The following is a 57,508-nucleotide window of genomic DNA, read 5'->3' as shown; positions in this document are numbered from 1 at the left end:
TCTCGTTCACGACGACCCAGACCACGGTGTCGGAGCCCGTCGCCTCCCTCACCTGCCGGGTGATCTCCGCGGAGAGGGTCTCGTTGCGCTCGGGGGTGAGGAAGCCCTCAAGGGGTGTGACCACCACCAGGACGCCCGGAGGCGTGCCGGCCCCGGTGGTCGCGAGCCCCTTGGCGGCCTCACGGACGTACACCCAGGTGGCGGCGGCGAAGAAGGGGGTGTGGGGCAGCTCCATGGCCGTAAGGACGGAGTCGGCGACCTGCTGTTGCAGGTCCGCCGCGGCGGCCTCGGAGAGGGTGGCTTCGGGAACGGTTATCTCGACCAGCGGCATGACGACTCCCCAACAGGGTGCGGGTGGACAGCGGATACGGGTAAGGCGTAAGGAACGGCGGATGTAAGGGTCAGCAGGGCGAAGCGTCGGCGGACCGAAGCGTCAGCGGACCGGAGCATCAGCAGACCGGCACGGCTTCGAACCGGTCGATCGCGGCGGCCAGTTGGGCGCGCCGGCGGATGTCGAGCTTCCGGTAGATGCGGGTGATGTGCAGCTCCACGGCGCGGGTCGACACCGTGAAGGCCTCGGCGATCTGCTTGTTGGTCAGGCCGTCGAGCATCATCGTGGCGATGCGCCGCTCGTGTGCGGTCAGCTGCTCACGTGCGCTCGGCGCGGCGAGCGGTGCGACGGGCGCCGTGACGCCCCCGCGTATTCGCTCGTGGGTCCCGGCACCGCCGGTGGACCGCTCGAGTCCTGCGAGCATCACGTGCCCCATGGTCGCTCTCCATTCACGAATCCGCAGTTCGCCGATGATCTGCGCCTGCGCGTAGGGATCGGCGTACAGGATCCGTAAGAGAGCGCGACGGTCGCGGGCCTCACAGACCAGGAGTTCCCCGGTGCCGTCCCGCAAAGGGCCGCCGCCGAGCAGGACGCCGCGCGCGGCCATCCTTTTCCAGTAGGTCCGGTGAGCCTCTCCGAAACTCAGCCGGTCCGTCTCATTGCCACGGAAAACGAGTTCGACCACAAAAGCCACGTACGACTCCCCCATGAAGGCCGGGTGTTTCCACTCGTGACGCTACCACCGGCCACCCGCTCCATGAATGAACACAATGTTGCGACCGACGGCCCGGCATTTCCTGAGGGAATGGCGCACGCCCGGCCGCCGAGAACGGCCGGGTATCGCCTTGCGGTGCCGATTTTCGACGGTGGCCGGCTAATCGGCCGCCGCCGCGGTCGGTACGGGGGCGGCCTCGGGCTTCGGCTCGGGCGCCGGACGCGGCTTGCGCCGGAGCAGACCGGTGGCCGCGAGCACGGCCACCGCCCCGAGCCACACCGTCCAGCCGAGCGGCTCGTGCAGCACCACGGCCCCGAGGACGACGGCCACGGCGGTCATGAGGTACGTGACGGTGGAGGCCACGGTCGGCCCGTCCTTGATGATCAGCTCGAAGTTGAGCAGCGCGGCGAAGCCGGTGCAGACCACGCCGAGGACCAGGACCGCGATCACCGAGTCGGTGCGCCAGGTGACGGTCTGGAGCCCCAGGAACGGGAAGGCGACGAGGAGCAGCACAGTGGCGGCGCTGAGCTGCCCGCCCGCCAGCATCAGCGGCGGAATGCCCCTGCCCACCAGGTACTTGCCCATGTACGCGAAGCTGGCGCCGAAGCTGATCGAGCCGAGTACGAAGCAGAGGATGCTCCAACCGGTGCCCGCGGAGGCGGAGTTCCAGGGAGAGGCGATGAGCGCGGTGCCGCCGAGGCCGAGCAGCACACCGCCCGCCTTGAAACCGGAGACCCGCTTCTCCTGGCCGAGGAGCAGGGCGGCGGCCAGGGTCCAGATCGGCGCGCTGCCGTTGACCACGGCGGCGACGCTGCTCGATCCGGCGATCTCCCCCTCGGCGTAGAGGGTCCACGGGACGGCGTTGCCGAGGAGAGCGGCGACGGTCAGATGGCCCCAGACGGCCGCCTCCCTGGGCAGCCGGAGCCCCTTGGCGTAACCGATGGCGAGGATGACGACGGCGCCGAGCGCGAGCCGGATCAGCACCATCTGCACGGGTGAGAAGCCGTATCCGGCGATCTTGATCCACAGGAAGACGGAGCCCCAGATGAGGCTCAGCGCGGCCAGCCGCGTGTATGTGGCTTTGGACATGGGTGTTTTCCCGCTCTAGGAGAAGAGGAGTGAGGGAGGAGGAAGGGGGACGCGCGCCCAGCGGTCCGCGGTACGGGAACGAGCCTCGCAGCGGCGGCCCGGCCGGTCCAGCAACGGCTCGTGGACGGTACCTTCCACGAGCCGTGGCGAATCCGGACCACGAGCCGTGCCCCAGGACCACGAGCCGTGGCGAATGCGGACGCCACCAGCTGGTCGGCGGGCCGCGTCCCGTTCGCCGTCAGCCCGCGACGGCCGCCCGCGCCGCCGTGCGGAGGGCGTCCAGGACGGCGGCGATCTCCGGGGAGGTCTGGCTGCCCTCCCGTACGGCCGCGAAGACCGTGCGCGAGGGGGCGAGCTCGCTGAACGCGCGGATGGTCACCTCGGGCCGGGGGGCCGGCTTGGCGAGCCGTGGCACCAGCGCGACTCCGAGGCCGAGCCGTACCGCCGCGAGCGTGGCGTCCCAGTCGCCGATGGCGTGGGAGGCCTGCGGGGTGAAGCCGGCCGCCGTACACGCGGCGACGCCGATGTCGTGGCAGAGGCCGGTGGTGGCGAAGATCCAGGTCTCGTCGGCGAGGTCGGCGAGCACGAGCCGCTCCTCGTCCAGGAGGCGGTGGCCCGCCGGCAGGGCGATGTCGAAGGGGTCCTCGCAGAGCGTGACCCGGTGGAACCGGCCGTCGGAGCGGCCTCCGTCACCCGGCGGGCCGGGGGCGCGGCTGGTGTCCGCGGAGATGACGACGTCCGTCTCGCCGCGGTGCAGCAGCGAGTAGCTCTCCGGCGGGTCGACCTCGGCGAGCGAGGTCCGCAGCAGCGGCCGGGTCTCCCGCAGCCGGGCCACGGCGGGCAGGATCAGCGCCGACAGGGTGGTGGAGAATCCGGCGACCGCGACCTCGCCGCGCTCACCGCTCTGGTGGGCGGCGAGCTCCGCGCGCAACTGCTCGACCTGGGCGAAGACGGCTTCGGCGTGCCGGAGGACGATCCGCGCGGCTCCGGTGAGCCGCAGCCGGCGGCCGGACGGCTCGGTGAGCGGGACGCCCAACTCGCGTCCCAGGGCGCTGATCTGCTGCGAGACGGCCTGCGGGGTGAGGTGGAGCGCCTGGGCGGCCGCGCTGACGGTGCCGCGCTCGCTGAGCTCCCTGAGCACCCGCAGCTTCCGCAGGTCCGGATCGGTCACGTCCCCGCCTCTCTCCCGCTCCGCCGCCCGGTCATCGTACGCAGCCGGCGTCCACGTCGATGACCTCGGCGGCCAGTGTCTCCAGGACGTCGAGGTCCCGCGCGGTGCGGCCCTTCTCCCGCCGGTCGCCCGGATAGGTGGGGTCGAGGACGACGGCCCGCGCGCCCACGTCCTGGAGCAGTCCGAGGTCGTCGGCGATCTGGGCCCGCGTGCCCTCGCCGAGAAGCCGTCCGGGGCCCAAGGGCCGTGCGGTGACGCGGAGTTTGATGCGGGGGCAGACGTCGGGCACGGGCCGTTCCTGTTCCTCGGCGACCTGGCGGAGGGTCGGCAGTCCGACGCCGACGAGCCAGTCGCCGGAGACGGAGGTGGGGTGCCAGGCGTCGCCGAGGCGGACGGCGCGGCGGAGCGCGCCGTAGCTGTGCCCGCCGACCCAGACGGGCGGGCCCGGCCGCTGGACGGGCAGGGGGCCGGTGTGGACCTCGCGGAAGGAGACGTGGGCGCCGTCGAAGGAGGCGACCTCGTCGGCCCAGCAGGCCTTGATGGCGGCGAGGTACTCGTCGCTGATGGCGCCGCGCTTGCGGTACGGGACGTCGAGGACGGCGAACTCGCGGGCGGCCCAGCCCGCGGCGGCGCCGAAGACGAGCCGGCCGTTGCTGAACCGGTCGATGTTGGCGGCGACGCGGGCGGTGTGCACGGGATGCCGGTACGGGAGGATCGTCACCGTCGTACCGAGGCCCACGGTCCTGGTGATTCCGGCGAGCCAGGCGAGGGTGGCGAAGGGGTCGTAGAACGGGGCGGGGAAGAGGTGCTGCACGTCCGGGGTGAGCGCCACGTGGTCGGAGACCATGGCGTAGTGGTAGCCCATCGACTCGACCCGCAGCGCCCAGTCGGCGAGGGCGTCGGGGGTGGCCTCGGGGCCGTAGTTGGGCAGATTGACGCCGAACTTCATGGCGTGTTCCTTTCCGGCTTCATGGCGTGTTCCTTTCCGGGGCCACGGCCTTGATCGCTGTCACGTCCTTGGTCGCGGTCGCGCCGGGCGAGGGCCGGCACCGCGGTCAGGTGGAGGAGGACTCCCGCGAGCGCGATCCCGGCGGCGGGGAGCGGGAGCCAGCGGGCGTCGAGCCCGTGGGCGAGGGCGAGGCCGCCGAGCGCGGAGCCGACGGCGCCGCCGAGGTAGGTGGCGGAGCTGTTGAGGCCGACGGCGGCGGCTCCTCCTTCGGCGTCCCTGGCGAGGAGCCGGTGCTGCTGCGGGACGACGAAGGCCCAGCCCGCCGCACCCCAGACCAGCAGGGGCAGCAGCAGGAGGCCGGGTACGGTCCCGGTCCAGGGCAGCAGGACGAGGGCGCCCCCGAGGGTGCCGAGCAGGGCGACGGCGAGGAGCGCGGGTCTCCCCGTGCGGTCGACGAGGGTGCCGGCGAGGAGACTGCCGCAGACCCCGCCGATGCCCCAGACCCAGAGGTACGGCACGGCGCTGCCGATGTCGGCGACCCGGCGGAGGACCGGCTCCAGATAGGTGTAGAGCCCGAGACTGGCCACGGTCTGGGTGAAGGTGACGGCGACGACCACGGCCACCCGGGGCCGCGCGAGGGCACCGATCCGGGCCCGCAGGGTGGGTGCGGCGGCCCCGCGGACCGGCGGGAGCGCGGTGGCGACGCCGGTCAGCGCGACGACGCCGAGGCCGGTGATCAGCCAGAGGGCCGTCCGCCAGCCGGAGTGGGCGGCGACGAGCAGCCCGAGCGGTACGCCGAGGACGGTGCCCGCGCTCATCCCGCCGAGGACGAGGCCGAGGGCCCGGCCGCGCCGGTCGGGCGGGACGAGCGCGACGGCGGCTGTGGCCGCCGCCGGGACGAAGAGGCCCGCGCCGGCGCCGGCGAGTGCCCGGGTGCCGAGGAGTCCGGCGTACGAACCGGTCACGGCCGTACCGGCGTTGGCGAGGACGAAGACGACGAGCGCGGTGACGAGGACGGCCCGGGTCCCCCAGCGGGCGAGGACGGCCGAGAACAGCGGTGCCGCGACGGCGTAGCAGAGGGTGAACGCGGTGACGGACTGGCCGGCGAGGGAGACGGAGACGCCCAGGTCGGCGCCGATGGCGGGGAGTAGTCCCGCCATCGCGTAGGCGTTGGTCCCGATGGCGAAGGAGCCGAGCGCGAGCAGGGCCACGGCGCGGGTGCCGGCCATCACACCCCCTGTCGTGTCGTCTGTGTGGGTCGTACGGAACGGTTCTCCGGACGCTACTGACCGTGCGCCCCGCCGGCGGCCCGGAACGCCCAGGAGGGTTCGGAGTTCCGCAGCCTCGCGCCGTCACTCCTCTCGAATCGGCCGGTCACCGGCCTACGGTGGACCGGTCGAGGGATCCCCTGAGGGAGTCCTGGATCACCGACGAACCCAGGAGGGAGTCCACCGTGCTCGACCTGTCCGTCATCAACGCGATGTTCCCGCCCGATCTCCCCGAACCGGCCGACTGGGAGCGGCGGTTCCGGCCGCGCGACCTGCCGGAGGGTGCCGAGGTGACGCGCTTCGCCCCGAGCCCCACCGGGCATCTGCACATCGGCGGCCTGTACACGGCCGCCGTGGCGCGCGCCCTGGCCCACCAGTCGGGCGGCGTGCACGTGCTGCGCGTCGAGGACACCGACCGCGCGCGCCGGGTGGACGGCGCGGCGGAGGAGTTCTCCCGGCTGCTCGGGGCCTTCGGGCTCGCTCCGGACGAGGGCGGGGTCGCCGGGGACGGCGACTGGGGCCCGTACGTCCAGTCCGAGCGCCGGAACGTCTATCTGAGCCATGTGCGCGAGCTGCTGCGGCAGGACCGCGCGTACCCCTGCTTCTGCGACAAGGAACGGCTGGCCCTGAGCGCGCGTGAGCAGCGGGCGGGGCGCTCGCCGCTGGGCTACTACGGCCGGTGGGCGCCGTGCCGGACGCGGTCCCCGGAGGAGGTGGCGCGGCGGGTGGCGGCGGGCGAGCCGTATGTGGTGCGGCTGCGCTGCCCGTACGAGTTCCCCGGCCGGGTCCGGTTCACGGACCGCATCCGCGGCGCGGTCACCCTGCAGGACAACGGCAACGACATCGTGCTGCTCAAGTCCTCCGGCGACGAACTCCCGCTGCCCACCTACCACTTCGCCCACGTCGTGGACGACCATCTGATGCGGGTGTCGCTCGTGGTGCGCGGTGAGGAGTGGTTGTCGTCGACGCCGGTCCATCTCCAGCTGCACACGGCGCTCGGCTTCGAGCCGCCCGCGTACGCGCATCTGGCGCCGCTGATGAAGGCCGAGGGGCCCTCGCGGCGCAAGCTCAGCAAGCGCAAGGACCCCGAGGCGTCGGTGGACTACTACCTGGCGGCCGGCTATCCCCCGGCCGCCGTCCAGCACTATCTGCGCGGCCTCGCCAACATCCGGCTCATGGACGTCCCCACGGTGGAGGCGCTGGCCGCGCCCGTCCGGCTCGACGGCATGCGGCCCTCGGGACCCTTGCTCGATCTGCCCAAACTGCACTCGCTGAGCCGGGAGTTCATCGCCTCGCTCACCCCCGACGAGCTGTACGCGCAGCTCCTGGCGTGGGCGGAGGACCACGATCCGGAGCTCGCGTCCGTACTCGCCCGGCACCGGGGGCTCGCGCTGGCCGCCGTGGCCACGGGCCGCCCGGCGGGGGCGCCGGCCCGGAAGGACCTGGACCGCTGGTCCTGCTTCCGTGACCGTTACGGCTTCTTCTTCGCGGAGCTGTTCGGCCCGGTTCCCGCCGACGACGACCGCTACGGCGGCCTCGCCCCGGAGTCGGTGCGGCTGATCGCCGCCGGCTTCGGGCGGGAGGCGAGCGGCGCCACGACGCCGGAGGAGTGGTTCGGGAAGCTCCGTGAGCTGGCCGTCCGGCACGGCTACGCACCGGACACGGCCTCCTGGCGCCGGGCCCCGGAACGCTGGGCGGGCCCGCCGAGGGAGGTCGCGAACGTCGTCCGGGTGGCCCTCACGGGCGCCACCCGCAGCCCCGACCTCTTCGCGGTGGCCCGCGCCCTGGGCCCCGACGAGGTGCTGCGCCGCCTCACCGCCGTGGCGGGGTGAGGCGGCGCGGTTGTCGGGACAGGGTGAGTCGAACGAGCTCGGCCGGGGACGCCAGGGGCGGGCAGGGGACTGCCCTCAAGATCACCGAGCGCAGACCGACGCTAACCGCCGGGGCCCCGGCCCCCCGGCAGGACACACGGCGCGGCGCGCACCCGGGGGCCGCTCACCGCTTCGGCGGAGCGCACTCGGGACCCCCGAGGGGCCGGTTCCGGGGTGTCTGCGCGTCGCCTCCCCTGAACTCGGGACCCCCCGAGGGGCCGGTTCCGGGGTGTCCGCGTGTCGCCTCCCCGGCTCATGGCTCCACCCGTTCGCAGCGATACGGGTAGGGCGCGCACCCCCGTGCGAGGGCCCCTCGCCGGGCCCCCGCGCGGGCACCTCACACCGCCGTCCCTGGCCAGGGACGGCGGTGACCTGGCAGGATCGCGGCATGTTCGCCTCCCTCTCCCGTGCCGCCCGCCGCCGTGTCCTCGCGGTCTCGGCCGCGCTGCTCACGGTGTGCGGGGTGCTGGTGTGGTGGCTGATGCCCTTCGGCTCCTCCGTCCCCAGCGGCTCAGTCACCTTCAGTACGGGCGTCCCCACCGGCGTCTACCAGCGGTACGGCATGCTGCTGAAGCAGGCCCTGGCCCAGGACCTCCCCGAGGTCTCGATAACGCTCAAGGACAGCGAGGGCTCCCAGCAGAACCTGGCCAGGGTGGCCTCGGGCGAGGCCGACTTCACCATCGCCACGGCCGACGCGGTGGCCCAGTACCAGCGCGAGCGCAGGCCCGGCTTCGAGCGGCTGCGCGGCTGCGCCCGCCTCTACGACGACTACGTCCAGCTCGTGGTCCGCAAGGGTTCGTCCCTGCAGCGGGTGCAGGACCTGCGCGGTCTGCGGGTCGGCGTCGGGCAGGACGGGTCGGGTGTACGGCTGATCGCGGACCGGGTCCTCGCGGCGGCCGGCCTTGCCCCCGTACGCGACATCGAGCCGGTCTCGGTGGGCATCGACACCATGCCCGGCCTTCTGGAGCAGGGCAGGCTCGACGCGTTCTTCTGGTCGGGCGGACTGCCCACCGACCCGGTGCAGAAGCTGTCCGAGCGCTTCGCGATCCGGCTGCTCCCGCTGGACGCCCCCCTGGTGGACCGGCTCCATGACGTCGGCGACTCGACCCGCCACTACCGCTCGGCGGTGATCCCCGCCGACGCGTACGCCAAGGCGCAGGACGGCCGGGAGATCGAGACCCTCGCCGTGGCGAACCTCCTGGTCACCACGGAGGAGGCCGACGCGGACCTGGTGGAGGGCTTCACCCGTACGGTGATCAGGAGCCGCGACCGGATCGGCAGCCAGGTCCACCCGGCCCAGCTGGTGGACCTGCGGACCGCCGTCTACACGGAACCCCTGACGCTCCACGACGGCGCCCGGCGGTACTACCGCTCGGTGAAGCCGTAAGGGCCCTGTAGGGGGGTTCCCACCGCGTGGTCCGGGTCCGGCGCGTGCCGGGGCGGGTTCCTACCGCTTCGAGCCCCGGTCCGGCGCGGTAGGTCCCTACCGCTTCGTGCCCCGGTCCGGCGCGTGTCGGGGCACGGTCACCGTCACCCGCAGCCCGTGCGGCTCGTTCGGGGCGAACGTGATGCCGCCGCCGCCCGCCGTCAGCAGGACGCGCGTGATCGACAGGCCGAGCCCCGAGCCCTTGACGTTCTGGTGGCGCCCGGAGCGCCAGAAGCGGTCGCCGACCCGGCCGAGCTCCTCCTCGGTGAGGCCGGGCCCGTGGTCGGCGACGACGACGGCGACCGTCGACCGGTCGGGGACGACCGTGACCGTGACCTCCTCCCCGGCCGGCGTGAACTTCAGCGCGTTGTCGATCACCGCGTCCAGAGCGCTGGACAGGGCCACCGGGTCCGCCCAGGCCGTGACCGCCCCGCACTCCCCGGTGAACAGCACGCCCTTGTCCTCGGCGACGGGCCGCCAGGACACGACCCGCTCGGCGGCGAGCGCCCCGACGTCGATGAGCCGCAGCTCGGCCGCCGCGTGCTCGGCGAGGGCGAGGTCGAGGAGGTCGTCGAGGACCTGCGAGAGGCGCTTGCCCTCGGTCCGTACGGAGGCGATCTCCTCGTTGCCCTCGGGCAGCTCCATGGCGAGCAGCTCGATCCGCAGGAGCAGCGCCGCCAGCGGGTTGCGCAGCTGGTGGGAGGCGTCGGCGACGAACGCCCGCTGCTGTTCGAGCGCCTCCTCGACGTTGTCGGCCATCTCGTTGAACGAGAGCGCGAGCCGCCGCAGTTCGGGCGGTCCGCCGGTCGCGGCGACGCGGGAGTTCATCCGTCCGGTGGCGATGTCGTGGGTGACGGAGTCGAGGACGCGGACCGGCCGCAGGACCCAGCCGGTGAGCCGGAAGGCGGCGCCGACGGCGAGCAGCATGGCGGCGGACTCGCCCGCGATGATCAGCAGCCAGCCGCGCAGGATGCGGGAACGGAGCTGCCCGGTCGGCGAGTCGGTGACGACGACGGCGACGACGTCACCGTCGCGGACGACCGGGGAGGCGATGGTGAGCCGCGCGTCGGGCTGCCAGGGCCACACCTGGGGAGGATCGTGGCTGCGGCGGCCGAGGAGCGCCTCGCGGAAGGCACGGCGTCCCTCTCCCTCGTACGGGACGACCCAGTCCTCGGGCGCGGCGGCCATGGCGCGGTTGTCGCGGTAGAAGATCCCCGCCCGGATGCCGTACACGTCGTGGTAGCTGGCGAGTTCGCCGCCGAGGGTGGCCTGCCGCTCGTCGGTGCCGGGGCTGGTCGGGCTGACGAACTGGGCGAGCGCGGCGAAGCGCGCGGCGTCGTCGAGCCGGTCGACGACGACCCGCTGCTGTTCGGATGCGGCGAGGCTGGCGGCGAGCGGAAAGCCGAGGGCGAGCAGGACGCCGGCCATCAGGATGATGAGCAGCGGGAGGAGGCGGGTGCGCACGGAGGGGCCGTCCGGCGGTTACGCGGACGGGGCGACCAGGCGGTAGCCGACGCCCCGCACGGTCTCGATCAGGGCGGGCATCCGCAGCTTGGAGCGCAGGGAGGCGACGTGCACCTCCAGGGTGCGGCCGGTCCCCTCCCAACTGGTGCGCCAGACCTCACTGATGATCTGTTCGCGGCGGAAGACGACTCCGGGCCGCTGGGCGAGGAGGGCGAGGAGGTCGAACTCCTTGCGGGTGAGGGGGACGCTCTCGCCGTCGACGCTGACCCGTCGGGTGGGCAGCTCGATGGTGACGGACCCGAGCCGCAACCGGCTGCCGTCGGAGCCGGCGCCCGTCCCGGCCGTCTCCTCGGTGCCGGAGTGGCGCCGGCTGACGGCGTGGATCCGGGCGAGGAGCTCGCCGGGGTCGTAGGGCTTGACGACGTAGTCGTCGGCGCCGAGGTTGAGCCCGTGGATGCGGGAGCGTACGTCGCCGCGCGCGGTCACCATGATCACCGGGGTGGTGGTGAGCTTCCGGATGCGTCCGCAGACCTGGTAGCCGTCCTGGTCGGGGAGGCCGAGGTCGAGCAGGATCACCCCGTAGGACGGGCGCTCGCCCTGCGCGGTGGGCAGGACGGCCTGGAGCGCCTCCTCGCCGTTGCGGGCGTGCGTGACCGTGAAGCCGTGCTTGGCGAGGATCGCGGAGAGGGCGGCGGCGACGTGGTCGTCGTCCTCGACGAGCAGCAGTCGCATACGTGCCTCCTCCGTGGTGATGGGTGCCGTGGCGGCTCTCTGTGTACGAGTCTGTGTACCAGGTGGTACCAGGGCATGAACACCGATCTTCGGTGTCACAGTCAAGTGTCCCCCTGTGACGCCGGTGTTTCCGTTATGCAGCCGGTACGGCCCGGGGTGCCCTCTTCACACACTGTGTCCGGTTGCGGCCGGATCGTTATCCTCAATTTCCGCTCAGATGTGATGACGGTCATCACATCGGGTCTCTAGTGTCCTCCCCAACCGAGGAGGACGGAGCAAGAGCCCGATGAGCGGAGAGTCTGTGTCCAAGGATCCCAAGGACACCCCGCGCGCCGCGGACGACCTGGTCGTACTGTCCGGCGTGAACAAGCACTTCGGCGCACTGCATGTCCTCCAGGACATCGATCTGACGATCAGCCGCGGCGAGGTCGTGGTCGTCATCGGACCTTCCGGGTCCGGCAAGTCGACGCTGTGCCGCACGATCAACCGGCTGGAGAGCACCGACTCCGGCACGATCACCATCGACGGCAAGCCGCTGCCCGCGGAGGGCAGGGAGCTGGCCCGGCTGCGGTCCGACGTCGGCATGGTGTTCCAGTCGTTCAACCTCTTCGCGCACAAGACGGTGCTCGAGAACGTGATGCTGGGGCAGATCAAGGTCCGCAGGACGGAGAAGAAGGCAGCCGAGACCAAGGCCCGCGCCCTGCTCGACCGGGTCGGGGTCGGCACCCAGGCGGACAAGTACCCGGCGCAGCTCTCCGGCGGTCAGCAGCAGCGCGTGGCGATCGCCCGCGCGCTCGCGATGGACCCGAAGGTCATGCTGTTCGACGAGCCGACGTCCGCGCTCGACCCCGAGATGATCAACGAGGTCCTGGAGGTCATGCAGCAGCTGGCCAGGGACGGCATGACGATGGTCGTCGTGACCCACGAGATGGGTTTCGCGCGCTCCGCCGCCAACCGGGTCGTCTTCATGGCCGACGGCCGGATCGTCGAGCAGGCGACTCCCGAGGAGTTCTTCAGCAACCCGCGCAGCGACCGGGCCAAGGACTTCCTCTCCAAGATCCTTCACCACTGAGCGAGTTCGGGCCTATTCTTCCCAACTCACTTCTATCCAAGGGACATTCCTCGATGAAGCTTCGTCGCACCTACGCCGCCGCCGCGGCCGCCGCCGTCCTCGCCCTGACCGCCACGGCCTGTGGGGGCGGTTCGGACTCCGGCAGCAACGGCGACAAGATCAACGTCGGCATCAAGTTCGACCAGCCCGGCCTGGGCCTGAAGACCCCGGACGGCAAGTACGCCGGCTTCGACGTGGACGTCGCCCGTTACGTCGCGAAGGAGCTGGGCTACACCGAGGACAAGATCAACTGGAAGCAGGCGCCGAGCGCCGAGCGCGAGAACCTGATCAAGAACGGTGACGTCAAGTTCGTCGTCGCCAGCTACTCGATCAACGACAAGCGCAAGAAGGAGGTCGACTTCGCCGGTCCGTACTTCCTGGCCCACCAGGACCTGCTCGTGCGCGCCGACGACAGCTCGATCACCAAGGTCGAGGACCTGAACTCCAAGAAGCTCTGCTCGGTCACCGGCTCGACCTCCGCGCAGAACGTCAAGGACAAGCTGGCCCCGAAGGCCGACCTCCAGCAGCTCGGCGGCTACTCCGAGTGCCTCACCGGCCTGGAGAACAAGGCCGTCGACGCCCTGACCACCGACGACTCCATCCTCGCGGGCTACGCCTCGCAGAAGGAGCACGCGGGCAAGTTCAAGCTCGCCGGTCTCCGGATGAGCGACGAGAAGTACGGCATCGGCGTCAAGAAGGGCGACGACGAGCTGCGCGGCAAGATCAACAAGGCGCTGGAGAAGATGGTCTCCGACGGCACCTGGGAGAAGCTCGTCAAGCAGCACTTCGGCCCGTCCGGCTACAAGTACGAGGCCGCGCCGAAGGTCGAGAACTGACCTGACCCGCTCCGGCCGTGACGGCCGCCCCGCGTCAGGGGCGGCCGTCGCACCGGCACCGGCCGCTGCCCACGCACCGGCCTTCACACCGACCGACCACCAGGGGAGAGCGCGGGCATCGTGTTCGACTTTCTTGATTCCGGGCAGTACGACCTGCTCGGCGCCTTCTGGGTGACGGCGCAGCTCGCCCTCTACTCGGCGATCGGCTCGCTGATCTGGGGCACCGCCCTGGTCGCGATGCGGGTCAGCCCGGTCCCGCTGATGCGAGGCTTCGCCAACGCGTACGTCAACGTCATCCGGAACACTCCGCTGACGGTCGTCCTCGTCGCCTGCCTGCTCGGCCTCAACCAGACGCTGCTCATCACGCTCGGCGGTGAGCGCTCCGAGGGCATCGGCTTCCGGCTCGCCGTCCTCGGCCTCGTCGCGTACACCGGCACCTTCGTCTGCGAGGCGCTGCGCTCGGGCATCAACACCGTCCCGCCGGGTCAGGCCGAGGCCGCCCGCGCACTGGGCATGAGCTTCACCCAGGTCCTCACCCTGGTGGTGCTCCCGCAGGCCTTCCGTGCGGCGGTGACCCCGCTCGCCAACGTCCTGATCGCCCTCACCAAGAACACCACGGTGGCGGCCGCGATCGGCGCCGCCGAGGCGGCGTTCCTGATGAAGGAGATGATCGAGAACGAAGCCGACGCGCTCTTCGCCGTCTTCGCCGTCTTCGCCTTCGGATTCATCGCCCTCACCCTCCCCACCGGCCTCATTCTGGGCTGGGCGGCCAAGCGACTGGCGGTGAAGCGATGAGCTCCGTCCTGTACGACACTCCAGGGCCCCGCGCCAAGCGGCGGAACATCATCTACACGGTCGCCTTCGTGGCCGTCCTCGCCCTCGTGGGCTGGTGGGTGCTGGCCGCCCTCAACGAGAAGCACCAGCTCGACGCGAACAAGTGGAGCCCGTTCGTCACCGACTCCGACGTCTGGACGACGTACCTGCTGCCCGGCCTCATGGAGACCCTCAAGGCCGCCGCGCTCTCCATCCTGATCGCCCTGCCCCTCGGCGCGCTCCTCGGCATCGGCAGGCTCTCCGACCACCGCTGGGTACGGGTGCCCGTCGGCGCCGTCGTGGAGTTCTTCCGTGCCATTCCGGTGCTCCTCCTGATGATGTTCGCCAGTCAGGTGTACCGGGAGTTCACGACCGTGAGCTCGGACTTCCGCCCGCTGTACGCGGTCGTCACCGGGCTTGTGCTCTACAACGCCTCGGTGATCGCCGAGGTCGTCAGGGCCGGAGTGCTCTCGCTGCCCCGGGGCCAGGGCGACGCGGCCGAGGCGCTCGGCATGCGCAAGGGCCAGACCATGCTGTACGTCCTGCTGCCGCAGGCCGTGACCGTCATGCTCCCCGCGCTCGTCAGCCAGCTCGTCGTGATCGTCAAGGACACCGCGCTCGGCGGCGCCCTGCTCGGCTTCGGCGAACTTCTCAGCCAGAACCGGCAGATCACGGCCAACTACGGCGCCAACACGATCGCCACTCTCGTGGTCATCGCGCTGATCTACATCGTCCTGAACTTCGTCCTGACCACCTTCGCCAGCCGGCTGGAGAAGCGTCTGCGGCAGGGCAAGAAGTCCCCGACCGTGACGCTCCCCGCCCAGGCGGGAGCCCCCGAGACGGTGACGAAGGCGGTCAGCAACGCCTGACCCCGAAGGGGTCCGTGGGACAACAGGGGTGGGCCGGAGCGGTACCGACTTCAGGTCGGCCGCACCGCGCCCACCCCGTCGCTTGACGCAAGCACCCTCAGTGGGTTGCATACGGTCTGTGATCAAGCACCGGGCTCGTGCCACACTCAGCTGTGCTGCCCCCATGACCGTCCGGCCTTCAGGAGCCGCGCCGTGGACCCGGTGATCATCGTGGGCGCGGGGCCGGTCGGCCTCGCGCTCTCCCTCGCGCTCGCCGCGCAGGGCGTGCCCAGCGTCGTCCTCGACGAGGGCTCCGGCAAGGAGGAGCTCCGCCCCGCCCGGAGCGTCGTCCTCCGCGCCGACATGGCCGCCATGGTCGAGCGGCTCGGCTGCACCACCCTCCGTGACGAGGGGGTCCGCTGGGTCGGCTGGCGCGGTATGCGCCGCCGCCAGCTGGTGCGCCACCTCGAACTCGACCTCGGCCTCGGCGGTACGGAGGAGTGGTCCGAGGACCCCGACGAGCCCTCCGCCCCGGCCGCGCCGCTGCACATCCCCCAGCACGCCCTCGCGCGCGGGCTGCGCGACGCCATCGCCCACCAGCGGCTGATCCGGCTCGTCACCGAGGCACGGCTCGACACCATCGAGCAGGACGCGGACGGGGTCGTCGCCCACACCCGGGGCCCGGCGGGCACCTGGTGGCGCGGCAGCCATCTCGTCGGCTGCGACGGCGCCCGCTCGACCGTACGCAAGCTGCTCGGGATCCGGTTCCCCGGCCGTACGGCGGTGGAACGGCACGCGGTCGCCGCGCTCCGCACCGAACTCCCCTGGGCGGGCGAGGCCCTGCTGCACCGTCAGCCGCCGTGGCGGGGCGCTCCCGAGGAGATCACCGCCCGCCCGCTGCCCGACGGGGTGTGGCGGATCGACTGGCTGCTGCCGCCCCGGGGCGACCTGGTCACCCCGGACGCGCTCGTCGCCCGGATCCGCGAGACCCTGGCCGGCTGGTGCGACGGCGTCACTCCCCCGTACGAACTCATCGACACCGGCGTCCACACCCTGCACCACCGGCTCGCCCGCCGCTGGCGGGTCGACCGGGTCCTCCTCGCCGGGGAGGCGGCCCACCTGCTCGGCGCGGTCGGGACCCAGGGCCTCGACGAGGGGCTCAGGGACGTGGACAACCTCGCCTGGAAGCTCGCCCACACCTGGCACCACGGCGCCTCGGAACGGCTTCTGGACAGCTACCAGAGCGAGCGGCGTTCCGCCGTCGCCCACCGGCTGCGCGCGGCGGACCAGTCACTGCCCGTGCTCCGCGGCGGCGGTGGGCTGCGGACGTACCTCCCGGGGGCCACGCGCGGCCACGACGCCCTCCTCACCGACGGCCACGTGGGGCGCGGGCCGCTCGGCGCGCCCCCCGCGTACCCGCACTCCCCCCTCGCGCCTCCGTACACCGAGGGCCTGACCCCCGTGGGCACGCCGGTGGGCGCGCCCGTCGAGGACGTCCGTGTGACCGCCCCCGACGGCACGACCGTACGGCTCAGGGACCGGCTCGGTCAGGGCCGCCTCCTGGTCCTCCTGGTCGCTCCCGGCACCGGGGTGTGGGACCGGCGGCACTGGCAGGGCGCGGGGCTGATGCCCCGGCTCGACGAGGCGGTGCGCGGGCTCCCGGCGAAGGCGGAGATCCTGGTGACCGAGGCGTACCCGGGCGCTCCGGCCCACGCCGTCCTGCTCGTACGGCCCGACGGGCACCTCGTCGCTGCCTTCTCCGGGGTACGCCCCGAGGAGCTGTACGCGGCGGCGGACGCGGCCCGCGGCGGCTCGGCGACCCCCGAGGCCGAGACGAAGGCAGAGGCGGGGGCGGAGCCGGACGTGGACGCCGAGGTCGCGGCCGAGGTGTCCGCCGCCAAGAGCTGACCACACGGCAGACACGCATTGATTCCCACAGGCGCGCATGGTGTACTCCGGAACGTGACCGACACCGATGTGCGCCTGTGGCGGAGGGTCCATATGGACCTCGTCCGCTATGCGGGCTGCGTGTGTCGCCCCTCCTGCTGATCTCGCCCTCTCCCCGCGCGCGCCCCGCCACTGACACACCCCCCGTGTGCCGTGTGCCGCCGCGCGCTCTTCGCGAACCTCAGGACGGTCACCCGTGTCTCCACGCACTCCCGCGCCTTCTCCCGCTCCTTCCCCCTCCCCCTCTCCGTCTCCGGTCGATTCCTCCAACGCTCCGACGGCCGCCGAGCTGCTCGACTTCGTGCGGCGCACGGCGGCGGACCGGGAACTGGTCGACTCCCTGCCGCTCGACCCCGAGGGCCGCACCTGGGTACGGCTCGACGGCCCCGGCGGCAGCGAGGCCTGGCTCATCGGCTGGCCGCCCGGCACCGGCACCGGCTGGCACGACCACGCCGAGTCCCTCGGCGCCTTCGCCACCGCGCGCGGGACCCTGACCGAGAACGCGCTCGCCGTCCGGCTGCCGGCGAGCGGCTGGAAGACCCTGGAGCTGGCCGACGGGCTCGACCGCTCCCGCCGCCTCGGCGAGGGCGGGAGCCGCGCCTTCGGCACGCACCACGTGCACGAGGTGCTCAACGAGTCACCGGACACCCACGCGGTGTCGGTGCACGCCTACCATCCGCCGCTGCCGCTGATCCGGCGGTTCAGCCGGACGGGCGCGGTCCTCCGTCTTGAGCAGGTCGAGCGCCCGGAGGACTGGCAGTGAGCGACGAACGCCTGGGCATCGACGAGCTGCTGGAGCAGGTCAGGGCGGGCCTCGACCGAATCGGACCCCGGGCCGCCCATGAGGCGTACGAGGCGGGTGAGGCGCTCCTGGTGGACACCCGCTACGCGGCCCTGCGGGAACGGGACGGCCTGATCCCGGGCGCACTGGTGGTGGAGCGCAACGAACTGGAATGGCGGCTGGACCCCCGGGGCAGCCACCGGGCGCCGGAGGCGAACAGCCACGACCTCCGGGTGGTGGTCCTCTGCGACGAGGGCTATGCCTCCTCCCTCGCGGCCGAGTCCCTGCGCCGCCTCGGCCTCCACCGGGCGACCGACCTGATCGGCGGCTTCCAGGCCTGGAAGAGCGAGGGCCTCCCGGTTCTCCTCCCGGGCACGGCCGACTGAGGTCCGCCCCAGCTGCGCCTGAGGCACGACGGTCGACAGCTGATCCCCTCCCCCACGGGGGGGATCAGAAGGATTCGTCGAGGCCTTCCGTGTCCTCGCCCTCGGCCTCCAGCGCCTGGCGGACGACGCGGAGGGCCATGCCCTCGGGATACCCCTTGCGGGCGAGCATCCCGGCGAGCCGCCGCAGACGCCGGTCGCGGTCGAGACCGCGGGTGGCGCGCAGCTTGCGGGCCACGAGCTCGCGCGCGGTGGCCTCCTCCCGCTCGGAGTCGAGCTGCTCCACCGCCTCCTGGATGAGGGTCGGCTCGACGCCCTTCGTCCGCAGCTCACGGGCGAGAGCCCGGCGGGCGAGGCCCCTGCCGTGGTGACGGGACTCCACCCACGCCCCCGCGAAGGCGGCGTCGTCGATGAGCCCGACGTCCTCGAAGCGGGAGAGGACCTCCTCCGCCACCTCGTCGGGGATCTCCCGCTTGCGCAGCGCGTCGGCGAGCTGCTTGCGCGTGCGGGGGGTCCCGGTGAGCAGGCGCAGACAGATCGCCCGCGCCCGCTCAGCCGGATCCTGGGGTGACAGCTGCTTCTCGGCCCTCGACGAGTCGGAGCTGTCACCCGGCCATTCGGTGCGACCGGTCACCGGTTCAGCTCTTGACCGCGGTGGCCTTGGTCGCCTTCGCGGTCTTGCTCGCGGGTGCCGGGACGCTCTTGGCGGCGTCGTCCGTGCCGGCCGCGTCGGCGGCGACCGCCGCGTCCGCCCCCGGCTCGGCCTTCGCGGCCTCGGGCCGGACGCCGACGCCCAGCTTCTCCTTGATCTTCTTCTCGATCTCGTCGGCGAGGTCGGGGTTGTCCTTCAGGAAGTTGCGGGCGTTCTCCTTGCCCTGGCCGAGCTGGTCGCCCTCGTACGTGTACCAGGCACCGGCCTTGCGCACGAAGCCGTGCTCCACGCCCATGTCGATCAGACCGCCCTCGCGGCTGATGCCCTGGCCGTAGAGGATGTCGAACTCGGCCTGCTTGAACGGGGGCGCGACCTTGTTCTTGACGACCTTGACGCGGGTGCGGTTGCCGACCGCGTCCGTGCCGTCCTTGAGGGTCTCGATACGGCGGATGTCGAGGCGCACCGAGGCGTAGAACTTCAGGGCGCGGCCACCGGTCGTGGTCTCCGGCGAGCCGAACATCACGCCGATCTTCTCGCGGAGCTGGTTGATGAAGATCGCGGTGGTCTTGGACTGGTTGAGCGCGCCGGTGATCTTCCGGAGCGCCTGGCTCATCAGTCGGGCCTGCAGACCCACGTGCGAGTCGCCCATCTCGCCCTCGATCTCCGCACGCGGGACGAGCGCGGCGACGGAGTCGATGACGATCAGGTCGAGGGCGCCGGAGCGGACCAGCATGTCGACGATCTCGAGGGCCTGCTCGCCGCTGTCCGGCTGGGACAGGATCAGGTTGTCGATGTCGACGCCGAGCTTCTTGGCGTACTCGGGGTCGAGGGCGTGCTCGGCGTCCACGAAGGCCACCTGGCCGCCGGCCTTCTGGGCGTTGGCCACGGCGTGCAGGGTCAGGGTCGTCTTGCCGGAGGACTCCGGCCCGTAGACCTCCACGACACGGCCGCGGGGCAGGCCACCGACGCCGAGGGCGATGTCGAGGGCGGTCGATCCGGTGGAGATCACCTCGATCGGCTCCTGGACGCGGTCACCCATGCGCATCACGGCGCCCTTGCCGAATTGGCGTTCAATCTGTGCGAGCGCGGCGTCGAGCGCCTTCTCGCGGTCGGTTCCTGCCATGGGTTCCACCCGGTTTGCTTGAGTCGATCGCTTCATGTGAAAGACGCTAACCCCTGCCACTGACAATGGGCCCCGACGTCCCCTCCGGCCTGTGGACAACTCGCCGACAACCCCGCGATTCCCAGGGCCGGACTCCCATGAGAATGGATGTTCGATTTAAGTGTCAAGCGCACCACGCCATCGGGAACCGCTCTCCCGGATCCTGCGTGAAGTCCTGATGGTGCACTCGGCGGGTGAAGGGGATCTGATGAAGACGCGGGCGATCGTGAGCGCGGCGGTATCGGCGTGTGTGGTGCTGGCGGCGGGCGCGTGCGGTCCGGGGAAAGCGAAGGAGGACGCGGCCGCGGCACCTTCGCAGTCGCCCTCGCCCACCTCGGGGAAAGGGCCGTCGGCCGCGCCGTCCGCGTCCGATGGCGCCGAGAAGCCGTCGGCCGCCCCTCCAGGCAACCAGCCTGCGCCCAGGACGAAAGAGCGCGCGATCCAACGGTACGAGCAGTACCTCCACGGCCTCGGGCGTGAGGACATCGATACGGTCTGCGAAGTGGCCGGGCCGGGCGCGAAGAAGGCAGAGGACCAGGGATTCGGTCCCTGCACGTCGACGTACGTCATCGTGTTCCAGATGATTTCACCGGCGCAGAAGAAGGCCCTGCAGACCGCGACGGTCGATCCGGGGCGCGTCGTCGTGCGCACCCTCGACAAGATCGAGATGCCGCTCGAAGCGGTCAGGTCCTCCGCCACCTTCACCGAGAGCGACCTCGGCAGCTACACCCTGGAGTACCTCAAGGACGACTACTACATCACCGACGGACAGTGACCTGCCGTACGCGACGCCGCCGGCGGTCGTCAGCCCGGTCCGCGGTCGGAACGCCGTCCCCGTCCCCTGCGGCGCTCACGCTCCGGGGCCGGCCCAACGGGCCCCGACTCCGACCCCGGCCCCCGAGGGGTGCGGGAGCCCCATCCACAGGTCGCCGCCGTTCGGCTCCAGACGCATCAGGGTGAGTGCCTTCGCCGGGAGCGGTTCCGTCCGCAGGGCGTACAGGTCGGGGGTAGGGGTGAGGTCGCGGGTGGCCGCCTCCAGGATCGTGCCGAGGGTCGGCGCGTCACCGGCCAGCGGGCCCAGCGCACCGGTGACCAGGCTGCCGAGGACCTTGCGGCGGAGTACGGCCGGGTCGTCGTTCAGGAGCCGGCCGCTCACCGGCGGTGCCGGGATCCCGTGCCGGGCCAGCCGGGCGGGGCTGATGCGGATGTCGGCGAGGTCACGGTAGACGAGGCGCCGGGCCCGGTCGTCGGCGTCGACGACGGCGAGCAGGTTCTGTCCGTGCGCCTCGAGCGCCACTCCGAGGTCCAGCAGCTCCAGGCACGCCCCGAGGGCCAGCCGCGCGAATTCGACGGCTCGGTCAAGGCGTTCCTCCGGCGCACGGGACGCGAGGAGCGCGGGAAGGGCCGCCACCGGAACGACCCTCTCCCCGGCCGCCGCGTCCGCGTGGACCTGCGGTGACTCGCGCAGGAGCGCCGCCAGGTCGGCCGTCCCCGCCCCGGCCACCGCCAGGTTGCGGGCGACGCGCAGCCGCCCGTCGAGCCGGCGGACGAGCCGCTCGACGAAGTCGGAGGTCGCGACGGCGTGCGTGACGGTGTACTCCGAGATGTCCCGCACGGCCGAGGTGAGCCGCGTGCTCAGCGACGTCTTGACATGCGTGTCGCCGCCGATGTCGAGCGTACGGAGCGAGAGCAGGGGGTGTCCGGCAGGGCCGGGTCGCAGCAGCCGGCCGGACAGGACGTGCCGGGCCTGCCAGGGGTGGACGGGGATCAGCACGGCGGCGCCGTCACGAAGCTCGCGGGGCCACTCCCCCGACACCGCCGCCCCCTCGACCACGGCAAGGCGCAGGGCGACCACGGGCCGGTGCTCCGGCGCGTAGGCCAGCTGCTCGGCGGCGGAGAACCCGGGCCGGGAGCGGCAGCCCGGATGGTACGGATGCCCGTCGGTCTCCCCCTGCTCCCACTCCCACGGGTGGACCGGCGGCGCCTCTCGCCGAGGCGCCGTGCGGGAGAGGGCGAGCGACGCGGCACTGTGGTCGAGCTCGGCGGCCATTCGGTCGCCTCCCGGCACGGCGAGGGCGGTCACCAGTTCGGCCGGGTGGTCGTACCGGACCCCGTCGAGGCCGAGCGCGGACACCGAGGCCGCCGTCGCCCAGGGGTCCGAGTGCGGGCCGCGCAGACACCGCCCGTCGGCCAGGCGCAGCGTGACGCCTTCACGGCCGGCCGTGCGCGCGGCGACCCAGGGAAGCGGCTCGTGGACGAGACCGCGCCAGAGCCGGGTCAGCACCGCGGCCCTGGCACCGGGAAGCTCCGCGACGTACGCGGCCGTCAGGCCCGGCCGGACGGTGTCCAGCTCGGCGGCGAGGGTGCGCTCCGCGACGGTTCGGCACATGCGGATGTTCTATCGCAGTCGAACGCAATCCACACATACTGATGTCGATGAACAGACTCACGCGGGCCGCCGACGCCCTGGCGGTGACACCCCTGCTGAACTGCCTGCTCCGCGAGGCGACGGACCCGGCGACGGACCCGGCAACAGACTCGGCGGCGGACGCGACGGCGGACGCGACGGCGGGGGCAGCGGACGACCCGGCAACCGACCTGGCGGCGGGGGGAGCGGGCCGGGCGGTGGACCGTGCGGCGGGCCGGTCGGTGGACCGTGCGGCGCCCCCTTCCGGCGACCCCTCCGCTGACCGATCCACCGACTACACCGTCCACCGCCTGCGCGTCAGCGGCCGGCTCCTGCGCGTCCGCCCCGGCCACCGCCCCTCCGACGCCGAGCTGTGGACCGGGCGCGCCTGGCGGCCCCTGTGCCACGCCGGGCTCGTCGACCTCGCCGTCCGGGAGATGCACGCCTCCACCGGGCGGCCCAATCCCGCCCTGGCCGCCGAGATGGCCGCGAGCCGTAGCGCCGTACGGGCCGTGCTCGCCGCGCGCGCCCGTACGGCACCGCCCGAGGATCCCTGGCTGCGCTCCGAACAGGCACTGGTCATGGGCCACCCGTGCCACCCGGCCCCCAAGGCGCGCACCAGCGGCGGCCCCCCTGCCGCCTGGCTGCGCTACGCCCCCGAGGCGTACGCCCAGTTCCCGCTCGTCCTCCTCGGCGTACGCGAGGACGCGGTCGTCGAGGACGGCGACACCCGGGCCCTGGACGCCCTGGGCGAGGCTCCACCCGGCTACCGGCTGCTTCCCGCCCATCCCTGGCAGCTCGAACTGTCCGAAGGGGCCACGCGCGTGCGTGCCGCCTTCGCCGAGGGCCGCCTCGTCCGCCTGGGCGTCACACCACGGTCCGCGCGGCCGACGGCTTCGGTGCGCACCCTGCACGTGCCGGGGGACGGCTCCCGGGACGGCGGGGACCTGTTCCTGAAGTTCAGCCTCGACGTACGGATCACCAACGACGTCCGCCGGATGCGACGGCACGAGCTGCTCCACGTGCGCCGCACCGATCCGCTCGTCACCGCCGCCTTCGCGGCCATGGACGGTCCTGCGGCCTGGCTCAGCGACCGCGGCTACCGCACGGTGGACGGCCTCTTCGAGACCTGCGCCGTGGTCGTCCGGGACGGTCTCGACCGGCATCTGGTCCCCGGTTCGACGGCCGTCCTCGCCGCCGCGCTCGCCGAGGGCTTCCCCGGCAACCCCCTCGACCGGATCGCCGATCCCCTGCCCTGGTGGTCGGCCTATCTGCGGTATGTCGTGGCGCCCGTCCTGGAGGCGTTCGCGCGCTTCGGCGTCGTCGTGGAGTGCCACCTGCAGAACACGCTGGTCGCGGTGGACGCTCAAGGCACCCCCGTCCAGTCCGTCTTCCGCGACGCGGAGGGTGCCAAGACGGTCCCGCCGATGCCCCGCGCGGCGGCTTGGCGGAGGCTCGTCTACTGCCTCGTCGTCAACAACCTCTCCGAGGTCGCCGGCGCCCTCACCCACCGCTTCCCGGGCTCAGGAGCCGCTCTGTGGGCCCTGGCCCGCGCCGAGTTCGAGCGGGGCGGGCGGCTGCCGGCCCTTCCCGACGTCAAGGACCTGCTCGACTCCCCGACCCTCCCCGGCAAGGCCAACCTGCTCTCCCGCTGGATCGGCGCGGAGGCGACGGCCCCGCACTACCTCCCCGTCCCCAACCCGCTGACGAACGTCCGGACCGGGCACGTTCCGTAGCCGAAGCCCGCAGCCGAACCCGTAGCTACGGAACCCGTAGCCACGACTCCGCACACCCTTCCGGTTCCGTTCAGCGCCCGCCCCACCCCCGCGCGCGTACCGCCCCGGAACGACCCCCCGCCTATCCTTCGACGCATGCCCCTCCCGCTCCGTTCCCAGGGCCGTTCCCCCGGCCGGTCCCCCCGCGAGCGTCGTTCGCCGAGGGCCGCCGACGCCCTGGTGGCGGGTGTCGTGCTGGTCGTCGTCGCCGTGTGGACCCTCGTCTCCGCGCGGTACACGAGCGAGCCCGTGGTCCGTACAGTGCTCGGCTGGGCGCTCATCCTGGTCGGGTGCGGGGCGCTGTACTTCCGTCGGCGGCAGCCGGTCGCGGTCGCCGTCGTCACGCTGCTCGCCTGCGTCGTCTATTACCCGCTGTCCGCCCAGGACGGCCCGCTCATGATCGCCTTCGCGCTCGCGCTGTACACGACCGCCGCCGAGGGCCGGTTCGTCGCCGCCGTCGCGCTCGCCGCCGTCACCCTGCTCGCGGTGGGCGTCGGGGAGATCCGGCAGCAGCCTGGCCACCGCCAGATCGACGAGACCGCGCTCGCGATGCTGGCCGGCTGGCTGATCAGCCTCGTCGCGGTGGGCCGGGCCCAGCGCACCCGGATCGCCTATCTGCACGAGGTGGAGCAGCGGGCGCGCGCCGCCGAACGGGAGCAGGAGGCCCGCGCCCGGCAGAGCGCCACCGAGGAGCGGCTGCGGATCGCCCGTGAGGTGCACGACGTGCTCGGCCACAGCATCTCGCTGATCAACGTCCAGTCCGGAGCGGCGCTGCACCGGCTCGGCAAGGGGCCCGCCCCCGAAGCCGGGCTCGCCACCGCCACCGAGGCCCTGGAGGCGGTGAAGGCCACCAGCAAGGACGCGCTGCGGGAGCTGCGGGCGACCCTCGGGGTGCTGCGCCGCGCCGACGAGCCCACGCCGACCGCCCCGTCCTCCTCCGGCCTCGCGCTCCTCGGCGATCTGGCCGAGCGGGCCCGGAGTGCCGGTCTCGACGTCCGTACGGAGTCCACGGGCGCGCCCGTGCCCCTGCCGCCGCCCGTCGACCTGGCCGCGTACCGGATCGTGCAGGAGTCGCTGACGAACGTCACCCGCCACGCGGGCGCGGGGACCGTCCGCATCACCCTCGACTGGGGAGCGGAGGCGGTACGCCTGCGGATCGAGGACGACGGCGGGGGCGCGCCGGAGGGGCGGCCGCCGGGCAGCGGCATCCGGGGCATGGCGGAGCGGGCCCGGGCGTTCGGCGGCGAGCTGACCGCGGAGAATGGGGACAACGGCGGTTTCCTGGTGGACGCCCGGCTGCCGCTGTCCGTACCCACCGTGTCCGAGGGGGACCCCCGATGATCCGTGTCGTGCTCGCCGACGACCAGAACCTGGTCCGGGCCGGCTTCCGGTCGATCCTCTCCGACGAGGAGGACATCGAGGTCGTGGGCGAGGCCGGGGACGGGGAGCGGGCGATCGGGCTCGCCCGCGAACTGCGCCCGGACGTGGTCCTGATGGACATCCGCATGCCGGTGCTCGACGGCCTGGAGGCCACCCGCCGCATCACCGCGGACGAGCGGCTCGCAGGGGTACGGGTGGTCATCCTGACCACCTTCGACGCGGACGACCATGTGTACGGGGCGCTGCGCGCGGGCGCGTCGGGCTTCCTCGTGAAGGACACAGAGCCGATGGAACTGCTGCATGCCGTACGGGTGGTGGCGCGCGGCGACGCCCTGATCGCCCCGGCGGTGACGCGCCGTCTGATCGCCGAGTTCGCGGGCCGGGCCGATCGGCAGCCCGATCCGAGCCCCCGGCTCAACGCCCTCACGGAGCGGGAGCGCGAGGTCCTCGGTCTGGTCGGCGCCGGACTCTCGAACGACGAGATCGCCGGCCGGCTCGTCCTCTCCCCCGCGACCGCGAAGACCCATGTCAGCCGGATCATGACCAAGCTGGCGGTGCGCGACCGGGCGCAGCTGGTGATCCTGGCGTACGAGTCCGGGATGATCACGCCGGGCTGGCTGGCCTGACCCGTTCCGGGGTGATCGCGCCGGGCCGGCCGACGTGACCCGTTCCGCTGCCCGACCCGTAGGGGATCGGCGCCCGCTGTCGCGACTCAGGGAGTACGCGCGCGTGGGCCGGCGCAACCGCTGGGGTACGGCCGGTGTCCACCGGGGGCTGACGCCGGGCCGCTGACCGTACGCCGACGCTGTACGGGTGAACCAGGACGTACTCGATCTCGCGCGGCTGCAGTTCGCCCTCACCGCCGGCGGCCACTTCCTCTTCGTCGCCCTCACCCTGGGGCTCGCGACGGTCGTCGCCGTGCTCCAGACGAAGGCCACGTTCGGCCGGAAGCCGCTGGACGCGCGCATGGTGCGTTTCTGGGGCCAGTTGTACGTGATCAACTACGCGGTCGGGATCGTCACGGGTCTCGTGATGGAGTTCCAGTTCGGCATGGCCTGGAGCGGGCTCACCCATGAGGCGGGGAACGTCCTCGGCGCCTCGCTCGCCGTGGAGACGATCGTGGCGTTCTTCGTCGAGTCGACCTTCCTCGGCCTGTGGATCTTCGGGTGGAACCGGCTCAACCGCTGGGCGCATCTGGCCGCGATCTGGATCGTCGTCCTCACCGCCTGTCTGTCGGCGTACTGGATCCTCGTCTCCAACGGCTTCCTCAACCACCCGGTCGGCTACGGCTCCGAGCACGGCGAACTCGTCCTGGACGACCCGGTGGCGGTGCTGACCAATCCCTCCGCGCTGCTCGCCTTCGGGCACGTGCTCGCGGGGGCGCTGCTCACGGCGGGCTTCTTCATGGCCGGGGTGAGCGCGTACCACCTCTTCCGGCGGAGCCCCGAGTGGGAGTTCTTCGGGCGCAGCCTGCGGATCGGGGTGTTCCTCTCGGCGCCCGCGCTGATGGTGACCGCTGTCTTCGGCGGAGTGCAGTTCGCCGTCCTGGACGCCTTCCAGCCGATGAAGTCGGCCGTGTTCGGCGGGCAGGCCGCCGAGGTCGCGCGGGTCCAGGCGGAGCTGACGGAGCGCTTCGGCCCGGGTGACTACGTGCCCTCGGAGGCGTGGACCCGGGGCGGCGCGCTGCTGATGCTCATCAGCTTCGCCCTGATGATGTACCTGTGCTTCGCCGGCGTGATCCTGGCCTCCTTCAAGAAGGTCGTCTTCCGGTTCCGGCTCTGGCATCTCGTCCTGATGGCGGCCGTGCCGCTGCCGTACCTCGCGATGATCAGCGGCTGGGTCTTCCGGGAGTCGGGCCGGCAGCCCTGGGTGGTGTACGGGCTCCTCAGGACGGAGGACGCGGTCTCGGACCTCTCCCCCGGCACCATGCGCCTGTCCCTCACCGTCTTCACCACGGTCTTCGTCCTGCTCGCCCTCCTCAACGCCTGGCTCCTCACCCGGCACGCCCGCCGGGGCCCCGTCGAGTCGGGCCTCGGCCACGACGAGCGGCCCGCCGAGGGCGAGGAGAACGGCGCGCCCGACCCGTCCGCGGCGCTCCCCGCGCCCCGCTACTGAGCCGAGCCCCCCGACATCCCGCCGTATCCCCCGTATCGCCCGTATCGCCCGAGGAAAAGCCCGAGGAGCCCCCGTGGAGACCCTGGCCATCGCCCTGCTCGCCTTCTTCGCGGCGGGCTGGTTCGTCCTCGCCGGGGCGGACGTCGGCACCGGCATGCTCACCCCCTGGCTCGGCCGGAGCGACCGCGAGCGGAGGCTCGTCCTCGCCTCCTTCGCACCCTTCTTCCTGGGCAACGAGGTCTGGCTCGTCGCCACCGCCGGCATCCTCGTGGGCTGCTTCCCGGCGCTCGAAGGAGACCTGCTGAGCGGTCAGGTCCCGGCCGTCGTAGCCCTGCTGACCGGCTGGATCGTCCGGGACGCGGGACTCTGGTCGCGCGGCCGCGGCCCGGGTCCGCGCTGGCGCGCGGCCTGCGACGGAGCCGTGACGTGCGGCAGCTGGACCGTCGCGCTGTCCTGGGGGTGGCTGCTCGCGGCCCTCCTCACCGGGCGGCTGTACACGACCGCGACCGGCCCCACGGCCGTCCTCACCGCGCTCGCCGTGGCCGCCCTGTTCGCCGCGCACGGGCTGGGCTTCGCCACGCTCCGGCTCACGGGACTGCCGTACGAGCGTGCCCGCCGGCTCGTCGGACACACCGGCCGCCCCTGGCAGTCCTTCGCGCTCACCGCGGTCCTGCTGGGCGGCCTTCCGCTCTGGGCGGGGACCGCGCTCCCGCTCGCCGAACGGGCGGCGGCCCCTTCCACGCTCGGTCTGCTCGTGCCCGCCCTGCTGTGCGTCACCCCGCTGCTCGTGGCCGTGCAGGCGTGGATCTGGCACACCTTCCGGCACCGGGTCACCCGTCCCTCGTACCTCTGAGCCGGGGGCTCACTCGTCCTCGGGTGCGCTGGTCTCCTTTTTGTGGTGCAGGGCCTTCTGCAGCCGGGCCACGACCGCCTCGCCGTATCTGCGGTGACCGTGGACGCGCGGATCGTCGGTCACGTCGTACCGCTTCACATAGGCACCGAGGAAGGCCTGGAGGGTGGCGACGGCCGGGATGGCGATCAGCGCGCCGACGGCGCCGAGCAGCGCCGTCCCCGCGATGACCGAGCCGAAGGCCACCGCCGGGTGGATGTCCACGGTCTTGGAGGTGAGCTTGGGCTGGAGCACGTAGTTCTCGAACTGCTGGTAGGTCACGACGAAGCAGAGCACCCACAGCGCGTACCAGGGGTTCACGGTGAAGGCGATCAGCATCGGCAGCGCGCCGGCCAGATAGGTGCCGATGGTGGGGATGAACTGCGAGACCAGTCCGACCCACACCGCCAGCGCGGGCGCGTACGGCACGTCCAGGATCTCCAGGAGCACGAAGTGCGCGGCGCCCGAGATGAGGGCCATGAGACCGCGCGAGTAGAGATAGCCGCCCGTCTTGTCGACCGCGATCTCCCAGGCCCGCAGCACCTCGGCCTGCCGGGCGGGCGGCAGGACGGAGCAGAGGGCGCGCCGCAGCCGGGGCCCGTCGGCGGCGAAGTAGAACGAGAACAGGAAGATCGTCAGGAGCCGGAACAGGCCGCCGAGGACGGTGGCGGAGACGTCGAGCACGCCGGACGCGCTGTTCTGCACGTACTTCTGCAGCCAGTCGGAGCTCAGGAGGCTGTCCTGGACCTCGACCCGCGACAGGTCCGTGTGGAACGTCTGGTTGATCCACTTGATCACCGAGTCGAGGTACTTGGGGAAGTTCTCGACCATGTCCACGATCTGGCCGGCGAGCATCGAGCCGAGCAGGACGACGAAGCCGACGCTGAAGACGAGGACCGCGAGGAAGACGAGGAAGGTGGCGAGGCCACGGCGCATCCCCCGCGCGGCCATCCGGCCGACCGCCGGTTCGATGGCGAGGGCGAGGAAGAAGGCGAGCAGGATGTTGACGAGGAGGCCGACGAGCTGGTGGAAGGCCCAGTTGCCCAGGAGGAAACAGGCGTAGAGCGCGAGGGCGAGGACCATCGCGCGGGGCAGCCAGCGCGGCATCCCGGCGGCCGGACCGCCGGCCGCGACGGACGCCTCGCCACCGCCTCTGCCGTCACCGCCGTCGCCTCTGTCGGCCGAGGCCACGGAAGCGGTCGGTGCCGTCACATCGGTCGAAGCCGTCAGGTCGGTCGTCTCGGTGTCGTCAGTCGGGGCCACCCCGTCAGTCTCGCGCACCGCACGGACATTCCCCCCGGGACCCCGGACATCCCCTCCGGCCACCTCTCACCTCACCGGCCGGTCCTCGTACCGTCCGCCGGTCACCTCTTGTCGGCGGGTACGTCGACGGCCGCGCAGACCGCCCGCCACACGTCCTTCGCCTCCCAGCCGGCGTCCAGCGCCTCGCGAACCGTCCGGCCCCCGAGCTCCGTCATCACATGGTCCCGTGCGAAGGACTCGGCGTAGGACTCACCGAAGTGGTCCGCCATCCGCTCCCAGAAAATCGTCAACCGCATGACCCCAGTATCCCGCTCCCAAGAGTGCAGCCCGCTCCGTAACCCTTGTCACCGCCTCGTTCCGCCCTACGGTCGGAGCATGGCCGAAAAACCCCTCCCCTCCCCGCCCGCGACCCCCCTGGCCCGCGCCGAGCGCTTCATCTGGCTGACGGCCCGTGTCCTCGAACAGCGCAGGTTCGCCTACCACTTCCTGCGCGGCGGCGCGGATCAGGTGGAGACGGCCCTCACGGCGTACCTCAACGAGGACGGCGGCTACGGCCACGCGCTCGACCCCGATCTCCGCGGACCGGTCAGCCAGCCCCTGCACACCGCGCACGCCCTGCGGGTCCTCGACTCCATCGGCCGCTGCGGCGGGCTGCGCGTGGAGCGGATCTGCCGGTACCTCACCGACGTGTCCACCCACGACGGCGCCCTCCCGGCGATCCACCCGTCCCAGCGCGCGTACCCGTCCGCTCCGTTCATCCCGGTCGTCGACTCCCCGCCGAGCGCCCTGCTGACGACCGGCCCGGTGGTGGGACTGCTGCACCGCAACCAGGTGTGGCACGCGTGGCTGTTCCGGGCCACCGAGTTCTGCTGGTCGGAGGTGGAGTCGCTGGAGAAGACCCATCCGTACGAGATCGAGGCAGCCGTCGCCTTCCTGGACGGGGCCCCGGACCGCTCGCGGGCCGTGGTGGCCGCCGACCGCCTCGGACGTCTGGTCCGCGAGCAGCGGCTCGCCGTCCTGGACCCGGACCGGGAGGAGGACTACCCCGTGGCCGAGGGCTACGCGCCGGGTGAGCTGCACTTCCCGCACGACTACGCGCGCGTGCCGGACTCACTGGCCGCCCGCTGGTTCACGGAGGAGGAGATGGCCCGCTCCCTCGACCGGCTCGCGGCCGACCAGCAGGAGGACGGCGGATGGCCGATCCGCTGGCGGGCCTGGGCCCCGGGCACGGCCCTGGAGTCGCGGCCGATCGTCACCGTCGAGGCCCTGCGTATCCTGCGGGCCCACGGCCGCCCCGTCGACTGAGCGGGGAGACCCGGCCGTCGCTGTGGGCCCAGGGGCTCGGTTGTCGCCGGCCGGCCCGGGGCGCGGCCGTCACGAGCCGACCCCGGGGCGCCCCCGTCACCAGCCCAGGGCCCGTACCCCCGCCGTGACGGCGACGGCCGCGCCCACGACGACCAGGAAAGGTGCTCGCAGGACGAGCGCGACGGCAGCCGCGGCGAGTCCGGCCGCGCGAGCGTCCAGGACGACGGTGCTGCCCGCGCCGAACGTCTGCTGGGCGGTGAGTGCGGCGAGCAGCGCCACGGGCAGCAGGGCGGCGAGCCGCTGGACGAGCGGCCGCTCGAGCGCTCCGGCGGGTACGAGCAGGCCGAGCAGTTTGACCAGGTAGCAGCCGGCGGCGGTGAGGCCGATCGCGATCCACACGTTCATCGGGAGTCCTTCTCTCGTCCGGCCGGGGCGGTGCGGCGGCGACCCTGGAGCCAGAGGACCGTGGGTGCGGCGAGGGCCGCCGCGAGGACCGGAACCCCCGCCGGCAGCACGGGCAGCAGCCCGAGGCCGAGCAGGACGGCGATCCCGGCGGTGGCCCGCTCGGTCGCCGACTTCAGCATGGGGGCGAGCAGGGCCAGGAAGACGGCGGGTCCTGCCGCGTCGAGCCCCCAGGCGGCGGTGTCGCCGATCGCCTCGGCGCCGAGCGCCCCCAGCAGGGTGGTCGCGTTCCACAGGACGTACAGCGTGAGACCGGTGACGGTGAAGCCGACGCGGGCGGCCCGGCGTGACGGCTGGGCGAGGGCGACCGCCGTGGTCTCGTCGATCACCCAGTGGGCGGCGAACGGCCGGACGGCCTTCGGCAGGGCCAGGAGCTGGGAGAGCCGCAGCCCGTAGAAGGCGTTGCGGGTGCCGAGGAAGAAGGCACCGGCGGCTGCCGTGAACGGGTTGCCGCCCGCGGCGAGCGCTCCTACCAGCGCGAACTGCGAGGCGCCGGTGAAGACGAGCAGGCTGAGCACACAGGTCTGGAGGACGCTGAGCCCGGAGCCCGCCGAGGTCACGCCGAAGGCGAAGCCGGAGAGGCCGACGGCGATGCCGACACCGAGGGCGTCGCGGACGACGGCCGCGTCGGGTTTGGCCGGTGTGCTGTCGCGTATGACGGGGGATGCTGTCTGTTCTGCCACGTCAGGGACGTTACGGCGGAGCCGGCGGCCCGGTCTTGTACGTTCTTGCGCCGCCGTTCCCCCGGGCCTGTCCGACCCTGATCGGCAAGACACCCCCTAGCGTCGCGCGCGCTGGTACGCCCCCGGCGGCACCCCGACACTGCGGGTGAAGTGCCGGTTGAGGTGCGACTGGTCGGTGAAGCCGACGACGGCGGCCGCCTCCGCAGGGGGCGTCCCGGCGTCGAGGAGCTGTCTGGCCCGCCGTACGCGCGCGTCGGTGAGCCAGGTGTGCGGGGGCATCCCGTACGCGTCCCTGAAGGCCCGGAGGAGGGCGAAGGGGCTGGTGCCGAGGTCTCCCGCGAGCCGCTCCAGGGTCGGCGGGTCGACCATACGGTCCTCCAGGACGGCACGCGCGCGTGCCGCGTTCCGGCCGCCCGCCGAGCGGGGCGGGAGCGGGGTGACGATCCCGCCGTGACTGCGCAGCATGCGGGCCGTGACAAGCCGGAGCAGGCTGTCGGCCGCGAGCGCGTTGCCCTCCTCGGCGGCCCGGTGGACGCCGACGACGAGCCGGGCGGCGTACGGGTCGTCGACGACGGGCGCGGTGAAGCCGACCGAGCCGCGCAGGGAGAGCGTGTCGGCGGCGATGGAACGGACGATCTCCGCGTCGGGGTAGATCGTCCGGTACGTCCAGCCCTCGGGCACGCCCGCGTGGCCGGTGTGCGGGGTGTCGGGGTTGACGAGGGCGATCTGTCCGGGGGCGGCGTGGACGAGCTCGTCGCGGTAGTGGAAGGCCTCAACGCCTTCGGTGATCGCGGCGAAGACGAAGGTCTCGTGGGTGTGCCGGGCGAAGGCCTTGCGGATGTAGTGGGCGTGCAGCAGGTCGACCCCGGGCAGCTCGGCGTACTGCCAGTACCGTGCCCGCTCCCCGCTCGTCATGTCTCCATTCTGCGACAGGGCCTCTGGCGTCGCCGTGGCGGCGTCCGAATATCCCCAGGTCCGGGCGGTTGTCAGTGGTCGGGTGCACGATGGGGGGCATGGTCAGGTCCGCGCTCGACTCGTTCTCCCCCGCGACCCGTGGTTGGTTCACCGGGGCCTTCACCGCGCCCACGGCGGCGCAGGAGGGCGCCTGGCAGGCCATCGGCGCGGGCTCCGACGTCCTCGTCGTCGCTCCCACCGGCTCGGGCAAGACGCTGGCCGCCTTCCTCGCCTCCCTGGACCGGCTGGCCTCCTCGCCGCCGCCGGCCGAGCCGAAGAAGCGCTGCCGCGTGCTGTACGTGTCGCCGCTGAAGGCGCTCGCCGTGGACGTCGAGCGGAACCTGCGCTCGCCGCTGACCGGTATCCGGCAGGAGTCGGTGCGGCTCGGGCTGCCCGAGCCGGACGTGCGGGTCGGCATCCGGTCCGGCGACACCCCGGCCGCCGAGCGCCGGTCGCTCGCGACCCGGCCGCCGGACATCCTGATCACCACGCCCGAGTCGCTGTTCCTGATGCTGACCTCCGCCGCCCGCGAGGCCCTCGCGGGCGTCGAGACGGTCATCCTGGACGAGGTCCACGCGGTCGCGAGCACGAAGCGGGGCGCCCACCTGGCCCTGTCCCTGGAGCGGCTCGACGAGCTGCTGCCCCGCCCCGCGCGCAGGATCGGCCTTTCGGCCACGGTCCGCCCGGTGGACGAGGTGGCCCGCTATCTGTCGCCGGGGCGTGCCGTGGAGATCGTCCAGCCGCCGTCGGGCAAGGAGTTCGACCTCTCCGTCGTCGTCCCCGTCGAGGACATGGGCGAGCTGGGCGGCTCCCCCGCCTCCGAGGGCAAGGACGGCGGCGACAAGCCGTCGATCTGGCCGCACGTCGAGGAGCGGATCGCCGATCTCGTCCAGGCCCACCGCTCCACGATCGTCTTCGCGAACTCCCGCCGTCTCGCCGAGCGCCTCTGCAACCGGCTCAACGAGATCGCGTACGAGCGGGCGACCGGCGAACCCCTCCCCGACACGGTCCCCCCGGCCGAGATCATGGCCCAGTCCGGGGCGGCGCAGGGTGCCCCCGCCCTGCTCGCCCGCGCCCACCACGGCTCGGTGTCGAAGGAGCAGCGCGCCCAGGTCGAGGAGGACCTGAAGGCGGGCCGGCTGCCCGCCGTGGTCGCCACCTCCAGTCTGGAGCTGGGCATCGACATGGGTGCGGTCGACCTCGTCGTGCAGGTCGAGTCGCCGCCCTCGGTGGCCTCCGGGCTGCAGCGGGTGGGCCGCGCCGGGCACCAGGTGGGCGCGGTGTCGACGGGCGTGGTCTTCCCCAAGTACCGGGGGGACCTGGTGCAGGCGGCCGTGGTCACCGAGCGGATGCGTTCCGGCGCGATCGAGTCGCTGCGGATCCCCGCCAATCCGCTGGACGTCCTCGCGCAGCAGCTGGTCGCCATCGTCGCTCTCGACACCTGGCAGGTGGACGACCTCCTGGCCCTGGTGCGCCGGGCGGCGCCCTTCGCCTCGCTGCCCGAGTCGGCGTTCACGGGCGTGCTCGACATGCTCGCCGGCCGCTACCCGTCGGACGCCTTCGCCGAGCTGCGCCCGCGCGTGGTCTGGGACCGGGTCGCCGGGACCGTCACGGGGCGGCCGGGCGCGCAGCGGCTCGCCGTCACCTCGGGCGGCACGATCCCCGACCGTGGCCTGTTCGGGGTGTTCCTCGCGGGCTCGGACCCCAAGAAGGGCGGGGGCAGGGTCGGCGAGCTCGACGAGGAGATGGTGTACGAGTCGCGGGTCGGCGACGTGTTCACGCTGGGCACCACCTCCTGGCGGATCGAGGACATCACCCGGGACCGGGTGCTCGTCTCCCCGGCTCCCGGTGTGCCGGGCAGGCTGCCGTTCTGGAAGGGCGACCAGCTGGGCCGGCCGCTCGAACTGGGGCGCGCGGTGGGCGCGTTCCTCCGTGAGGTCGGCGCCCTCGCCGACGACGACGCGCGGCTGCGGCTGCTCGCCGCGGGCCTGGACGCCTGGGCCGCGGACAACGTCCTGGCGTACCTCAAGGAGCAGCGCGAGGCCTGCGGTCACGTGCCGGACGACCGGACGATCCTGGTCGAGCGCTTCCGTGACGAGCTCGGGGACTGGCGGGTCGTCATCCACTCCCCGTTCGGCGCGCAGGTGCACGCCCCGTGGGCGCTGGCGCTCGGCGCGCGGCTCGCCGAGCGGTACGGCATGGACGCGCAGGTGATGCACGCGGACGACGGCATCGTGCTGCGCCTCCCGGACGCCGACCTGATGGGCCTGGACATGGGCCTCGACCTCCTCGACCACGAACCGGTCGACCCCGGCCGACACCTCGACACCACGTACGACGCCGACAAGGCGCCCGTCGGCGCCGCCGACGCCCTCTTCGACAAGGGTGAGATCGGGCAGATCGTCACCGACCAGGTGGGCGGCTCCGCGCTGTTCGCCTCCCGCTTCCGCGAGTGCGCCGCACGCGCCCTGCTGCTGCCCAAGCGGAACCCGGGAAAGCGCACCCCGCTCTGGCAGCAGCGGCAGCGCGCGTCCCAGCTCCTCCAGGTGGCGAGCGAGTTCGGCTCGTTCCCGATCGTCCTGGAAGCCGTCCGCGAGTGCCTCCAGGACGTCTTCGACCTCCCCGGCCTGACGGAGCTGATGGGGGACATCGAGTCACGCCGGGTCCGGCTGGTCGAGGTCACCACCACCGAACCGTCCCCCTTCGCCCGCTCCCTGCTCTTCGGTTACGTGGCGCAGTTCCTGTACGAGGGCGACTCCCCGCTCGCCGAGCGGCGGGCGGCCGCGCTCTCCCTGGACTCCCGGCTGCTCGCCGAGCTCCTCGGCCAGGCGGAGCTGCGCGAACTGCTGGACGCCGACGTCCTCACCGACCTTGAGCGGGAGCTCCAGTGGCTGACGGAGGACCGGCGGATCAAGGACGTGGAGGGGGTTGCCGACCTGCTGCGCGTCCTGGGTCCGCTCACCGACGCCGAGCTGGTCGAGCGCGGCGCGGAGGCCGGCTGGGCGCCCGAGCTCGGGAGCGCGCGCCGTGCGATCCGGGTGCGGATCGGCGGGCGGGAGCACTGGGCGGCGATCGAGGACGCGGGCCGGCTCAGGGACGCCCTGGGCACGGCCCTGCCGGTCGGCGTGCCCGAGGCCTTCACGGAGCCCGTCAAGGACCCCCTGGGCGACCTCCTCGCGCGGTACGCGCGCACGCACGGCCCCTTCACCTCCTCCCAGGCCGCCGCCCGCCTCGGTCTGGGCGCGGCCGTCACCGACGGGGCGCTCCAGCGGCTGGCCGCCTCCGGTCGGGTCGTCCAGGGCGAGTTCCATCCCTCCGGCATCGGCCAGGAGTGGTGCGACGCCACGGTCCTGCGCCGACTGCGCCGCCGCTCCCTCGCCGCCCTGCGCCAGGAGCTGGAGCCGGTGCCCCCGGCCGCGCTCGCCACCTTCCTGCCGCAGTGGCAGCACCTGGGTGGCAACAGCCTGCGTGGCATCGACGGCCTCGCCCGCGCGATCGAGCAGCTCCAGGGCGCGCCCGTCCCCGCCTCGGCCCTGGAGAAACTGATCCTGCCGTCGCGGGTCCGGGACTACGCCCCGGGGCTCCTCGACGAACTGACGACCACCGGCGAGGTGGTCTGGGCGGGCGCGGGCTCGCTGCCCGGCAAGGACGGCTGGGTCTCGCTGTACCTCGCGGACGCGGCGCCGCTGCTCCTCCCGCCGCCGCATCCGCTGGAGCTGTCGGCGCTGCACGAGTCGGTGCTCACGACCCTCTCCGGGGGGTACGGCCTGTTCTTCCGCCAGATCGCCGACCAGATCCGGGCCACCACCCACCCGGACGCGACGGACCCGCAGCTCGCCGACGCCGTCTGGGAGCTCGCCTGGTCGGGCCGGCTCACCAACGACACCCTGGCGCCGCTCCGCTCGCTCCTCGGCTCGGGCCGTACGGCAGGCTCCACCGCCCACCGGGCGCGGCGCACGGTCCCGCGCGGCCGGTACGGCACGCTGACGGCGGCCGCCCGCCCCGTCTCCCGTACGGGCCCGCCCACGGTCTCCGGCCGCTGGTCGCTGCTGCCCCCGCTGGAACCGGAGCCGACGCACCGGGCACACGCGCTCGCCCGTACCCTCCTCGACCGGCACGGGGTGGTCACCCGGGGCGCTGTGGCCGCCGAGGGCGTGGAGGGCGGTTTCTCGGCCACGTACCGGATCCTGGCCGCCTTCGAGGACAGCGGCCAGGCGCGCCGCGGCTATGTCGTGGAAGGCCTCGGCGCGGCCCAGTTCGCGATGGACGGCGCGGTGGACCGACTGCGGGCCGCGGCGACCGCCCGCGACCGGGGCGTGGAGGCGGCGACCGGCCCGCGCGCGCTGGTCCTGGCGGCGGCCGATCCGGCGAACGCGTACGGGGCGGCCCTGTCCTGGCCCGAGCCGCCGACGGGCGCCGGACACAAGCCGGGGCGCAAGGCGGGCGCGCTGGTGGTCCTCGTCGACGGCGAGCTCACGTTCTACATGGAGCGCGGCGGCAAGACGCTCCTTTCCTGGCCGTCGGACCCGGACGACCCAGCCCTGAAGGCGGCGGCCGAAGCGCTGGCGGCGTCGGCGCGCGCGGGCACGCTGGGCACGGTCACGGTGGAACGCGTCAACGGCACGACAGCCCTGACGTCCCCCCTGTCCCGCCCCCTGGAATCAGCAGGCTTCCTAGCCACCCCAAGAGGCCTCCGCCTCCGCCCCTGACTGCGGCCACCTGCCCCACCGAGGCACCGGCGTCGCGACCACCGATCCCACCGACCCCCGTTGTGGGCAATCGTTCCGCTGGGGCGTGGGGGTCCCCCCGGACGGAGTCTGGGGGAGGGTGGGCACAACGGACGGCGCCCCCTGCCGGGCCTAGGCTTCCGCGCCCGAACCCGCACCCGATGTACGGCGCACAGTCCGGTGCGGGTCCAGGCACAAGGGGCGGAGACGCCCGCCGAAGGGCGCCGTCCCGTGTGCCCACCCGTCCCGCCCCAGCGGGACGAATGCCCACACGGGGGTGGCGTGGACAGGCCCGGGCCAGCCACCACACAACGGCATCCGGCACCGCCCACCCAGCACCACCCCCACCCACCCCCCAAAATGGACCCGTGCCCGAAGGAGACACCATCTGGCAGGCCGCCCACCTCCTGCACACCGCACTCGCCGGGCGGGTCCTCACCCGCGCGGACCTCCGCGTGCCCCGCTTCGCCACCGCCGACCTCACCGGCCGCACGCTCCTCGACGTCACCCCCCGCGGCAAGCACCTGCTGGCCAGGATCGAGGGCGGCCTCACCCTCCACTCGCATCTGCGGATGGACGGCGCCTGGCGGGTGTACGCCACCGGGGAGCGCCCGCGCGGCGGCCCCGAGCACCAGATCCGGGCGATCCTCGGCAACGAGCAGTCCACGGCGTACGGCTACCGCCTCCCGGTCCTCGAACTGATCCGCACCACCGACGAGCCCGACGTGGTGGGCCACCTCGGCCCTGATCTGCTCGGCCCCGACTGGGACCCGGAGGAGGCCGTACGCCGGCTCACCGCCGACCCGGCGAGGACGCTCGGCGAGGCCCTGCTCGACCAGCGGAACCTGGCCGGCATCGGCAATGTGTACAAGTCGGAGCTCGCCTTCCTCGCCGGCGTCACCCCCTGGCTGCCCGTCGGTGACCTCGCCCCTGGAGTCCCCGCCCGCCTGGTCGTGACCGCGCACCGCCTCCTGGAGGCGAACAAGGACCGCCCCGGCCGGCGCACGACCACCGCTCGTCACCCCGGCACCCCGCTGCACGTCTACGGCCGCGAGGGCCGCCCCTGTCTGCGCTGCGGCGCCCCGATCCGCAAGGCGGAGCTCGGTGACCGGGTCACGTACTGGTGCCCCGCCTGCCAACAGGGCCCGGACAACGAAGACAACAACGACAACGACAACCCACCAATTGACGCCCCGTCAGATTGACTCGTACCGTCCGGGCATGACGACTCTCCCCGCGTACGACCTCACCGGCCGCACCGCGTTCGTCACCGGCGCCGCCGGCGGCATCGGCCGCGCGACAGCCGTTCTCCTCGCTCGGGCCGGCGCCACGACCCACTGCGCGGACCGGGACGGGCCGGGCGTCGAGGAGACCGCGGCCCTCATCGCCCGCGAGGGCGGCACCGCGCACGCCCACACCCTGGACGTCACCGACCGGACCGCCCTCGCCGCCGCCGTCCACGCGGCGGGCCCCCTCCACGTCATGGCCGCGATCGCCGGAATCATGCACACGAGCCCGGTCCTGGAGACCCGTGACGAGGACCTCGACCGGGTCTTCGCGGTCAACTTCAAGGGCGTCCTGTACGCCTGCCAGGAAGCGGCCCGCTCGATGATCGCCGCCGGCATCCCGGGCTCGATCGTGACGATGGCCTCGGGGGCGGTGGACACCGCGAGCCCCGGCCTTCTCTGCTACAGCGTCACGAAGGCGGCCGTCGTCCAGCTGACGAAGACGCTCGCGACGGAGGCGGGCCGGTACGGCATCCGGGTGAACGCCGTCGCTCCGGGCTGGATCCGCACCCCCATGACGGACCGCCATGAACCTGCCGCTCAGCGACAGGTGGAGGCGGCGATGATCCGTCACTCACCGCTGGGGCGGGTGGGAGAGGCCGAGGACATCGCACACGCGGTCCTGCATCTCGCCTCGGATGCCTCGGCGTTCACGACAGGCCAGATCCTGCGCCCCAACGGCGGCGTCGCGATGCCCTGGTGACCCGCCGGGCGATCAGGCCCCGCCGCCCCGAAGAGGCGGCAACGTGCACCGGCAGCAGGCTCAGGCCCCACCCTCCGGCGGCGACCGTGCCCTCGACCGGCCCGGCCTCTCCCGGCACAAGCACCAGCCGCAGCACCGCCCACCACCAGAGCCCACCGGCCGCGAGCCCGATCGCGATGAGCGCGAGCGTCACCGGCGGTATCCGTCGCCGTACCATGGCCGCCTCCTGCGGTCGACGCTAGACCGGCAGGATCACCCTGCGGGAGAGCGCACCGGGGGCAGACCCGGCGCACACCGTACGTATCACCCCACCGGGCACCACGGCGACCGGAGACGCCACGACCCGCGCCACCCCCACCGCGACCGCCATCCCCGGCAGGACCCTCACAACCACACCCACACCCACAGACGCTCTCAGGCGCCCTCAGACGCTCTCCGCAGTGAACATCCAGGCATGCTTCTCGAGTTCGCCCGTCACGGCGATCAGGATGTCCTGGCTGACCGGGTCCGGGTCGGCGGTCGCGCCGATGCGCTCCCGCATCCGGGTGACCACGGCCCCGAGCGCGGCGACAAGGATCTGGACCGCCTCCTCGTCCTTGATCCAGCCCTCCGGCACGGTTCCGATCGCACTGGACGAGGACACGGTCGCCGCGCGCCCGTCCGGGTTGACGCCGAGGGCGGAGGCGCGCTCCGCCACGGTGTCGGAGTGCGTCCGGGCGGTGTCCACCACCTCGTCCAACTGGAGGTGGACGGAGCGGAAGCGCGGCCCGACGACGTTCCAGTGGACCTGCTTGGCGACCAGGGCGAGGTCGACGAGGTCGACCAGCGCCCCCTGGAGCGCGTTGCCGACCGTCTTGAGATCGGACTCGGACAGCGGGCTCTTCACGACAGACATGCGGAATCTCCAACCTCGGTCGAACGGTTCCCCCACCATGGCACGCCTGACCGGAACCCGGCATCTCAAACAAATCAACCTCAACACGGGCAGAAATGAGAAAAGCCCGGATCAGTACCCCCTCAAGGGGCACCGACCGGGGCTTCTTCCCGATTCGGTTCAGGCAGCGACGACGTCGACCGCTTCCGCGGGTGCCTTGATGGTCACCCGCTCGGTGGGCACACCGGCCACCGACGTCACCGATACGGAATTGAGCATCGGGCGGCGTACCGGTGTGCGCACCGGTTCGCTCGCCGCCGCCGACTCGGCCAGTTCGGCCAGGGACAGTTCGTCGCTCACTTCACGCATGAGCTCGGACATCCGTACGTCCAGCGCGTCGCAGATCGCGGAGAGCAGTTCGGAGGAAGCCTCCTTCTGCCCCCGCTCCACCTCGGAGAGATAGCCGAGCGAGACTCGGGCGGACGAGGAGACTTCGCGCAGAGTACGGCCCTGGCGCTGGCGCTGCCGACGCAGCACGTCACCCAGCAGGCGACGGAGCAGAATCATCGGTGGCTCCCTCCTCGGACCGCGTAGCCGCATCCTTCACGCCCCACCGTACCGCCTTGCGCTGCGGCCGTGCGGGGAGCGATGTCGTGTTCACTCAGGGCTGCAAACATCAATTCCCCCCGTTGTGTTCCGTATCCTGTGCCCGCGCATTTCCCGAGAGTTCCTCATGGAGCAGTTCCAGCACGCTCCGTACACTCTCTCTACGGATGTCCGCCCGGTCGCCGTTCAACCGCAACGAGGCCACTTTCCCGGCGTGGGCACCGGTCGCGGCAGGTCCCGCGACGGCCACGTACACCGTTCCGACGGCCTGTCCGTCCTGCGGGTCTGGCCCCGCGACGCCGGTCGTCGCGACCCCCCAGTCGGCGCCGAGCCGGTCCCGTACACCGGCCGCCATCTGCAGCGCGACGTCGGGATCCACCGCACCGCGCTCGGCGAGCAGGGACCCGTCGACCCCCAGCAGCTCCTGCTTGAGGGGCGTGGCGTAGGCCGTGACGGCGCCCCGGAAGGAGGCCGAGGCCCCTGGCACCCCGGTGAGCTCCGCGGCCACGAGACCACCCGTGAGCGACTCCGCGGCGGCCAGCGTCTGACCACGCTCCGCGAGCAGCGCCAGCACCCGGGCGGCCACGGTCATCGCGTCGCCGTCTCCGACCGCGCGGCCGCCCGCTCCTCCGCGAGCCCCTGGCGCCGCAGCACGACCGCCTGCCGGACGTAGTCCAGACCGGTGACGACCGTCAGCACGACGGCCACCGCCATCACCCAGAAGCGCAGGGTGGCCAGCGGCCCGGTGAGCATCAGCACGTACATGCCCACCGCGGTGCCCTGGGCGAGCGTCTTGATCTTCCCGCCGCGGCTGGCCGGGATGACCCCGTGCCGGATCACCCAGAACCGCATCAGGGTGATCCCCAGCTCCCGGGCGAGGATGACCCCGGTGACCCACCAGGGCAGGTCCCCGAGAACGGACAGGGAGATGAGACCGGCCGCCATGATCGCCTTGTCGGCGATCGGGTCGGCGATCTTCCCGAAGTCCGTGACCAGGTTGTACGTGCGGGCGAGGTGCCCGTCGAAGACGTCCGTGATCATGGCGACGGCGAACGCCGCCCACGCCCAGGCCCGCCACGCGGGGTCATGACCGCCGTCCTGGAGGAGCAGCAGCACGAACCCCGGCACGAGCACGAGCCGGATCATGGTCAGGATGTTGGCGATGTTCCACAGGCTGGCCTGGTTGACGGCCGCCGCGCCCAGCTTGCCGCGGGGCGCCGGCCTGCCGGTCCCGCCCGTCGCGGATGCCGGGACTCCGGTCATCTGCCTGCCTCCTCGAAAAGACACTCGGCCACCAGGTCGACGCCTTCCGTGCCGACGACCTTCGCCCTGACCATACGGCCGGGGGCCAGGTCGGGGCTCTCACCGTCGGCCGTGGTGAGGACCACCTGTCCGTCGGTCTCGGGGGCCTGGTGGGCGGCGCGGCCGATCACGCCGTCCTCCTCGTCGACGGACTCGACCAGTACCTCAAGGGTCTCTCCGATCCGCTCCTCCGCGCGCTGCGCGGTGAGCTCCTCGGCGAGCCGGGAGAGGTGGGCGAGCCGCTCGTCGATGACGTCCTGGTCGAGCTTGTGCTCGTACGTGGCGGCCTCGGTGCCGTCCTCGTCCGAGTAGCCGAAGACGCCGATGGCGTCGAGCCGCGCGTGGGTGATGAAGCGTTCCAGCTCGGCGAAGTCCGCCTCGGTCTCGCCGGGGAAGCCGACGATGAAGTTGGAGCGGGCACCGGCCGTCGGGGCCTTGGAGCGGATCGTCTCCAGGAGCTCCAGGAAGCGGTCGGTGTCGCCGAAGCGGCGCATGGCCCGCAGCACGTCGGGGGCGCTGTGCTGGAAGGAGAGGTCGAAGTACGGCACGACCTTCTCGGTCGACGTGAGGACGTCGATCAGACCGGGGCGCATCTCGGCGGGCTGGAGGTAGCTGACGCGGACGCGCTCGATGCCGTCCACGGAGGCCAGCTCGGGCAGCAGGCTCTCCAGGAGCCGGATGTCGCCGAGGTCCTTGCCGTAGGAGGTGTTGTTCTCGGAGACCAGCATGACCTCCTTGACCCCCTGCTCGGCGAGCCAGCGCGTCTCGTTCAGGACGTCCGAGGGACGGCGCGAGACGAAGGAGCCACGGAAGGAGGGGATGGCGCAGAAGGAGCAGCGGCGGTCGCAGCCGGAGGCCAGCTTCACGGAGGCGACGGGGCTGGTGTCCAGGCGTCGGCGGAGCGGTGCGCGCGGCCCGGAGGCGGGCGCGAGGCCCTCGGGAAGGTCGGCCGGCGCGTCGACGGGGGCCTCGGCGGCGTCGCCGTGTCCCGGCAGGGCCACGGCCGCGGCGGCCTCCTGGCGCTCCACGGGCGACAGCGGCAGCAGCTTGCGCCGGTCACGCGGGGTGTGCGCCTCGACACTGCCACCGTTGAGGATGGTCTGGAGGCGGTTGGAGATGTCGGAGTAGTCGTCGAAGCCGAGGACGCCGTCGGCCTCCGGGAGGGCCTCGGCGAGCTCCTTGCCGTACCGCTCGGCCATACAGCCGACGGCGACCACGGCCTGGGTCTTGCCGTGGTCCTTCAGATCATTGGCTTCGAGGAGGGCGTCGACGGAGTCCTTCTTGGCGGCCTCGACGAATCCACAGGTGTTGACGACGGCTACGTCCGCGTCCTCGGCGTTCTCGACGAGCTCCCAGCCGTCCGCTGCCAAGCGGCCTGCGAGCTCCTCCGAGTCCACCTCGTTACGGGCGCAGCCAAGAGTGACAAGGGCGACGGTACGGCGTTCGGGCATGGACTCAAGACTACTTCGTCCCGGCCGTTCCCCCGTCGCGCAGGGTTCACCTGCGCGACGGAGGTCACATCGGGGGCCGCTCGGGCGGGCTCAGCCGGCCTCGGGGTCGCCCTTGGTGTAGGTGAGCCGCTCCACCTGGCCGGATTCGAACTTGTCCTGGAGCTTCTTGCCGTTCACGTGGAGCTCGATCGCGCCGGCGTTGCCGAGGACCAGGTCGATGCGCTCGTCGTCCTGGAAGGTCTTGGACTCGCCCTCGAGGAGGAGTCCGTCGAAGAGCAGCTTGCCGTCGTGACCCTTGGCCGAGATCCAGCTCTTGCCGTCGATCGCGGAGAGCTTCACCGTCACCTTGTCCTGCGGGACGGCGGCGATGGCGCTCTCGGTCGGCTTCGGAGCGGGCTTGACGGGCTTCGGCTTGGCGGCGGAGGTGCCCTTCTCCGGCGCGGGCGCCGGGCCGCCGTCGGCGGTGGTGGTGCCCCTCGGCGCCTCGTTGCCGTTGAACATCGTGAAGCCGACGAAACCGACGACGGCGACGATGGCCGCGACCATCGCGGCGGTCCAGTTGGGCCGGCGCGGCTCGGGACGGATGCGTTCCGCCTCGAACAGCGGGGCGGCGGGGGTGGGCGCGGGACGGCCACCGTGGTCGGCGTCGTACTGCTCGATCAGCGGAGCCGGATCGAGACCGACGGCGCGCGCGAGGGTTCGGATGTGCCCGCGGGCGTAGACGTCGCCGCCGCAGCGCGAGAAGTCGTCCTCCTCGATCGCGTGCACGATCGGAATCCGGACACGGGTGGAGGCACTGACCTCTTCGACGGTGAGACCGGCGGCGATGCGGGTCTGCTGGAGAGCGCGACCGATCGAGTCCCGGTCGTCTGCCGGGAAGGTCCGGTCGTCTTCGGGGGAGTTGCCGATGGACACGAGAGCGCCTTTCGAGCGTGTAGCCACCTGCTGGACGTTCAGTCTATGGGTGGTACGAAAGGGTGGGGCAACCGGGCGGGTGCTGTTTGTACGCCATGAGGCTGGGACATCCTTCTGTCCCTCCCTCCAACTTGACGTACGGCCAGGGGAAACGGTTGCCCATCATTCCCTTACGAGTGAGTCTCGGCCGGGTCTCGATCGGGTACCCCACCGCTCCGCTGCCACTCCCCCCCCGGCCCGGCCGAAACGACACGGGAGCTACTCCCCCGAGAGCGACTCACCGCGGATGACGGCGAGCACCCCGTCCAGCTCGTCGGCCTTCACGAGTACGTCCCGCGCCTTCGAACCCTCGCTGGGCCCGACGATGTTCCGGGACTCCATCAGGTCCATCAGTCGGCCGGCCTTCGCGAAGCCGACGCGCAGCTTCCGCTGGAGCATCGACGTGGAGCCGAACTGGGTGGAGACGACCAGTTCGGCGGCCTGGCAGAGCAGATCGAGGTCGTCGCCGATGTCCTCGTCGATCTCCTTCTTCTGTCGGGTGCCGACGGTGACGTCCTCCCGGAAGACCGGCGTCATCTGGTCCTTGCAGTGCTGCACGACGGCCGCGACCTCGTGCTCGGTGACGAAGGCACCCTGCATGCGGACGGGCTTGTTGGCACCCATCGGCAGGAACAGACCGTCACCCTTTCCGATGAGCTTCTCGGCGCCGGGCTGGTCGAGGATGACCCGGCTGTCGGCGAGCGAGGAGGTCGCGAAGGCGAGCCGGGACGGCACGTTCGCCTTGATGAGGCCGGTGACGACGTCCACGGACGGCCGCTGGGTGGCGAGCACGAGGTGGATGCCTGCGGCGCGCGCGAGCTGCGTGATGCGCACGATCGAGTCCTCGACGTCCCGGGGCGCCACCATCATCAGGTCGGCGAGCTCGTCGACGATGACGAGCAGGTACGGGTACGGGTTGAGCTCCCGTTCACTGCCCTCGGGCAGCTTGATCTTGCCGTCCCGGATCGCCTGGTTGAAGTCGTCGATGTGCCGGTAGCCGAAGGCGGCCAGGTCGTCGTAGCGGAGGTCCATCTCCTTCACCACCCACTGGAGGGCCTCGGCGGCCCGCTTGGGGTTGGTGATGATCGGAGTGATCAGGTGCGGGATGCCCTCGTACGCGGTGAGCTCGACCCGCTTGGGGTCGACCAGGACCATCCGGACGTCCTCCGGGGTCGCTCTTATCATGATCGAGGTGATCAGGCAGTTGATGCACGAGGACTTGCCGGAGCCGGTGGCGCCGGCCACCAGGACGTGCGGCATCTTCGCCAGGTTGGCCATCTCGTAGCCGCCCTCGACGTTCTTGCCGAGCGCCACCAGCATCGGGTGGTCGTCCTCGGCGGCCGCGGCGAGCCGCAGCACGTCGCCGAGGTTGACCATCTCCCGGTCGCTGTTGGGGATCTCGATGCCGACCGCGGACTTTCCGGGGATCGGCGAGATGATCCGTACGTCGGGGGACGCGACGGCATACGCGATGTTCTTGGTCAGGGCCGTGATCTTCTCGACCTTCACGGCGGGGCCGAGCTCGACCTCGTACCGCGTGACCGTCGGCCCGCGCGTGAAGCCGGTGACGGCCGCGTCGACCTTGAACTCGGTGAAGACGTTGGTGAGCGCGTCCACCACGGCGTCGTTGGCGGCGCTGCGCGTCTTGCCGGGCCCGCCCCGCTCCAGGAGGTCGAGCGACGGCAGGGAGTAGGTGATGTCGCCGGACAGCTGGAGCTGCTCGGCCCGCGGCGGCAGATCGGTCGGCTCGGGCGCGGGCCTTGTCAGATCCGGTACGGCTCCGCCGGGCCGCTGCTCCCCTCCACGGGCCGGCGGCACGGGAGCGGCCACGGCCCCGGTTTCCGCCCCCTCGGCAGCACCCCCCGCGGCGGCGGCCACGGCCGCCTTGCGCTCCCCGGTGACGTCCTTGGTCAGGTCGGCGACGATCGGGGACGGCGGCATGCCGTTGAGCACCGCGCCGTCGAGCGCGGCGGCGGCCGCCGCCGCGACGTCCACCGGGTCGAGCCCGGAGTCGAAGGCGGGCCGTTCGGCGGGGCGGCGCGCCGCACGGCCGCGCCGCTCCAGCATCTCCGCCTCGGCGCGGTCCACGTCGTACGGCTCCGCCGGGCCTGAGCCCCGGCGCCGGACGGGCCGGGGCGCCGGCCGGGCCTCCCGCCACTCCTCGTCGTACCGGTCGTGGTCCTCCTCGTGCGCCTCGGCCGGGTCGTACGCGGGCTCGACGATGCCGAGCCTGGCACCGAGGGCGCGCAGCCGCTGCGGGATCGCGTTGACGGGGGTGGCGGTGACGACGAGCAGCCCGAAGACGGTGAGCAGCACCAGCATCGGTACGGCGAGGACCTCGCCCATCATGAAGACGAGCGGCTGGGACGCGGCCCAGCCGATGAGACCGCCGGCGTCCTGCATGGCCGCGCTGCCGTCGCCGCGCCCCGGCGAACCGCAGGCGATGTGGACCTGGCCGAGGACGCCGATGACGAGCGCGGAGAGACCGATGCTGATCCGGCCGTTGGCCTCGGGCTTCTCCGGATAGAGGATCAGGCGGACGCCGATCGCGCCCAGGAGCAGCGGCACGAGCAGATCGAGCCGGCCGAACGAGCCGGTCACCAGCATCTCCACGAGGTCCCCGACGGGGCCGCGGAGGTTGGACCAGGTGCCCGCGGCGACGATCAGCGCGAGGCCGAGGAGGAGCAGCGCGAGCCCGTCCTTGCGGTGGGCCGGGTCGAGGCCCTTGGCGCCACGCCCTATCCCCCGGAACATCGCGCCCACCGCGTGCGCGAGGCCGAGCCAGGCGCCGCGGGCGAGCCGGTAGACACCGCCGGTGGGAGAGGGCGCGGGCCGGGGTGCCGGCTTCTTCGCCGCCGGCTTCCGCGCGGGCGCGCGCTTGGCGGGCGCGGCCTTCTTGGCCGGTGCCTTCTTCGCGGGCGGTTTGGCGGGGGACTTCGCGGGGGCCGCTTTCTTCGCGGCGCCCGTCGTACGGCCGGCGCGCGGCTTTGCGGTGCCCGCCGTGGACTGGGAACCCTTGCCGGACGTACGTGAAGCCATGATGCCGAGGTTACCGGTGTGGGCACCGGTGTGGGGAGCGGCTGTCCCCCTCACCCGTTCGTGTCGCCCCGGCGACGGCACGGGGCTGACGCCGCCTCACACCGGTTCGGGCCGGGCCCGCCGCCCCACTGACGGTATGTCAGCCCTGGGCCGGCAGCGTCGGCGCGGCGCCGGTTCCCGGCTCGAGCGCGTCCAGGGCCCGGCGAAGGCCGGTGAGCTTGCGCTCCAGATGCGCGGCGGTGGCGACGGCCGCCGCGTCGGCGGAATCGTCGTCGAGCTGCTTCGACAGCGCCTCCGCCTGCTCCTCGACGGCCGCGAGCCGGGCCGAGAGCTCGGCGAGGAGTCCGGCGGACTCCTTGCCGTGGCCGCCCTCGCCGCCCTCCAACTGCAGCCGCAGCAGAGCGGCCTGCTCGCGCAGCTTGCAGTTCTTCATGTACAGCTCGACGAAGACCGAGACCTTGGCGCGCAGCACCCACGGGTCGAACGGCTTCGAGATGTAGTCGACCGCGCCGGCCGCGTATCCCCGGAAGGTGTGGTGGGGGCCGTGGTTGATGGCGGTGAGGAAGATGATCGGAATGTCCCGGGTCCGCTCCCGCCGCTTGATGTGCGCGGCGGTCTCGAAACCGTCCATCCCCGGCATCTGGACGTCGAGCAGGATGACCGCGAAGTCGTCCGTCAACAGCGCCTTGAGCGCTTCCTCCCCTGACGATGCCCGCACCAGCGTCTGATCGAGCGCGGAGAGAATGGCCTCCAGCGCCAGCAGATTCTCCGGCCGGTCATCGACCAGGAGGATCTTGGCCTTCTGCACCATGCCCCGTCCTCCTCGTCCCGGCAACGGCTCTGCCCGGTTCCCGGAACCGGGAGAAGCACCGGGCGCCGCCCCAGAAGACGACTCCCTAACGCCGTCCGTCCTTGTGCCGGTCATCGTAGCCGCACCCCGCCCGTCGCCACACCCTGTCACCGCGATGTCACTGTGCACATACCTGAAACGCGGTGGGAGACCAGAAGGTTCCCCGTATCCCGCCCTCTCACACCCGTGTGGCGACAGTCCGTCAGCGAAGGCGCCGGGGCCCGCGCGGCGCTCCGCGCGAGCCTCCGGCGCGGAGTCACGCCCCCCGCATCCACTGCTCCATCACCGACAACAGGTGATCGGGGTCGACCGGCTTGGTCACATAGTCCGAGGCACCCGACTCGATCGCCTTCTCCCGGTCGCCCTTCATCGCCTTCGCCGTCAGCGCGATGATCGGCAGACCCGCGAACTGGGGCATGCGCCGGATCGCGTTCGTCGTCGCGTATCCGTCCATCTCGGGCATCATGATGTCCATCAGGACGATCGTCACATCGTCGTGCTGCTCCAGGACCTCGATGCCCTCCCGCCCGTTCTCCGCGTAGAGCACCGCGAGCCCGTGCTGCTCCAGGACGCTGGTGAGCGCGAAGACGTTGCGGATGTCGTCGTCGACGATGAGCACCTTCTCGCCGGAGAAGCCGAAGGTACGGCGCGGCTCGGCGTCGAGCTCCGGCTCCACCCGGCCCGTCCCGGCCTCCGTGCCGGACTGCCCTGGCACCGCCGTCCGCATCCCGGTCGCCTCCGCCGCCGCCTTCCGCCGGTGCCGGAACAGCGCCCCGGCCCCGGACCGCGCCTCCGTCCGTACGGGCGACGGCGGGAAGTGCGGGAAGGCGTGGACGGCCCCGGCCGTGCCCTCCTCCGCGCCCTGCTGCGGATCGTCCGTGTCCTGCGCCCCCTGCCCGTATCCCGGCGGCAGCTCCGTCGGGCTCAGGGGCAGATACAGCGTGAACGTCGACCCGCGGCCCGGCTCGCTCGCCGCGAAGATCTCGCCGCCGAGCAGCCGCGCGATCTCCCGGCTGATCGAGAGCCCCAGACCCGTACCGCCGTACTTCCGGCTGGTCGTGCCGTCGGCCTGCTTGAACGCCTCGAAGATGACCCGCATCTTGCTCGCCGCGATCCCAATGCCGGTGTCGGTGACCGAGAACGCGATGAGGTCGGCCTCCGGGTCACGCAGCGAACCGGCCTCAAGGAGCTGCTCGCGGATCGACTGCGGCACATCCGCGCCGGCCGGCCTGATCACCAGCTCCACCGCGCCCGAGTCGGTGAACTTCACCGCGTTGGAGAGCAGGTTGCGAAGGACCTGGAGCAGCCGCTGCTCGTCGGTGTGGAGCGTGGCCGGCAGCTCGGGCGAGACCCGCACCGAGAAGTCGAGCCCCTTCTCCGCCGTGAGCGGCCGGAAGGTCGCCTCCACGTAGTCGACGAGCTGGACGAGCGCGATCCGGGTCGGCGAGACGTCCATCTTGCCCGCCTCGACCTTGGACAGGTCGAGGATGTCGTTGATCAGCTGGAGCAGGTCGGAGCCGGCTCCGTGAATGGTCTCGGCGAACTCGACCTGCTTCGGCGTCAGATTCGTCTCGGCGTTGTCCGCGAGCAACTTGGCGAGGATGAGCAGCGAGTTGAGCGGGGTGCGCAGCTCGTGCGACATGTTGGCGAGGAACTCGGACTTGTAGCGCATGGAGACGGCGAGCTGCTCGGCCCGCTCCTCCAGTACCTGCCGGGCCTCCTCGATCTCGGTGTTCTTCACCTCGATGTCGCGGTTCTGCCGGGCGAGCAGCTCGGCCTTCTCCTCCAGCTCCAGGTTGGAGCCCTGGAGCTCCTTCTGCCGGTGCTCCAGCTCGGCCGAACGCTCCTTGAGCTGCTCGGTGAGCTCCTGCGACTGCTGGAGCAGCACCTCGGTCTTGGTGTTGACGCTGATGGTGTTGACCGTGGTGGCGATCAGCTCGGCGATCTGGTTGAGGAAGTCCCGCTGGATCTGCGTGAACGGCTGGAACGAGGCCAGCTCGATCACTCCGAGGACCTTGCCCTCGAAGAGCACGGGCAGCACGATCACATGCGCGGGCGAGGCCTCCCCGAGGCCCGAGGAGATCTTCAGATAGCCCGGCGGCACATTGACCTGGATGGTCCGCTTCTCCTCCGCGGCCGTCCCGATGAGCGTCTCCCCGGGCCGGAACGAGGTCGGCATGGAACCGGTCGAGTATCCGTAACTCCCGCGCATCCGCAGCTCGTACGAGCCGTCGCCCTCGCCGACGAGTTCGGCGTCGCCGTGGCCGGAGCCCGTCGGCACGGCGACGAAGAAGGCGCCGTGCTGGGCCGAGACCACCGGCGTCAGCTCGCTCATGATGAGCGAGGCCACGTCGTCGAGGTCCCGGCGGCCCTGCATGAGACCGGAGATGCGGGCCAGGTTGCTCTTGAGCCAGTCCTGCTCGTCGTTGGCGAGGGTGGTGTCGCGCAGGTTGGAGATCATCGTGTTGATGTTGTCCTGGAGCGCCTGGATCTCGCCGGCCGCGTCCACACCGTCGATCTTGACGTTGAGGTCGCCGCGGGTCACCGCGGTGGCGACGGCCGCGATGGCCCGCACCTGCCGGGTGAGGTTCCCGGCCATCTCGTTCACGGACTCGGTGAGATCGCTCCAGGTGCCCTCCACGTCCCGCACGCGGGCCTGGCCGCCGAGCTGCCCGTCGGTGCCCACCTCACGGGCCACGCGGGTGACCTCCTCGGCGAAGTTCGACAGCTGGTCGACCATCGTGTTGATGGTGTTCTTCAGCTCCTGGATCTCACCGCGCGCGTCGATGTCGATCTTCTTGGTGAGATCGCCCTTGGCGATGGCGGTGGTGACGGCGGCGATCTGCCGCACCTGACCGGTGAGGTTGTCGGCCATCGAGTTCACCGACTCGGTCAGGTCCTTCCAGGTACCGGAGACCCCCGGCACCCGCGCCTGACCGCCCAGTTCGCCCTCGGTGCCCACCTCACGGGCCACGCGCGTGACCTCGTCCGCGAACGACGACAGGGTCGTCACCATGGTGTTGACGGTCTCGGCGAGCTCGGCGACCTCGCCGCGCGCCTCGACCGTCACCTTCTTCGTCAGGTCGCCGTTGGCGACGGCCGCCGAGACCCGGGAGATGTTCCGCACCTGACTGGTCAGGTTGTTGGCCATCAGGTTGACGTTGTCGCTGAGGTCCTTCCAGGTGCCGGTGACTCCACGCACCCGCGCCTGGCCGCCGAGGATGCCCTCGGTACCCACCTCGCGGGCCACGCGCGTGACCTCGTCCGCGAAGTTCGACAGCTGGTCGACCATCGTGTTGACCGTCGTCACCAGCTCCAGGATCTCGCCCCGGGCGTCGACGGTGATCTTCTTCGACAGGTCGCCCTTGGCGACGGCCGTCGTCACCTCGGCGATGTTCCGCACCTGGATGGTGAGGTTGTTCGCCATGAAGTTCACCGACTGGGTGAGGTCCTTCCAGGTGCCCGAGACGCCCTGCACCTCGGCCTGACCGCCCAGGATGCCCTCGGTACCCACCTCGCGGGCCACCCGGGTCACCTGCTCAGCGAAGTTCGAGAGCTGGTCCACCATCGTGTTGAGGGTGTTCTTCAGCTCCAGGATCTCGCCGCGCGCGTCCACGTCGATCTTCTGCGACAGGTCACCCCGGGCGACGGCCGTGGCGACCTGCGCGATGTTACGGACCTGGGTGGTCAGGTTCCCGGCCATGCCGTTCACCGAGTCCGTCAGGTCGCGCCACACACCGGCCACGCCGGGCACCTGCGCCTGACCGCCGAGCCGCCCGTCCGTGCCCACCTCACGGGCCACCCGGGTCACCTGGTCCGCGAAGGCGGAGAGCTGGTCGACCATCGTGTTGATGGTGTTCTTCAGCTCCAGGATCTCGCCCCGCGCGTCCACGTCGATCTTCTGGGACAGATCACCCCGGGCCACCGCCGTCGTCACCTGCGCGATCTGCCGCACCTGTGAGGTCAGGTTGCCGGCCATGAAGTTCACCGAGTCGGTGAGTTCACGCCAGCGCCCGGAGACGCCGTCCACCCGCGCCTGACCGCCCAGGCGGCCCTCGGTGCCCACGTCCCGCGCCATCCGGGTCACCTGGTCCGCGAACGACGACAGCTGGGACACCATCGTGTTGACGGTGTTCTTCAGCTCCAGCATCTCGCCGGCCACGTCGACCGTGACCTTCTGCGACAGGTCACCGTTGGCCACCGCCGTCGTCACCTGCGCGATGTCCCGCACCTGACCGGTCAGGTTGCGGAAGGCCGTGTTCACCGAGTCGGTGAGGTCCTTCCACGTCCCCGCCGCGCCCGGCACCTCGGCCTGGCCGCCGAGCAGACCCTCGACGCCGACCTCCCGGGCCACCCGGGTCACCTCGGAACCGAAGGCCGAGAGCTGGTCGACCATCGTGTTGACGGTGTTCTTCAGCTCCAGCATCTCGCCGGCCACGTCCACCGTGACCTTCTGCGACAGGTCACCGTTGGCCACCGCCGTCGTCACCTGCGCGATGTCCCGCACCTGCGTGGTGATGTTCCGGAAGACCGTGTTCACCGAGTCGGTGAGGTCCTTCCACGTCCCCGCCGCCCCCGGCACCTGCGCCTGACCGCCGAGCAGACCCTCCGCACCGACCTCGCCGGACACCCGGGTCACCTCGTCGGCGAACGTCCGCAGCGTCTTCGTCATCTGGTTGATGGTGTCCGCCAGCTGCGCGATCTCACCGCGCGCCGACACCCGCACCTTCTGCGACAGGTCGCCGTTGGCGACCGCCGTCGTCACCTCCGCGATGCCCCGCACCTGGTTGGTCAGGTTGCCGGCCATCGTGTTGACGGAGTCCGTGAGGTCCTTCCACACACCGGCGACCCCGGCCACCTCGGCCTGACCGCCGAGCTCGCCCTCCGTACCCACCTCGCGGGCGACGCGGGTCACCTCGGAGGAGAACGACGACAGCTGGTCCACCATCCGGTTGACGGTGTTCTTCAGCTCCAGCATCTCGCCGGCCACGTTCGCCGTGACCTTCTGTGACAGATCGCCGTCCGCGACCGCCGTCGTCACCAGGGCGATGTCCCGCACCTGCGCCGTCAGCCGGTTCGCCATCGTGTTGACCGAGTCCGTGAGGTCCTTCCACGAACCGGACACCCCACGCACCTGCGCCTGCCCGCCCAGCTTGCCGTCCGTACCCACCTCGACGGCGACGCGGGTCACCTCGGAGGCGAACACCGACAGCTGGTCGACCAGGTTGTTGGCGGTACGCGCGACCTTCAGGAACTCCCCCCGCAGCGGCCGGACCGCCCCGTCGGCACCCTCCGAACGCAGGTCCATCCGCTGCTCGAGATCACCCTCGGCCACCGCCGAGAGCACCCGGCCCACCTCGGACACCGGCCGGGCCAGATCGTCGACGAGCGCGTTCGCGGCCTCGATCGCCGCCGCCCACGCCCCCTCACTGGCCCCCGCCTCCAGACGCTCGGACAGCTTGCCCTCGCGTCCCACCACCCGGCGGACCCGCGACAGCTCTCCCGTCACATGCATCTGCCGGTCCGCGACCTCGTTGAACACGGCGGAGATCTCCGCCATGACCCCGTCGCCGGACACCGTGAGCCGCCTGCGGAGGTTTCCGTCGCGCATGGACACCAGTGCGGCCAGCAACCGCTCAAGCGCCGCCGCGTCCACCTGCACCGTCCCCCCACGGGAACGCCCGCCCCTCGCGCGCGTGCCACTGCCTCCGCCGCGTCGCGCCGCCGTGCCAGGTTCCACCGTGTCCCTCCCGAAAGGGGTCGACCGTACCGCTCCGGCTCTCACCGGTAGCCTGCCCAGTGTTTCACCGCCACCGAACCAGGCGATAACAGTTCGGCAGCTTCGCTCAGCGTCCCTACCCCCGGGGGACGGAATCACCGCGACCGGCATCCACCCGGACAGTGAAGGTAAGTAACCTGGCATCCGGCTGTCCAACCGCCCCGATCCGCCCGGCGGGGGCGGCGTGGTGCGCGTACGACCACCGGGCAGCGGGAGGGGACTGACCGAGCATGGCAGAACCGGGCGTCGAGACGCGTACGAGGAGTGCTGTGATCACCGCGCGGGCGACTGCAAGCTTCGAGCCCGTCGGGCGGTCCGTCGCGGCCGCCCGCGCCTTCGTACGGGACACCCTCCAGGGCTGGGGCCACCCCGAACTCGTCGACGACGCCGTCGTCCTCACCAGCGAGCTCGTCACCAACGCCGTCATCCACGCCGGCACCTCCGCCGAGGTCCTCTGCCTCCGCGCGGACGACAGCATCCGCGTCGAGGTCGCCGACCGCTATCCCGAGCGGGAGATCCCGGTCCAGAGCGGCCGCACCCTCGGCAGCCCCGACCGCGAGAACGGCCGGGGCCTGCTGCTCTGCGCCGCCCTCGCCCACCGCTGGGGCGTCGACTACTCCCCCACCCGCAAGCACGTCTGGTTCCACCTCGACCTCCCCCGGCGCCCGGTCGGCACCCGCTCCGCGGGCCCCGTCCTGCCCGACGCGCTCCTCCCGGTCACCGACAGCCGCGTCCGCGTCGCCGTCGCCCAGATCGACCGCGACGGAGCCATCAGCGCCTGGAACGAGGACGCCGAGGAACTCTTCGGTTACGCCTCCGAGCAGGTCACCGGGAAACCCCTCGGCGACCTCGCCGCCTGGCCCCACACCCCCGGCATCGGCACCGGCCTCGCCGAGGCCCTCCGCCTCTCCCGCTGGGAGGGCAGCTACGGCATCCGCTGCGCCGACGGCCGCGTCATCCCGGTCTACGCCTCGCACCTCCGGGTCCGCGACGCCCAGGGCGAGCCCTCCACCGTCTGCCTCCTGGTGCGCGAGCACGAGCGTTCCGTCCTCCAGACCCCCCAGCGCCCCACCGCCGAGCCGGGAGCCGAGAGCCGCGCGGCCGACCCCTTCGAGGTCTTCATCGGCTCCCCCGCCCCCGACGACCTCGACGGCCTGCTCCAGCGCACGGTCGAACGCGCCCGCGACATGCTGGACGGCGACGCCGCCTTCCTCCTCCTCGCCACCGACGACGAGACGGAACTGGAGGTACGGGCGACCACCGGCCTCCCGGCCGCCCGCCAGCGTTTCGCCCGCGTCCCGGTGGAGACCGGCGCCAGCCGCTACGGCTCCGCCCGCATGCCCGCCGTCCACGAGGACCTGGCCGCGGTCCCCGGCGCCGTCCCGCTCCTCGAAGGCACCGGCATGCGCTCGGTGGTCACCGTCCCGCTCAAGGTCGAGGGCCGGCTCACCGGCTCACTCGGCGTGGCCGCGGAGGGCGCGAACCGCTACTCCAACGAGGAGGCCCTCCGCCTCCAGTTCGCGGCCGACCGCATCGCCCTGGCCGTCGAGTCCGCCCGCCTCGGCGAGCTGGAGCGACTGCGCCGCGGCTCCCTCAGCTTCCTCGTCGAGGCCTCCGACCTCCTGGCCGGCACCCTCGACCGCGACCAGACGCTGGCCCTGATGGCCCAGATGACGGTCCCGACCCTCGCGACCTGGTGCGCGGTCTACACGATCGCCGACCAGACCTCCGACCCGTACCTCTCGTACGTCCTGCACGAGGACGAGGACCGCATCGACGGCCTCAAGGACCTGCTCTCCACGATCGCCCCGCCCGACCCGGTGCCGACCCCCGGCGCCCGCGTCTGGACCGCCCCGGGCGAGGCCGCCCACCGGGCTGCGCTGACGGCCTCGGTCCGCGCCCTCGACCATCCGATGAGCCCGCTCTCCTCCGGCATCGACACCACCCTGGCCACCGCGAGCACGGTCGCAGGCGAGACGGTCGTCCTGCCCCTGGTCGCCCGCAATCGGGTCATCGGCATGCTGACGCTCGGCAGGCCCTCGGACGACCACTTCCGCCAGGAGATCCTGGAGCTCGCCGAGGACCTCTCACGCCGTGCCGCCCTCGCCCTGGACAACGCGCGCCTGTACTCGGAGCGCATGGCGATCAGCCAGTCCCTCCAGCGCAGCCTCCTCCCGCCGGGCCTCCCCGAGATCCCGGGCGTCGAGGTCGACGTGATCTACCGCGCGGCCGGCGAGGGCAACGAGGTCGGAGGCGACTTCTACGACCTCTTCCCGATCAGCGACGGCGCCTACGGCTTCGCCATCGGCGACGTCTGCGGTACGGGCCCCGAGGCCGCGGCCGTCACCGGCCTCGCCCGCCACGCCCTGCGCCTCCTGGCCCGCGAGGGCTTCGGCGGCCCGGCCGTCCTGGAGCGCCTCAACGCGGCGATCCTCGACGAGGGCGCCCGCAGCCGCTTCCTGACCCTCCTCTACGGCGAGATGCGTCCTCAGGAGGACGGCTCCGCGATCCTCAAGGTCGTCTGCGCCGGCCATCCCCTCCCGCTCCGCCTCCGCCCTGACGGCACGGTCGAGCCGTCGGCGGAGCCCCAGCCGCTCCTCGGCGTGATGGAGGACCTGGAGCTGTACGAACAGACCATCACGCTCGACCCGGGCGACGTCCTCCTCTGCGTCACGGACGGCGTGACGGAACGCCGCGAGGGCACCCGGATGCTCGGCGACGACGGCCTCGCGGAGGTCCTCAAGACCTGCACGGGCCTGACGGCCGGCGCCGTCGCCTCCCGCGTCCTCCGCGCGGTGGAGCGCTTCGCCCAGGCCCCGGCCTCCGACGACATGGCCATCCTGGCGATGCGCCTGAGGGAGCCGGACGACCGCTGAGGCCGCTGTGGGTGATCCCCTTGCGGGGATCACCCACAAGCAGCGCATCTCTCCATGTCGGGAAACGCAAAAAGGCCCCCGCCACAAGGCGGGGGCCTTCTTACTCTGAGCCCTTTAACGGAATCGAACCGTTGACCTTCTCCTTACCATGGAGACGCTCTACCGACTGAGCTAAAAGGGCGGGTGTTCGGCGGTGTCCTACTCTCCCACAGGGTCCCCCCTGCAGTACCATCGGCGCTGAAAGGCTTAGCTTCCGGGTTCGGAATGTAACCGGGCGTT

At 72.2% G+C, this 57,508-nt stretch carries 46 protein-coding genes, 1 tRNA gene, 1 rRNA gene and 1 pseudogene (1 of these 49 cut by a window edge); 21 read left to right on the top strand and 28 right to left on the bottom strand.

Going from position 1 to position 57,508, the window contains the following annotated elements:
- The 6 genes from ACZ4VK_RS27480 to ACZ4VK_RS27455 all read right to left on the bottom strand — a co-directional run.
- Positions 1–331: the 5' portion of a tautomerase family protein gene (locus tag ACZ4VK_RS27480; protein ID WP_468357406.1), read on the bottom strand. Its footprint begins 107 nt before the window's first position; the window shows 331 of its 438 coding nt (coding positions 1–331); the start codon lies at positions 329–331; its stop codon lies beyond the left edge, outside the window.
- 118 nt (positions 332–449) lie between these two features.
- Entirely contained in the window at positions 450–1,040 is a 591-nt protein-coding gene (locus tag ACZ4VK_RS27475) for a LuxR C-terminal-related transcriptional regulator (protein WP_468357403.1), read from the bottom strand.
- 165 nt (positions 1,041–1,205) lie between these two features.
- Positions 1,206–2,135: a DMT family transporter gene (locus ACZ4VK_RS27470; protein ID WP_468357400.1), complete on the bottom strand. Its 930-nt coding sequence runs from the start codon at positions 2,133–2,135 to the stop codon at positions 1,206–1,208.
- 238 nt (positions 2,136–2,373) lie between these two features.
- Entirely contained in the window at positions 2,374–3,306 is a 933-nt protein-coding gene (locus tag ACZ4VK_RS27465) for a LysR family transcriptional regulator (RefSeq protein ID WP_468357397.1), read from the bottom strand.
- A 31-nt stretch (positions 3,307–3,337) separates the two neighbouring features.
- Entirely contained in the window at positions 3,338–4,255 is a 918-nt protein-coding gene (locus ACZ4VK_RS27460; protein WP_468357394.1) for a TIGR03619 family F420-dependent LLM class oxidoreductase, read from the bottom strand.
- On the bottom strand, positions 4,252–5,484 hold the full coding sequence (locus tag ACZ4VK_RS27455) for an MFS transporter (protein ID WP_468357391.1): 1,233 nt from the start codon (positions 5,482–5,484) through the stop codon (positions 4,252–4,254). Before ACZ4VK_RS27455 ends, ACZ4VK_RS27460 begins: the two co-directional genes overlap by 4 nt.
- Positions 5,485–5,708: 224 nt before the next feature.
- Here ACZ4VK_RS27455 and ACZ4VK_RS27450 point away from each other — a divergent pair, with 224 nt between their 5' ends.
- On the top strand, positions 5,709–7,355 hold the full coding sequence (locus ACZ4VK_RS27450) for a glutamate--tRNA ligase (protein ID WP_468357388.1): 1,647 nt from the start codon (positions 5,709–5,711) through the stop codon (positions 7,353–7,355).
- 427 nt (positions 7,356–7,782) lie between these two features.
- A complete protein-coding gene (locus tag ACZ4VK_RS27445; protein ID WP_468358006.1) occupies positions 7,783–8,781 on the top strand; it encodes a TAXI family TRAP transporter solute-binding subunit in 999 nt (332 codons plus the stop codon).
- Between the two features lie 96 nt (positions 8,782–8,877).
- On the opposite strand, the gene ACZ4VK_RS27440 is transcribed toward ACZ4VK_RS27445, so the two are convergent.
- Together ACZ4VK_RS27440 and ACZ4VK_RS27435 are read right to left on the bottom strand one after the other, a co-directional pair.
- A complete protein-coding gene (locus tag ACZ4VK_RS27440) occupies positions 8,878–10,284 on the bottom strand; it encodes a sensor histidine kinase (RefSeq protein ID WP_468357385.1) in 1,407 nt (468 codons plus the stop codon).
- A gap of 18 nt (positions 10,285–10,302) precedes the next feature.
- Positions 10,303–11,016, bottom strand: coding sequence for a response regulator transcription factor (locus ACZ4VK_RS27435; protein ID WP_468357382.1), 714 nt, complete (start codon positions 11,014–11,016; stop codon positions 10,303–10,305).
- 286 nt (positions 11,017–11,302) lie between these two features.
- Between ACZ4VK_RS27435 and ACZ4VK_RS27430 the strand changes: the two genes are divergently transcribed.
- The 8 genes from ACZ4VK_RS27430 (at position 11,303) to ACZ4VK_RS27395 (ending at position 17,738) form a co-directional block, all read left to right on the top strand.
- Entirely contained in the window at positions 11,303–12,088 is a 786-nt protein-coding gene (locus ACZ4VK_RS27430; protein WP_468357379.1) for an amino acid ABC transporter ATP-binding protein, read from the top strand.
- Positions 12,089–12,141: 53 nt separating this feature from the next.
- Positions 12,142–12,963 (top strand): glutamate ABC transporter substrate-binding protein, encoded by an 822-nt coding sequence (locus ACZ4VK_RS27425; protein WP_468357376.1) that lies wholly within the window; start codon positions 12,142–12,144, stop codon positions 12,961–12,963.
- Positions 12,964–13,083: 120 nt separating this feature from the next.
- Positions 13,084–13,758, top strand: a complete 675-nt coding sequence (locus tag ACZ4VK_RS27420) for an amino acid ABC transporter permease (protein ID WP_468357373.1) — start codon at positions 13,084–13,086, stop codon at positions 13,756–13,758.
- A complete protein-coding gene (locus ACZ4VK_RS27415; RefSeq protein ID WP_468357370.1) occupies positions 13,755–14,645 on the top strand; it encodes an amino acid ABC transporter permease in 891 nt (296 codons plus the stop codon). The genes ACZ4VK_RS27420 and ACZ4VK_RS27415 overlap by 4 nt, the downstream gene beginning before the upstream one ends.
- A gap of 192 nt (positions 14,646–14,837) precedes the next feature.
- Positions 14,838–16,532 carry an FAD-dependent monooxygenase gene (locus ACZ4VK_RS27410; RefSeq protein ID WP_468357367.1) on the top strand — a complete coding sequence of 565 codons (1,695 nt, stop codon included), beginning with the start codon at positions 14,838–14,840 and terminating at the stop codon, positions 16,530–16,532.
- A 54-nt stretch (positions 16,533–16,586) separates the two neighbouring features.
- Positions 16,587–16,673, top strand: a complete 87-nt coding sequence (locus tag ACZ4VK_RS27405) for a putative leader peptide (protein ID WP_311605579.1) — start codon at positions 16,587–16,589, stop codon at positions 16,671–16,673.
- Positions 16,674–16,767: 94 nt separating this feature from the next.
- Positions 16,768–17,334, top strand: coding sequence for a cupin domain-containing protein (locus ACZ4VK_RS27400; RefSeq protein ID WP_468357364.1), 567 nt, complete (start codon positions 16,768–16,770; stop codon positions 17,332–17,334).
- Positions 17,331–17,738 carry a rhodanese-like domain-containing protein gene (locus ACZ4VK_RS27395; protein WP_468357361.1) on the top strand — a complete coding sequence of 136 codons (408 nt, stop codon included), beginning with the start codon at positions 17,331–17,333 and terminating at the stop codon, positions 17,736–17,738. Before ACZ4VK_RS27400 ends, ACZ4VK_RS27395 begins: the two co-directional genes overlap by 4 nt.
- A gap of 64 nt (positions 17,739–17,802) precedes the next feature.
- Here the strand turns inward: ACZ4VK_RS27395 and recX are convergent.
- Positions 17,803–18,387: pseudogene (gene recX / locus ACZ4VK_RS27390) on the bottom strand (recombination regulator RecX); the annotation flags it as partial.
- On the bottom strand, positions 18,374–19,510 hold the full coding sequence (recA, locus tag ACZ4VK_RS27385; protein ID WP_468357358.1) for a recombinase RecA: 1,137 nt from the start codon (positions 19,508–19,510) through the stop codon (positions 18,374–18,376). The pseudogene recX and the gene recA, both read right to left, overlap by 14 nt.
- Positions 19,511–19,757: 247 nt before the next feature.
- On the opposite strand from recA, the gene ACZ4VK_RS27380 reads away from it, so the two are divergent.
- Positions 19,758–20,324, top strand: coding sequence for a hypothetical protein (locus ACZ4VK_RS27380; protein ID WP_468357355.1), 567 nt, complete (start codon positions 19,758–19,760; stop codon positions 20,322–20,324).
- 75 nt (positions 20,325–20,399) lie between these two features.
- On the opposite strand, the gene ACZ4VK_RS27375 is transcribed toward ACZ4VK_RS27380, so the two are convergent.
- Positions 20,400–21,938 carry an IucA/IucC family protein gene (locus ACZ4VK_RS27375; RefSeq protein ID WP_468357352.1) on the bottom strand — a complete coding sequence of 513 codons (1,539 nt, stop codon included), beginning with the start codon at positions 21,936–21,938 and terminating at the stop codon, positions 20,400–20,402.
- A gap of 41 nt (positions 21,939–21,979) precedes the next feature.
- Here ACZ4VK_RS27375 and ACZ4VK_RS27370 point away from each other — a divergent pair, with 41 nt between their 5' ends.
- From ACZ4VK_RS27370 to ACZ4VK_RS27350, 5 genes are all read left to right on the top strand, one after another.
- Entirely contained in the window at positions 21,980–23,692 is a 1,713-nt protein-coding gene (locus ACZ4VK_RS27370; RefSeq protein ID WP_468357349.1) for an IucA/IucC family protein, read from the top strand.
- A 135-nt stretch (positions 23,693–23,827) separates the two neighbouring features.
- Positions 23,828–25,072: a sensor histidine kinase gene (locus ACZ4VK_RS27365; protein ID WP_468357346.1), complete on the top strand. Its 1,245-nt coding sequence runs from the start codon at positions 23,828–23,830 to the stop codon at positions 25,070–25,072.
- Entirely contained in the window at positions 25,069–25,737 is a 669-nt protein-coding gene (locus ACZ4VK_RS27360; RefSeq protein WP_468357343.1) for a response regulator, read from the top strand. The genes ACZ4VK_RS27365 and ACZ4VK_RS27360 overlap by 4 nt, the downstream gene beginning before the upstream one ends.
- 187 nt (positions 25,738–25,924) lie before the next feature.
- Entirely contained in the window at positions 25,925–27,226 is a 1,302-nt protein-coding gene (locus ACZ4VK_RS27355; protein WP_468357340.1) for a cytochrome ubiquinol oxidase subunit I, read from the top strand.
- A gap of 73 nt (positions 27,227–27,299) precedes the next feature.
- A complete protein-coding gene (locus ACZ4VK_RS27350; RefSeq protein ID WP_468357337.1) occupies positions 27,300–28,079 on the top strand; it encodes a cytochrome d ubiquinol oxidase subunit II in 780 nt (259 codons plus the stop codon).
- 9 nt (positions 28,080–28,088) lie between these two features.
- Here the strand turns inward: ACZ4VK_RS27350 and ACZ4VK_RS27345 are convergent, their stop codons facing one another.
- Both ACZ4VK_RS27345 and ACZ4VK_RS27340 read right to left on the bottom strand, forming a co-directional pair.
- A complete protein-coding gene (locus ACZ4VK_RS27345; RefSeq protein ID WP_468357335.1) occupies positions 28,089–29,378 on the bottom strand; it encodes an AI-2E family transporter in 1,290 nt (429 codons plus the stop codon).
- 101 nt (positions 29,379–29,479) lie between these two features.
- Entirely contained in the window at positions 29,480–29,674 is a 195-nt protein-coding gene (locus ACZ4VK_RS27340) for a DUF3046 domain-containing protein (RefSeq protein WP_468357332.1), read from the bottom strand.
- A gap of 79 nt (positions 29,675–29,753) precedes the next feature.
- On the opposite strand from ACZ4VK_RS27340, the gene ACZ4VK_RS27335 reads away from it, so the two are divergent.
- Complete coding sequence (locus tag ACZ4VK_RS27335; RefSeq protein ID WP_468357329.1) at positions 29,754–30,683, top strand: hypothetical protein; 930 nt, start codon at positions 29,754–29,756, stop codon at positions 30,681–30,683.
- A 96-nt stretch (positions 30,684–30,779) separates the two neighbouring features.
- On the opposite strand, the gene ACZ4VK_RS27330 is transcribed toward ACZ4VK_RS27335, so the two are convergent.
- The 3 genes from ACZ4VK_RS27330 to ACZ4VK_RS27320 all read right to left on the bottom strand — a co-directional run bounded on the left by ACZ4VK_RS27330 (position 30,780) and on the right by ACZ4VK_RS27320 (position 32,743).
- Positions 30,780–31,088 carry an AzlD domain-containing protein gene (locus tag ACZ4VK_RS27330; protein WP_468357326.1) on the bottom strand — a complete coding sequence of 103 codons (309 nt, stop codon included), beginning with the start codon at positions 31,086–31,088 and terminating at the stop codon, positions 30,780–30,782.
- A complete protein-coding gene (locus ACZ4VK_RS27325) occupies positions 31,085–31,828 on the bottom strand; it encodes an AzlC family ABC transporter permease (protein WP_468357323.1) in 744 nt (247 codons plus the stop codon). The genes ACZ4VK_RS27330 and ACZ4VK_RS27325 overlap by 4 nt, the downstream gene beginning before the upstream one ends.
- 96 nt (positions 31,829–31,924) lie before the next feature.
- A complete protein-coding gene (locus tag ACZ4VK_RS27320) occupies positions 31,925–32,743 on the bottom strand; it encodes an AraC family transcriptional regulator (RefSeq protein ID WP_468357320.1) in 819 nt (272 codons plus the stop codon).
- A gap of 98 nt (positions 32,744–32,841) precedes the next feature.
- On the opposite strand from ACZ4VK_RS27320, the gene ACZ4VK_RS27315 reads away from it, so the two are divergent.
- The 3 genes from ACZ4VK_RS27315 to ACZ4VK_RS27305 all read left to right on the top strand — a co-directional run bounded on the left by ACZ4VK_RS27315 (position 32,842) and on the right by ACZ4VK_RS27305 (position 39,498).
- Positions 32,842–37,491, top strand: coding sequence for an Lhr family ATP-dependent helicase (locus ACZ4VK_RS27315; protein WP_468357317.1), 4,650 nt, complete (start codon positions 32,842–32,844; stop codon positions 37,489–37,491).
- A gap of 386 nt (positions 37,492–37,877) precedes the next feature.
- Positions 37,878–38,714: an Fpg/Nei family DNA glycosylase gene (locus ACZ4VK_RS27310; protein WP_468357314.1), complete on the top strand. Its 837-nt coding sequence runs from the start codon at positions 37,878–37,880 to the stop codon at positions 38,712–38,714.
- A 16-nt stretch (positions 38,715–38,730) separates the two neighbouring features.
- On the top strand, positions 38,731–39,498 hold the full coding sequence (locus ACZ4VK_RS27305) for an SDR family NAD(P)-dependent oxidoreductase (protein ID WP_468357311.1): 768 nt from the start codon (positions 38,731–38,733) through the stop codon (positions 39,496–39,498).
- Here the strand turns inward: ACZ4VK_RS27305 and ACZ4VK_RS27300 are convergent.
- The 10 genes from ACZ4VK_RS27300 to ACZ4VK_RS27255 all read right to left on the bottom strand — a co-directional run bounded on the left by ACZ4VK_RS27300 (position 39,446) and on the right by ACZ4VK_RS27255 (position 54,314).
- Positions 39,446–39,715 (bottom strand): hypothetical protein, encoded by a 270-nt coding sequence (locus tag ACZ4VK_RS27300; RefSeq protein ID WP_468357308.1) that lies wholly within the window; start codon positions 39,713–39,715, stop codon positions 39,446–39,448. The two genes, ACZ4VK_RS27305 and ACZ4VK_RS27300, sit on opposite strands and share 53 nt — an antisense overlap.
- 207 nt (positions 39,716–39,922) lie before the next feature.
- Positions 39,923–40,393: a Dps family protein gene (locus ACZ4VK_RS27295; protein WP_468357305.1), complete on the bottom strand. Its 471-nt coding sequence runs from the start codon at positions 40,391–40,393 to the stop codon at positions 39,923–39,925.
- Positions 40,394–40,552: 159 nt separating this feature from the next.
- Complete coding sequence (locus ACZ4VK_RS27290) at positions 40,553–40,939, bottom strand: helix-turn-helix domain-containing protein (RefSeq protein ID WP_468357302.1); 387 nt, start codon at positions 40,937–40,939, stop codon at positions 40,553–40,555.
- A 109-nt stretch (positions 40,940–41,048) separates the two neighbouring features.
- The gene (locus ACZ4VK_RS27285) at positions 41,049–41,570 is read right to left on the bottom strand and encodes a CinA family protein (protein WP_468357299.1); all 522 of its coding nucleotides are present in this window, start codon (positions 41,568–41,570) and stop codon (positions 41,049–41,051) included.
- Positions 41,567–42,241: a CDP-diacylglycerol--glycerol-3-phosphate 3-phosphatidyltransferase gene (pgsA, locus tag ACZ4VK_RS27280; RefSeq protein WP_389681527.1), complete on the bottom strand. Its 675-nt coding sequence runs from the start codon at positions 42,239–42,241 to the stop codon at positions 41,567–41,569. Before pgsA ends, ACZ4VK_RS27285 begins: the two co-directional genes overlap by 4 nt.
- Positions 42,238–43,731: a 30S ribosomal protein S12 methylthiotransferase RimO gene (gene rimO, locus ACZ4VK_RS27275; protein ID WP_468357295.1), complete on the bottom strand. Its 1,494-nt coding sequence runs from the start codon at positions 43,729–43,731 to the stop codon at positions 42,238–42,240. The genes pgsA and rimO overlap by 4 nt, the downstream gene beginning before the upstream one ends.
- A gap of 90 nt (positions 43,732–43,821) precedes the next feature.
- Positions 43,822–44,646: a helix-turn-helix domain-containing protein gene (locus ACZ4VK_RS27270; RefSeq protein ID WP_468357292.1), complete on the bottom strand. Its 825-nt coding sequence runs from the start codon at positions 44,644–44,646 to the stop codon at positions 43,822–43,824.
- A gap of 258 nt (positions 44,647–44,904) precedes the next feature.
- The gene (locus ACZ4VK_RS27265) at positions 44,905–47,724 is read right to left on the bottom strand and encodes a DNA translocase FtsK (RefSeq protein ID WP_468357289.1); all 2,820 of its coding nucleotides are present in this window, start codon (positions 47,722–47,724) and stop codon (positions 44,905–44,907) included.
- 139 nt (positions 47,725–47,863) lie between these two features.
- On the bottom strand, positions 47,864–48,535 hold the full coding sequence (locus ACZ4VK_RS27260; RefSeq protein ID WP_030694290.1) for a response regulator: 672 nt from the start codon (positions 48,533–48,535) through the stop codon (positions 47,864–47,866).
- 295 nt (positions 48,536–48,830) lie between these two features.
- A complete protein-coding gene (locus ACZ4VK_RS27255) occupies positions 48,831–54,314 on the bottom strand; it encodes a HAMP domain-containing protein (RefSeq protein WP_468357285.1) in 5,484 nt (1,827 codons plus the stop codon).
- 269 nt (positions 54,315–54,583) lie between these two features.
- Between ACZ4VK_RS27255 and ACZ4VK_RS27250 the strand changes: the two genes are divergently transcribed.
- Positions 54,584–57,229, top strand: coding sequence for a SpoIIE family protein phosphatase (locus ACZ4VK_RS27250; RefSeq protein WP_468357282.1), 2,646 nt, complete (start codon positions 54,584–54,586; stop codon positions 57,227–57,229).
- Between the two features lie 108 nt (positions 57,230–57,337).
- On the opposite strand, the gene ACZ4VK_RS27245 is transcribed toward ACZ4VK_RS27250, so the two are convergent.
- Positions 57,338–57,410, bottom strand: a tRNA-Thr gene (locus ACZ4VK_RS27245).
- A 4-nt stretch (positions 57,411–57,414) separates the two neighbouring features.
- Positions 57,415–57,508 (bottom strand): 5S ribosomal RNA (rrf, locus tag ACZ4VK_RS27240); the annotation flags it as partial.

It is taken from the genome of Streptomyces sp. NPDC028711 (genome assembly GCF_055565415.1).
Note: the sequence above shows the minus strand (reverse complement) of the source record. Positions and strands in the feature narration are given on the sequence as shown.

What these genes read in the sequence shown, in the direction of transcription:
- recA (WP_468357358.1), bottom strand. Translation starts at nt 19,510, where the DNA reads ATGGCAGGAACCGACCGCGAGAAGGCGCTCGACGCCGCGCTCGCACAG.
- ACZ4VK_RS27295 (WP_468357305.1), bottom strand. Translation starts at nt 40,393, where the DNA reads ATGTCTGTCGTGAAGAGCCCGCTGTCCGAGTCCGATCTCAAGACGGTC.
- pgsA (WP_389681527.1), bottom strand. Translation starts at nt 42,241, where the DNA reads ATGACCGGAGTCCCGGCATCCGCGACGGGCGGGACCGGCAGGCCGGCG.
- ACZ4VK_RS27290 (WP_468357302.1), bottom strand. Translation starts at nt 40,939, where the DNA reads ATGATTCTGCTCCGTCGCCTGCTGGGTGACGTGCTGCGTCGGCAGCGC.
- ACZ4VK_RS27375 (WP_468357352.1), bottom strand. Translation starts at nt 21,938, where the DNA reads ATGTGCCGAACCGTCGCGGAGCGCACCCTCGCCGCCGAGCTGGACACC.
- ACZ4VK_RS27380 (WP_468357355.1), top strand. Translation starts at nt 19,758, where the DNA reads ATGAAGACGCGGGCGATCGTGAGCGCGGCGGTATCGGCGTGTGTGGTG.
- ACZ4VK_RS27300 (WP_468357308.1), bottom strand. Translation starts at nt 39,715, where the DNA reads ATGGTACGGCGACGGATACCGCCGGTGACGCTCGCGCTCATCGCGATC.
- ACZ4VK_RS27250 (WP_468357282.1), top strand. Translation starts at nt 54,584, where the DNA reads ATGGCAGAACCGGGCGTCGAGACGCGTACGAGGAGTGCTGTGATCACC.
- ACZ4VK_RS27360 (WP_468357343.1), top strand. Translation starts at nt 25,069, where the DNA reads ATGATCCGTGTCGTGCTCGCCGACGACCAGAACCTGGTCCGGGCCGGC.
- rimO (WP_468357295.1), bottom strand. Translation starts at nt 43,731, where the DNA reads ATGCCCGAACGCCGTACCGTCGCCCTTGTCACTCTTGGCTGCGCCCGT.
- ACZ4VK_RS27340 (WP_468357332.1), bottom strand. Translation starts at nt 29,674, where the DNA reads ATGCGGTTGACGATTTTCTGGGAGCGGATGGCGGACCACTTCGGTGAG.
- ACZ4VK_RS27370 (WP_468357349.1), top strand. Translation starts at nt 21,980, where the DNA reads ATGTCGATGAACAGACTCACGCGGGCCGCCGACGCCCTGGCGGTGACA.
- ACZ4VK_RS27305 (WP_468357311.1), top strand. Translation starts at nt 38,731, where the DNA reads ATGACGACTCTCCCCGCGTACGACCTCACCGGCCGCACCGCGTTCGTC.
- ACZ4VK_RS27320 (WP_468357320.1), bottom strand. Translation starts at nt 32,743, where the DNA reads ATGACGAGCGGGGAGCGGGCACGGTACTGGCAGTACGCCGAGCTGCCC.
- ACZ4VK_RS27415 (WP_468357370.1), top strand. Translation starts at nt 13,755, where the DNA reads ATGAGCTCCGTCCTGTACGACACTCCAGGGCCCCGCGCCAAGCGGCGG.
- ACZ4VK_RS27455 (WP_468357391.1), bottom strand. Translation starts at nt 5,484, where the DNA reads ATGGCCGGCACCCGCGCCGTGGCCCTGCTCGCGCTCGGCTCCTTCGCC.
- ACZ4VK_RS27460 (WP_468357394.1), bottom strand. Translation starts at nt 4,255, where the DNA reads ATGAAGTTCGGCGTCAATCTGCCCAACTACGGCCCCGAGGCCACCCCC.
- ACZ4VK_RS27445 (WP_468358006.1), top strand. Translation starts at nt 7,783, where the DNA reads ATGTTCGCCTCCCTCTCCCGTGCCGCCCGCCGCCGTGTCCTCGCGGTC.
- ACZ4VK_RS27265 (WP_468357289.1), bottom strand. Translation starts at nt 47,724, where the DNA reads ATGGCTTCACGTACGTCCGGCAAGGGTTCCCAGTCCACGGCGGGCACC.
- ACZ4VK_RS27470 (WP_468357400.1), bottom strand. Translation starts at nt 2,135, where the DNA reads ATGTCCAAAGCCACATACACGCGGCTGGCCGCGCTGAGCCTCATCTGG.
- ACZ4VK_RS27335 (WP_468357329.1), top strand. Translation starts at nt 29,754, where the DNA reads ATGGCCGAAAAACCCCTCCCCTCCCCGCCCGCGACCCCCCTGGCCCGC.
- ACZ4VK_RS27475 (WP_468357403.1), bottom strand. Translation starts at nt 1,040, where the DNA reads ATGGGGGAGTCGTACGTGGCTTTTGTGGTCGAACTCGTTTTCCGTGGC.
- ACZ4VK_RS27430 (WP_468357379.1), top strand. Translation starts at nt 11,303, where the DNA reads ATGAGCGGAGAGTCTGTGTCCAAGGATCCCAAGGACACCCCGCGCGCC.
- ACZ4VK_RS27435 (WP_468357382.1), bottom strand. Translation starts at nt 11,016, where the DNA reads ATGCGACTGCTGCTCGTCGAGGACGACGACCACGTCGCCGCCGCCCTC.
- ACZ4VK_RS27285 (WP_468357299.1), bottom strand. Translation starts at nt 41,570, where the DNA reads ATGACCGTGGCCGCCCGGGTGCTGGCGCTGCTCGCGGAGCGTGGTCAG.
- ACZ4VK_RS27365 (WP_468357346.1), top strand. Translation starts at nt 23,828, where the DNA reads ATGCCCCTCCCGCTCCGTTCCCAGGGCCGTTCCCCCGGCCGGTCCCCC.
- ACZ4VK_RS27330 (WP_468357326.1), bottom strand. Translation starts at nt 31,088, where the DNA reads ATGAACGTGTGGATCGCGATCGGCCTCACCGCCGCCGGCTGCTACCTG.
- ACZ4VK_RS27260 (WP_030694290.1), bottom strand. Translation starts at nt 48,535, where the DNA reads ATGGTGCAGAAGGCCAAGATCCTCCTGGTCGATGACCGGCCGGAGAAT.
- ACZ4VK_RS27315 (WP_468357317.1), top strand. Translation starts at nt 32,842, where the DNA reads ATGGTCAGGTCCGCGCTCGACTCGTTCTCCCCCGCGACCCGTGGTTGG.
- ACZ4VK_RS27425 (WP_468357376.1), top strand. Translation starts at nt 12,142, where the DNA reads ATGAAGCTTCGTCGCACCTACGCCGCCGCCGCGGCCGCCGCCGTCCTC.